The following is a 55778-nucleotide window of genomic DNA, read 5'->3' as shown; positions in this document are numbered from 1 at the left end:
GTCACCCGCACCGCGGAACTGATGAACGAGCACGACTCCGAGGACGTCGCGGGCGCCGGCGGCATCCCGCTGGACATGATCCAGAAGTACATCAACTTCCACTACACGGTCTCGCTGGACCTCTTCGGCAACGAGTCGTCCACCAACGCGGCCAACTACTTCACCGCCGGGCTCAAGGGCCGCTGGCAGGAGGAGCGGCGCAAGGACGACCACGTGCTCACCGACGACGCCGGCGCGGTGGACGCCGTGCGCGACGGGCAGATCACGACGACCGAGGTCCCGGCGCTGCTCGCGCTGAACCAGGACCTGCGCAGCGAGTACATCGGCGACTGCTCCAACGGGCTCAAGCGCTGGAACCGCATCCTCGCCAAGCACGGCATCGACGCGCAGCTCTACCTGCCCCACGTCGGCTTCAACCGTCAGGTGGGGGCGTTCGCGGGCCAGCGCATCTCGCCGACGGGCGCGATGATCTCCGAGGACGAGTGGCGGCGGAACGAGGCCCGCTGGCTGCCCACCGAGGTCGACAAGACCCACGTGCGCGGGCTCATGCACCCCGTCCTGGAGCCCGGGAAGATCGCCAGCTGGATCGCCCCGCCGACCAACGGGATCAACGACAAGCCCGTGGACTTCGAGTACGTGCACTTCAACTGACGCGTCTTCCGCTCGGGCGTGGCTCGGGCCACGATCGGGCGACCCACCACACCTCGAGGACGGGCAGCGCATGGCGGAGTCGTTCAATGCCGCGGACTACCTCGTCGGCCGCCGGATCGCGGCCGGCGACGGCGACCGGGAGGCGGTGCGGGCCCCCTCCCGCTCGCTGACCTACGCCGAGCTCGACGCGGAGATCGGACGGGTCGCGGCGGGGCTCGCGGCGCTGGGCGTGCAGCCCGAGCAGCGGGTCGTGCTGTGCATGGTCGACGAGGTCGAGCTGTTCGCCGGCATCCTCGCGACGATGCGGCTCGGCGCGATCGCGGTGCCGGTGTCGACGATGCTGCGCGGCTCGGAGCTGGCGGTGCTCGTCGCCGACTCCCGCAGCCGCCTCCTGCTGTGCTCGGCGACGTTCGCGGACACCTCGCGGGCCGCCGTCCTCGCGGCGCGGGAGCGGGGCGGGGACGTCGCGGAGGTCGTCGTCACCGGCGACGACGCGTCCGGCTTCGGGGCCGACGTCGCCGCGCGCACGTGGGACGAGATGCTGGCCGCCGGTGACGCGCTGGGCGGGGCGCCGCCGGCGTACGACACCTGGGACGAGTCGCAGGCCCTGTGGCTCTACACGTCGGGCACGACGGGCAAGCCCAAGGCCGCGATGCACCGGCACGCCGACATCCGGTTCGTCTGCGAGACCTACGGGCAGCAGGTGCTCGGCATCCGTCCCGACGACCTGTGCCTGTCGGTGGCCAAGCTGTTCTTCGCCTACGGCATCGGCAACTCGATGTTCTTCCCGCTGTCGGTGGGCGCCGCGGCGGTGCTCGAGCCGTCGCGCCCGACACCGGCGCTGCTCGCCGAGCTCGCCTCGCGCCACCGGGTGACGATGTTCTTCGGCACCCCGAGCTCCTTCGGCCCGTTGCTCGCGGCGGCCGAGTCCGGGCAGGTCGACCCGGCGGCGTTCGCGAGCGTGCGCCGCGGGGTGTCGGCCGGCGAGGCGCTGCCGGCGCGGATGGTCGAGGGGATGGGATCGGTCTTCGGGATCGAGGTGCTCGACGGCATCGGGTCCACCGAGGCGCTGCACATCTACCTGTCCAACCGGCCCGGCGAGGTCGTCCCCGGCACGTCCGGGGTCCCCGTGCCCGGCTACGACGTCGAGATCCGCGGCACCGGCGGCAGCCCCGTGCCCGACGGCGAGACCGGCACGCTCTACGTGCGCGGCGACTCCATCTGCACCGGCTACTGGTGCCGCACCGCCACCAACCGCCTCGTGTTCGAGGGGGAGTGGCTGCGCACCGGCGACACCTACGTCCGCAACCCCGACGGCACGTACACCTGCCTCGGGCGCACCGACGACGTCCTCAAGGTCGGCGGCATCTGGGTGACGCCGTCGGAGGTCGAGGAACGGCTGGTGGCGCACCCGTCGGTCGCCGAGGTGGTCGTCGTCGCGGTCCAGGACGCCGACGGCCTGGACCTGCCCGTCGCCTGCGTCGTGCCGCGCGAGGGGCACTCGGTCGACCCCGAGGCGCTGATCGCCTGGTGCCGCGAGGGGCTGGCGTCGTTCAAGCGCCCGCGCCACGTCATCGAGATCGGCGAGATCCCGCGCACCGCGACGGGCAAGGTGCAGCGCTTCCGGCTGCGCGAGCTGGCCGCGGAGCTCGTGGCCTCCCCGGCGGCCACCCCGGCGGCGACGCTCGAGGGCGCGCACTGATGGCCGGCGAGCGCAGCGACCGCACCGACCCGCTCGCCACCGCCGATCAGCCGCCGGCGCACGGCGAGCCGACGTACGAGCCGGTCGTCGAGCAGGGCGGCGACGTCCCCGGCGCCGTGCTGGGCTCCGAGCACGAGGAGCCGATCGACGGGACGGAGCCCGAGCCCTCCGACTGAGGCCTCCATGTGCGTGATCTTCTGAGCTGTAGCTCAGGAGATCACGCACGTAGCCGTCACCCGGCGAGCCGCTTGGCCGGGTCGGGCGGGGCGGCGTCGAGGTCGACCAGCGCGTCGGACCACTCGGCGAGCCGCTTGGTGACCGCCGGGAGGTCGTCGCCGATCGCGTCGACGACGGCCTGCTGCATCGCGTCCGTCCGCCCCTCGAGGTCGGCGCGGTGCCGCAGGCCGTCGTCGCTCAACGCGTCGCCCTCGAGGAGCCCCCGCCCCCGCAGGCCGGCGACGGCCGCCGCGATCCGCTCGGGGCTCCAGCCCCGGGACGGCGTGTAGGCCCCGAGCGGGTAGCCGCACCACAGCTCGGTGAGCACGTTCATCTGCACCGGGTCGAGCCCGTCGACGGCGCAGACCGCGAGGTGGGAGTCGCCGCGGTGCTCGCGCAGGACGTGGCACGCGTGGACGAGGGCGGCGAGCGGGTCGGACGGCCAGGGCTCGACGGTCAGGCCGGTGAACAGCGGGCGGGCGGTGACGTCGCCCGCGTCGATGCCGCGGCGCAGGACGGGCAGCAGCGCGGCCGCCTCGGCGTCGACGTCGCCGAGCAGGCGGCGCAGCGTCGCGCCCGGCGCCTCGGTGCGGACCCGCACGACGTCGGCCAGCGGTGCCGCCGCCACGCCCGCCTCGTACTGCGGTCCGACGAGCTCGGGTGCGAACACCCCGAGCGCCGCCACGGCCACCCGCGTGGGCGGGGTCCCGAGCGGCGCGGTGCGCTGACGGACGTAGGCGGCGAAGTAGTCGTCCAGCCCGACCGCGGCGTAGCCCTCGGCCGCCTCGGGCGACCAGATCGACAGGCAGGCCACCGCCTCGACCGCGTCCCGCAGGGCGCGCGCCGGCGAGGGGTCCCGGCGGGCGGGCGGATCGGCGGGGCGGGGGCGGTCGGGCGGCGCGAAGAACAGGCCGCGCATCGTCGTGTAGTCCACCGGGGGCTCCTCCCGATCAGGCGGCGGCGGGGTCGGTGTCGGTCGGGGTGTCGCTGTCGCTGTCGGTGTCGGCCAGCGCCTCCCACACGAGCGCGGCCGAGACCGGGTCGGGCGCGGTGAGGACGCCCTGGACGCGGGCCACCTGCGCCACCAGCAGCTCGGGCTCGCAGCCGTGTGCCGCCGCCTCGCGCAGCAGCACGGTCGCGGCCACGTCGCGGACACCCAGCGCCCGCCACCGGCACACCGAGCGCCCCAGCGTGCGGGCCGCCCAGCCGAGGAGGTCCAGGGCCTCCCGGTCGTCCTGGTCCGGCGCGCGCATCGCCGCGGTCCAGCTGCGCAGCGTCTCGCCGTGCGTCAGCGGCACGGGCAGCGGCACCCCTTCCTCGATCTCCGCCGCGCGCAGGGCGAGCAGCAGCCCCGACACCTGGCCCCGCAGCGTCACCCAGTCGCGCTCGGTGTCCCCCATCCGCCGCCACCCCCGTGGTCCCCGCCCCTTGTCCGGTCCGTCCGGTCCGCACGACGCTAGGGACGGGTCGGTGCCGAAGCCTCGGGGCCGACCCCCGAGGAAACCCCCGAGAAAGGTGCGTGGTGGGCGCGGTCCTGGAGCGTGAGGACGAGCTGGCGGCGACCGGAGAGCTCGTCGACCGCGTCGTCCGGGGCGGGGGCGGCCTGCTGCTCGTCGAGGGCGACGCGGGCATCGGCAAGACGACGCTGGTCGAGGCCGCGCGGGAACTCGCCGACGGCCGCGGCGTCGCCCTGGCCGGGGCCCGCGGGTCCGAGCTGGAGCGCGAGCTCGCGTTCGGCGTCGTCCACGAGCTGCTCGCCCCGGTCGTGGGCCCCGTCGCCGGGAGCGCGGCGACGGTCCTGTCGCCGGCCCTGTCCCCGGCCCTGTCGTCGGCGCCGGGTGCCGACCTCTTCGCCGTCCTCCACGGCCTCTACTGGGCCGTCGCCGACCGGGCGGCGCAGGGTCCGCTGCTGCTCACCGTCGACGACGTCCACTGGTGCGACCTGCCGTCGCTGCGCTTCCTGGCCTACCTCGCGCGCCGCCTCGACGGCCTGCCGGTCGCGCTGCTCGTCGCCGGCCGGCCCGTGGCCCTCGACGCCGCCCGCAGCGAGGTGCTCGACACGATGGCGCGCGAGCCCGGGGTGCGCGTCCTGCGCCCGGCGCCGCTCTCGCGGTCGGGGACACGGACCCTCATCACCGGGGTCCTCGGGGCGCCGGACGCCGCGTTCGAGGACGCCTGCCGCGGCGCGACGGGCGGCAACCCCTTCCTGCTGGGCGAGCTGCTCGCCGACCTGCACCGCGAGGGCGTGGCGCCCCATGCGGCGGCGGTCGACCGGGTCGCCGCCGCGGTCCCGCGCGAGGTGGAGCGGTCGGTCCGGGCCCGCCTCGCGGCGCTGGGGTCGGAGGCGGTGGCGCTGGCCCGGGCCGCGGCCGTGCTCGGGGACGGGGCCGACGCGCGCCGGGCCGCGGAGCTCGCCGGCGTGGCGCCGGCGTCGGCGGGCGCGGTCGTCGACGCGCTGGTGACGGCGCGCGTCCTGGCGCCGGGGCGAGGCGCGACGGGGCTCGCGTTCCTGCACCCGCTGGTGCGCTCGGCGGTGGAGGCCGCGACGGGCCCCTCGGAGTGGGCCGAGGCCCACCGGCGCGCGGTCGCGGTCCTGGCCGCGGCGGGCGTCGACGACGACGGCCTCGTGCGCCACCTGCTCGCGGCGCGCCCGACCGGCGACCCCGCGGTGGTCACCGCGCTGCGGGCGGCCGCCGCGCGGGCGGCGGCCCGCGGGGTGCCGGAGAGCGCGGCCCAGCTGCTGCGCCGGGCCCTGGACGAGCCGCCGGCGCACCCGGCGAGGTCGGCGGTCCTCCTCGAGCTCGGGTCGGCCGAGATGCGCGCGGGCGACCCGGCCGCCCTCGACCACCTCCTCGCCGCCGCGGACGAGGCCGACGCCGTCGACGCGCGCGCGGTGGCCACGCTCGCGCTCGGGCGGGTCCTGCTGCACGCGGGCCGGGGCGTCGAGGCCGTGCACCGCCTGCTGGCGGTGCTCGACGAGGTGGAGGCCGCGGGCGCGCCGGCGTCCGAGCGCGCGCTCGAGCTGGAGGCCGAGCTCGTCACGGTCGCGACGCAGGACCCCGCGACGCGCCCGGTGACCGAGGCGCGCCTCGCCCGCCGGACGCGGGACCCGGAGCCGACGACCCGCGGCGGGTGCGTGCTGCTCGCCGCGCTCGCGGTGGAGGAGACGGTGGTCCAGGGCTCACGGACCCGGGCGATCGCGCTCGCCGAGGCGGCCCTGTCCGGCGGACACCTCCTCGGCGAGCCCGTGATGGCGCGCCTCCCGGCCGTCGGGATCACCCTGACCCTCGGCGGGCGTCCCGCCGCGGCGGTCGCGATGTGGGACGAGGCCATCGGCGTCCTGCGCCGCCACGGCGACATGCGCGGCTTCGCGCTGGCCTCGGCGTTCCGGGGCTACGCCGGCACCTACACCGGCGACCTCGTCGCGGCCCTCGGCGACACCCGCCAGGCCGTCGAGCTGACCGAGCGCGACCCGTCCCAGGCACTGGCGCGCGGCTTCGCCATCGCCTGGCTGGTCGACGTCCTCCTCGACACCGGGGAGCTCGACACGGCCGAGGAGCTGCTCGCGGCGCACGCTGTCCGGTCCGGCGGGGCGATGTCGGCGGGGTCGTACCTGCTGCGGTCCCGCGGGCGGCTCCGGCTCGCGCAAGGGCGCCCGGACGAGGCCGAGCGGGACCTCCGCGCGTGCGGGCGCCTGCTCGAGGCGGCCGGTGCCGGGGCAGGGGCGGTCTTCCGGTGGCGGCCGGGCGTCGCGCTGGCGCTGCGTGACCAGGGCGACGACGAGGCGGCCCGCGTGACGGCGGACGAGGCGTGCGCCGCCGCCGAGGCGTGGGGCGCGCCGCTGCCGCTGGCCGAGGCGCTGCGGGTGGCCGGGGAGGTGGCACCCCGCGGGGAGGGGCTCGCGCTCCTGCGCCGGGCCGTGGACGTCGCGGCCGAGGCGCCGCTGGAATGCGTGCGGTGCCTGCTCGCCCTCGGCCGGGCGCTGCACCGCGCAGGCCACCGCGGCGAGGCGCGCGAGGTCCTGCGGGACGCGCTCGACGGCGCGGTCGACCGCGGGGCGACGGCGATCGCGCGGGCGGCGCAGGACGAGCTGGTGGCGACCGGGGCCCGGCCGCGGCGGGCGCGGACGTCGGGGGCGGAGGCGCTCACGCCGACCGAGCGGCGGGTGGCGACGGCGGTGGCCGGCGGGGCGACGAACCGGGCGGTCGCGCAGGCGCTGTTCGTCTCGGAGAAGACGGTGGAGACGCACCTCGGGAGCGTCTACCGCAAGCTGGGCATCGCGGCCCGCTCGCAGCTGGCGGACGCGCTGGGCGACGCCGCGGTCAGGCCACCAGCTGCGGGTACCAGGCGCTGATCTCGAGGTCGAGCTCGGCGAGGTCCGGGTGGGCGAAGAGGGCCGCCTCGTCCGGGCTCAGGCGCTGGGGGCGGCGGCCGCCGGTGGGGCAGCCGTCCTCGTGGCGCATCGGGTAGAGCTTCCACACCCGCACGGACTCGCAGTAGTGGCACTCGCCGGTGATCATTCGCGGGACTCCGGGCACGTCGGCGCTGGGGGAGCGGTCCCGCACGCCGACGCCGGCGCGGGGCCGCTCCCAGTGTGGTGCCCGGACGTGCCCGGCCGGACCCGCACCGTGACCGCGCCCACCTGTGACGCGCACCCGCCCCATGTGCGTGATCTTCTGAGCTATAGCTCAGAAGATCACGCACATGAGGACTCAACGCTGCAGGTCCGCCAGCGCGGTCTCGGCCTGGAGGTTGATGGCCTCGGGGCCGGTGACCTCGTCGGGGTCGGCGTCGGCGCCCATGTCGCCCGCGCGGTAGCGGGTCCAGACGCCGGCGTGGATGCAGGCGGCGCGCCACCGCGCGAACGCGAGGTAGTAGGCGATGTCGACGTCCCCGGTGCCCGTCGCCGCGGTGTAGCGCGCGATGAGCTCCTCGCGGGTGGGGTAGCCGCCGGCCGGCGTGGGGCTGGAGAGGGCCTCGGGCACCGTGTCGCCCGGCTCGCTCCAGGACACGAGCAGGTGGCCGAGGTCGCAGAGCGGGTCGCCGATGGTCGCGAGCTCCCAGTCGAACACCGCCACCGCCCGCCCGTCGGCGTCGTAGGCGATGTTCCCGGGGCGGAAGTCGCCGTGGACGATCCCGACCGAGCCCTCCGGGATGCGCGCGGCCAGCGCGTCGTGGGTGGCGTCGATGGCCGAGAGGTCGTCCATCGCCGACTGGTGCGCCTGCCGGTGCCAGCGCTTGAGCTGACGGGCCACGAAGTTGCCGGGCCGGGCGAGGTCGTCGAGCCCGACCGACGACGGCTCGACGTGGTGCAGCGCGGCGAGCACGTCGATCGTCGTCGTGCCGACGTTCGTCCGCGCCGCCGCCGGCACCTTCTCCCCGGACTCGGTGTCGTTGAGGACCTTGCCGGGCGCGAAGTCCATGACGTAGAGGTCGGCGCCCCAGACGTCGTGGTCGTCGCAGAACGCGCGCGGCGTCGGCACCGGCACCTCGGTGGGGTTCAGCGCGGAGAGGAAGCGCCACTCGCGGCCCATGTCGTGCGCGGTCTCGAGCACCCCGCCCAACGGCGGGCGACGCAGCGCCCATGCGTGCCCGGCCTCGTCGGTGACCCGGTAGGTCAGGTTGGAGCGCCCGCCCGCGATGCGCGTGAAGTCCAGGGCGCCCTCGACCTCGTCGACGTGACCGCGGAACCAGCTCTCGACGGCCTCGGGCACCTCCTCGGCGCTCACCGCGCACCGCCCGGGTCTGTCGTCGCACGCACCGTCATGCGCGGCAGCATGCCCGGCCGACGATCACGGCGCGAGGGCTGTTCCCGGGGCGCACCGAGGTCTAGCGTGACCCGTGACCGGATGAGAAATCTGGTCATGCGTCGGAGGAGGACCGTGTGGGCCGGGTGGCGCAGATGCTGGACGCGGCGGGGGAGCTGCTGCTCGCCCACGGCTACCGGCGGGTCACCGTCGAGGACGTCTCCCGCCGGGCCGGCGTCGGCAAGGGCACCGTGTACCTGCACTTCGCCAGCAAGCTCGAGCTCTTCGCCGGGGTGCTGGTGCGGGAGTCGATCGACGTCACGGCCGAGCTGCTCGCCGCGCTGCGGGCGGACCCGGCCGAGGCCGCGCTCGACGTCACCCTGCGCCGGACGTTCCTCGCGGTGCACCACCGGCCGCTGACCCGGGCCCTGCTCGCCGGCGACGTCGAGGTCCTCGGCGCCATCGCCACCGACACGAAGACCGGGCTCGAGGTCGTCACCGACAAGTCGGAGTTCTCCCGCGCGCACCTCGCGCTGCTCCACCGGCACGGCCTGCTCGCCGACGACCCGGCCACGACGCCCGACCTGCCCTACCGGCTGAGCGCCGCGAGCATCGGCTTCTTCCTCGACCACCTCGTCCCGGCCGGCGCCGGGATGGACGTGACGGCCCGGGCCGACGCCCTCGCCGCCGTCGTCCGGGCGGGCTTCACCCCGCCCGGCGAGCCCGACCCGGCCGCCCTCGCGGCGGCGGCCCCCGGGCTCGCCGCGCTCTACGAGCGCACCGTCGATCACCTCACCGCGGCCCTCCCGGAGGAGCCATGACCACCACCGGCCCGTCACGGACCGATCGCGACCTGCCCCCCGACATCGCCGACCTGCCCGCCGTCCTCGACTGGCTCGCCCGGCTGCGCGCCGAGGCTCCCGTCTGGCGCGACCGCTACGGCATGCACCACGTCACCCGCGCCGCCGACGTCGAGCGCGTGCTGCGCGACACGGCCACGTTCAGCTCCGACTTCTCGGCGGTCATGCCGCAGGCCCAGCAGATGAGCAAGGGCATGCTGACGCGTCTCGACCCGCCGGAGCACGGGGCGCTGCGCCACCTCGTCAGCCGGTCGTTCACCCCGAGGCGCGTGGCCGGGCTCGAGCCGCGGATCCGCGAGCTGACCCGCGAGATGCTCCCCGACGCCCCGGCCACCTTCGACCTCGTCGACGCCCTGGCCTTCCCGCTGCCCGTCACGGTCATCGCCGAGATGCTCGGGCTGCCCGCCGCGGACCGCGACCGGTTCCGGGCCTGGGCCGACGGCCTGTTCTCGATGCAGGTCGACGACCCGAAGGAGGCGATCAACGACCCCCGCGTCCGCGACGCGATGGGCGAGATCACCGGCTACCTCGGCGACTGGTGTCGCACCCGGCGCGCCGAGCCCACCGACGACCTCGTGTCCGCGCTGGTCACGACGGAGGTCGACGGCCGGGTCCTCGACGACGAGGAGGCCGCCAACTTCTCGATGCTGCTGCTCTTCGCCGGCCACATCACGACCACGCTGCTGCTGGGCAACGCGGTGCGGGTGCTCGACGCGCACCCCGGCGCGTGGGCGGCACTGCGGGCGGACCCGTCGACGATCCCGGCGACGATCGAGGAGGTCCTGCGGCTGCGCCCGCCGTTCCCGATGACCGCGCGCGCCACCACGCGCGACGTGGAGATCGCGGGGACAGTCGTGCCGGCGCGCTCGATCGTCATGCCGTGGCTGCTCTCGGCCACCCACGACCCGGACGCGCACCCGGACCCCGAGCGCTTCGACCCCACCCGCCCCGGCATCGGCGGCGGCGCCCAGACCGCGTTCGGTCACGGCATCCACTTCTGCCTCGGCGCGCCGCTCGCCCGCCTCGAGGCGCGCGTGGCGCTCGAGGAGATGACCGCTCGCTACGCTGGGCTGTCCGTGAGCGAGGGGGAGCAGCGGCCGTACACGGGTCGTGTGCTCGGCACGCGCCGGCTGCCGGTGGTCGCGACCTGATCGGGTGACCGACGCCCCCGGTGACCGAACGTCGACTACCCATCACGATCAGTCACCATGAGCGCGTGTCCCGCGTCGCGCTCGCCCGCCTCCTCCTCGGCGTCGCCGTCGCCGTCTGCGCGGCGGCCGCCGTGGTGACGCTGGCGACCGCCCCGGGCTCGCCGGGCGCCGCTCCGGTGGCCGCGGGGCCCGTCCCGCCGGCGGACCCCGCGGCCGCCCTCGCCGGGGTCGGTGCCGCCACCGACGGGGAGCGGGTCGTCGTGGAGCGGGTGGTCGACGCGGTCACCGTGGACGTGCGCCTGCCCGACGGCGGCGCGGTGGTGCGGGTGCGCGCGCTCGGCGTGCAGCCGCCCGGCACGTGCTACGGCGCGCAGGCGACGGCCTTCGCCTCGCGGGTCCTCGACCGCCGCGCGGTCCGGCTCGTCGGCGGGCCCGCGACCGACCGCTTCGACCGCCGCCTCGCCACGGTCACCCTCGACGGCGGCGACTACGCGGTGCTCGCCGCCGAGGCCGGCATCGCCCGCGCCTACCCGGCGGGCGCCGACCCGGCCGCCATGCCGCCGGTCCGCGCGGCCCAGGACCGCGCCCGCCTCGCCGAGCGCGGTGTGTGGGGCGCGTGCCGCGGCGCCGCCACGCCGGACACGACGAGCAGCACGACCAGCGACACGACCAGCGACACGACCTCCGAGGCGACGGCCGACGCCGACACCCCGTCCGGCGGCTCCTGACCTCAGCGGGTCTCGTCGCCCGGCCGCGCCTCGTGGTGGCGCCGCCCGTGGGTCCGGCGCGACTCCTTCATCGCCGCCTCGAACACGTGCCGCCGCCCGCCCGCGAGCTGTTCGCGGGCGCGGCGCTCGTGGGCGCGGACCACCGACCAGTAGGTGTCGTCGTACTCCTCGACGATCTGGAAGCTCCAGCGTCCCTCGAGGAGGTCCCGCCCCACGAGTTCGGTCTCGATCGCGTCGGCGACGGCGTCGTGCCCGGCCTCGCGGAAGGCGTCGACGGCGGCGCCGATGGTGAGGTCGGCGGTGCCCGAGAGCTGGTGGAACGCGTAGAGGTGCCCGCGGGCGCGCTCGACGAACTCCATGCCCTCGCTCAGCTTGCCCAGCGCCTCGACGGTGGCCTCGTCGAGGTCGCCGCGGCGGTCGGGGCCGGGGGCGTCCTCGCCGGTCTCGTGGCGGACCGAGCCGCCGTGGTCGTCGTACGCGTCGGGGGCCGGGACGTCGGTCACGGCGCGGACTTCCCGGGGGCCGTCCCCCGGAAACGGCTCAGATGCCCTTGCCCGGGTTGAGGATCCCGTGCGGGTCGAGAGCGGCCTTGACGGCGTGCTGCATGGCGAGCGCCTCCGGGGCCTGCTCGCGCTGCAGCCCGTGGCGCTTGAGCAGCCCGATGCCGTGCTCCCCGGTGACCGTGCCGCCGAGCGCGAGGGCGTCGGTGAGGATCTCCTCGAACGCCGCCTGCGCGCGCTGCCGGGCCGGCTCGTCGCCGACCGGGGTGATGAGCAGCGGGTGCAGGTTGCCGTCGCCGGCGTGGGCGACGTTGGCGATCGTCGTGTCGTGGCGGCGCCCGATCTCCTGGATGCGGACGAGCATCTCGGGCACGGCGGCCCGGGGCACGCAGACGTCCTCGGTGAGCACCGGCCCGAGCCGCTCGAGCGCGGGGTAGGCCAGCCGGCGCGCGGCGAAGAGCGCCTCGGCCTCCTCGGCGTCCGCGGCCTGCGCGGCGAACGTGGCGCCGGTGGCCTCGAAGTGGCGCAGCATCTCGGCCGCCTCCGCGTCGCCCGCCGCGCCCGGGGCGTCGGAGCGGCCGAGGAGCACGACGTCGGCCTCGGCGGCGAGGCCCATGTTCTTCCAGGCGTCGACGGCCTCGAGGCAGGTGCGGTCGACGAGCTCCAGCGCCGACGGCGTCAGCCCGGCCGCCGTGATCGCCGCGACGGCGCGCCCGGCGTCGACGACCGAGTCGAAGTAGCCGGCGACGGTGTGCTCGGGCGCGCGGGCGGGCCGCAGCTTCACGGTGATCTCGGTGATCACCCCGAGCGTGCCCTCCGACCCGACCATCAGCCCCGCGAGGTCGAGCCCCGCGACGCCCTTGGCGGTCCGCCGCCCCAGGCGCACCAGCTCGCCGAGCCCGTTGACCACCTGCATCCCGAGCACGTAGTCGCGGGTGACGCCGTACTTCACGCAGCACACGCCGCCGGCGTTCGTGGCGACGTTGCCGCCGATCGTCGACCAGGGCGAGCTCGCCGGGTCCGGCGGGTACCAGAGGCCCTGGTCGGCGCAGGCCGCGCGCAGGTCGTCGTTGACGACGCCGGGCTGCACGACCGCGAGCCGCTCGGCGCCGTCGATCTCGACGATCCCGGTCATGTGCTCGGTCGAGAGCACCACCGCGCCCTCGCTGGCGTTGGCGCCGCCGGAGAGCCCGGTGCCCGCACCGCGCGGCACCACCGGCGCGCGGTGCTCCAGGCACGCCAGCACGACGTCCCGGCACTCCTCGGCGGTGCGCGGGCGCACGACGGCCGCCGGCAGCGCGTGCGGGGCCCACTCGGCGTCGTCGTGGGCGTAGCTCGTGAGGACGTCGGGGTCCTCGATGACGCGCCCCGCGGGCAGGGCCGCGACCAGCGCACGCACGACGGGAGCGGTCGGCGTCACGGAGGTGGTGGTCATCGGCGTCCCCTTCGTCGTCGGACCCGGCCCGGAGCCGGCTCCACGGTAACCGCCGGGACGGCCCGATCCGAGGCGTCGACCGCGGCGGTGACACGCCGGGTGAGTGGCCGGTGACGCCGGGTGCGCCGACTCCTGTCAGGATCGTCCCGTGCTGCGCCGTTCCGCCCACATCGCCCTGCTCCTCGCGGGTGCCGCGCTCGTGGCGAGCTGCTCGTCCTCCGCGGCGGCCGCCCCGCTCGTCACCGAGGGCGTCCTCGCCCCGGCCGCCCAGGGCGGTCCCGCCGTGACCTACACCCCGGACGCGGCGCCGGCGGGCGCGCGGCTCGCGCTCGAGGTCGTGCCGGGCGAGGGCTCCACGACGGCGACGTTCCGGGTCGCGGGGATGCGCCCGGACCGCGGCTACGCGGTGCACGCCCACGTCCGCCCGTGCGGGCCCACCGGCGCCGACGCCGGGCCGCACTTCCAGAACCGGGTCGACCCGGCCGCCACGCCGCAGGCGCCGTCGTCCGACCCCGCCTACGCCAACCCGCAGAACGAGGTGTGGCTGGACCTGCGCACCGACGCGACCGGGGCGGGCACGGCGACCGCCACCGTGCCGTTCGGGTTCCCGGAGCGGGCCCCGGCGTCGGTGGTCGTGCACGAGAAGGAGATGACGGCGACCGCGCCCGGACAGGCGGGCACCGCGGGGGGGCGCCTGGCGTGCCTCACGTCGACCTGGCGGTGATCGTCGGCTGACGTACCGTCGCGGGTGATGACCAGCGGCCCCTCCCTCACCGTCTGCCGCGGCTGCTGCTGCGGCACCGCGCGCAAGCACCCCGAGGTCGACCACCGTGCCCAGCTCGCCCGGTTCCGGGCGACGGGCGCGCGCGTGCGGGTCACCGACTGCCTCGACGCCTGCGCCTACTCCAACGTCGTGGTCGTGTCCCCGTCGCGGGCCGGACGGGCCGCGGGTGCGCGGCCGGTGTGGCTGTTCGGGGTCCTCGACGCGGACACCGAGGACGAGGTCGTCGCGTGGGTCGACGCGGGTGGGCCCGGGGTCGCCGAGCCGCCCGGGATGCTCGACCTGCGCGTCTTCTCGCCGTCGCGGAAGGTCCGGGCCGCCGTCGACTGAGCGGGTACTCCGGGCCCATGACCGCCGAGCAGCGCGTGGCCGTGCTCCAGGAGCCCGAGCACATGACCGTCGAGACCCGCCCGGTGCCCGAGCCCGGCCCGGGGGAGGTGCAGGTCGCGGTGCGGGCCGTGAGCGTCTGCGGTTCCGACGTGCACTACTACGACCACGGGCGCATCGGCGGCTTCGTCATGCACGCCCCGCTCGTGCTCGGGCACGAGACCTCGGGCGTGGTCAGCACGCTCGGCGAGGGCGTCGAGGCGCCGGCGGTCGGGACGCGCGTCGCCGTCGAGCCCCAGCGCAACTGCGGTCGCTGCACGCAGTGCGTCCGCGGGCGCTACCACCTCTGCCCGTGGATCGCGTTCTTCGCGACCCCGCCGATCGAGGGGTCGTTCGCGCAGTACGTCGTGGTGCCCGCGACCCGCGCCCACCCCGTGCCCGACGCCCTGTCCGACGACGCCGCGGCGATGATCGAGCCGCTGGCCGTCGCGGTGCACGCCGCGGGCAAGGCCGAGACCGGGCCGGACGCCCGCGTGTTCGTCAGCGGCGCCGGGCCGGTCGGGCTGCTCTGCCTGCAGGTCGCCAAGGCGCGCGGGGCCGCGCACGTCGCGGTCTCCGACCCCGTCGAGCGGCGGCGGGCCAAGGCCCTCGAGTTCGGCGCCGACGCGGTGGTCGACCCGGCCGCCGGCGACCCGGGGCTCGAGCCCGTCGACGTCGTGCTCGAGTGCACGGGCGTGCAGGCCGCGGTGGACCTCGCGATCGCGGCCACGGCGCCCGCCGCGACCGCCGTGCTCGTCGGCACGGGGGAGCAGGTGACGCTGCCGCTGGACGTCGTGCAGTCGCGCGAGCTGGTGGTCAAGGGGACGTTCCGCTACGCCCACGTCTACCCGGCGGCGATCGCGCTCGCGGCGTCCGGGGCGGTGCGGCTCGACGACATGGTGACCTCGCACCACGACCTCGACGGTGCCGAGGACGCGCTGCTCGCCGCCCGCCGCGACCCCGACGCCATCAAGGCCGTGGTGCGCCCCGGCTGATCGGGGCCGGCTCGGAACACACCGGACACACCACCGGCCGGCACCGCGCGAGGCGGTACCGGCCGGTGAGGTCGCTGCGGTGGCTCAGGCCGCCGCGGCCGAGGCGATCGACTGCACGGCCGAGCCGGCGCGGCGGGCGATGCCCTTGACCTGGTCACCCGGCCGCTGCTGCTCGCTGGCCTGGGCGGAGAGCACGACGATCGCGCCGGTGAGCACCGGGATCGCGTACTGCAGGGCGTGCAGCTGGCGGTTGGCGCTCGCGACGTCGGCCGGCAGCTGCTCGGCGACGTTGCTCGCGGCCTGCCCGATGCGCTTGTCGGCCTCGCGGGCGGCCTCGCCCACGCCGCTGTCGCCGCCCTGCTTGGTGGTGGCGTCGGACAGGGTCGAGGTGGTCGACGACGACACGCCGGACGCCTGGTGGATCACCGCGTCCTCGACCTTCTTGCCGACGAGGCGGGTGTAGCCGGACGCGGCGATCGCGGCGATGGTCAGCGCGAGCTTGGCGTTGACCGTGCCGGTGTGGCCCTTCTGGGCGAGGGCGCGCTTGCGGTTCTCGGCCAGCAGGCCCGCGCCGCCGATGGTGTGGGCGGCGATGGCGGCGACGTTCACCGGGCTCCACTTGGCCCAGCCGATGCTGGACACGCGGTCGGCGGTGCGCCGGTCGCCGGCCTCCTCGGCCGCCGCGTTGAGACCCGCGAGGCCGAACAGCGAGCCGCCGAACCAGGCGGCGAGGCCGACGTCGTGCAGGGCGTGGAGGACGGTGTTGCGCGTGCTCATGGAGGCTCCCTTGCCGGATGGGGGCGCGCGGCGTCGACCGCGGCGCTCGCCGCGGTGCCACACGCCGGGGATGGCGGTGTCTCCCGCCGGGGAAAGGGCTGGCGCGCTCAACCCGATGGTCGAGGGTGGTCGGGTGACGCCGTCGCGAAACCGCGACGTGCCCGGTCGGCGTCGGGTCACGGCGCGACGGTCGGGTGGTGGGCCGCGTCCCGGTAGCGACGCCGGCCGCGCGGGTAGCCCGCGGGCCTGTCGGCGGTGCCCGCGGCTGGCGGACGCGCAGGGCGCCGGTGCCCGGAGATCGTCCGCACGGGAGGGGTCGTGCTCGACGAACGCACCACGACACGCGAGGACGGCGGCCCGTCGCACGACGGCCCCCCGTCCGCGGCAGACCACGGTGGGCGGGACCGTCCCGTGGCGCTCGTGCTCGGCGCGAGCCGGGGGCTGGGGTTCCTCATCGCGCAGGAGCTGGGACGGCGCGGCCACGACCTGGCCGTCGTGGCCCGCTCCGCCGACGGGCTGGAGGCGGCCCGCGGCGACCTCGAGGCCACCGGGGCGACGGTGCTCACGCTGCCCGCCGACCTGGCGTCGCGGCCGTCGGCCGAGCCCGTCGTCGAGACCGCGGTCACGCAGCTCGGGCGCCTCGACGTCGTCGTCGCCAACGCCGGGATCATCCAGGTCGCGCCGGTGCGCGCGCTGACCGCGCAGGACGTCGCCGACGCCCACGACGCGATCTTCTGGAGCGCCGTGTACCCGGTGATGGCGGCGGTCGACGTCATGCGCCGCCGCGGCGGGGGACGGGTCATCGTCATCAGCTCGATCGGCGGGAAGATCCCCACGCCGCGCCTGCTGCCCTACACGGCGGCGAAGTTCGCGACCGTCGGGTTCGCCGAGTCGCTGCGCACCGAGGCCGGCCGCGACGGGATCAGCGTCACGACCGTGGTGCCCGGGCTCATGCGCACCGGGTCGACGCGCAACGCGCTGGTCGGCGGCGACCGCGAGCGCGAGCTGCGGTGGTTCACGACGCTGGCGTCGCTGCCCTTGTTGTCGATGGACGCCGGCGCCGCGGCCCGGCGGATCGTCGCGGGCGGGCTCGCCGGGCGGCCCGAGGTCGTGCTGACGCCGGCGGCGAAGGTGGGCCTGCGCGTGCACGGGATCGCGCCGGGGCTGACCAAGCGGGCGCTGGCGCTCGTCGACCGCCTGCTCCCGGCGCCGGGCGACGAGCCGCCCGAGCCCGGGCACACGCTGCCCGAGCAGCCGTGGTGGCAGCGGATGCTGACCACGCTCGACCGCGGCGCCGCCGTCCGGCACCACGAGCTCGACGACGAGACGCCCCGCCGCTGAGCGTCACGTGCGCGGAATTCGCGGCCAGGGCCGCGAATTCCGCGCACGTGAGGGGGGTCAGCCGGACTTCGACGTGAGCTGCGCCAGGTACCGGTGGCACTGGTGCGCGCGCTCCGAGTCCTGGCTCATCACGGTGCGGAAGAACTCGGCGACCTCGTCCAGGCCGGCGTTCTCCGCGTCGCGGACGTACTGGCCGTAGTCGTGTCCGGCCTTCAACGCGTGGTACTGCACCGACACGAGGTCGAAGGTGACGTCGTCGAAACCGGTCTCTCCGGTGGCCATGGCTGCCCTCCACGGATCCTCTCTGGTGTCCTCCGGGCTGGTCGGTCAACTCGGGCCCGACGGATACCCGATGCGGTGCGCCGCGCACCGGTCGTCAGAAGTCCCGGGCCACCTCGTGCGGCATGCCCTTGGTGAGGCTGCGCAGCTGGATGCGCCGGAAGAGCCGGATCAACGGGCGGAAGCCGAGCTGCACGCTGCCGATGACGAACAGCGTCACGCCGACGTTGAACAGCTCGTGCCAGTAGAAGGCGACGCTGCCGACCGTGAAGAAGAGGAAGATCCCGATGTCGTTGATGATGCTGAGCAGCTCGTAGCGCTGGCGCAGCACGATCTCCTGGTTGCCGAGCGAGATGGTGATCGACTCACCCTCGTGGCCGGCGTCGGGGTCCTGCTGGTCCTGCTGCTGGGTGTCCTGGTCGCTCGTGTCCTGGCTCATTCGGGATCCTCCGGGTGTGGGGATGGCGGCTCGGGCGGACGTGACGTCAGAGGTGGGTGATCCGGGGTCCCGACAAACCTGCGACGCACCCGCGCTCCCGTTTGCGCGCTCCTCCTGCCGGTGACACCGTTCTCGCACTCGGTTCACCCTCGGCAGCCGGGCGCCCACCACCACCCGGATCCCCGGAGGCGCTCGCCGTGAGCCTGCCCCGCCGTGCCGCGGACCTCGTCCGCTCGTGGCCCCTGGTCCGCCAGCTGACCGGGCCCGACCCCCTGGGTCGCGGCGCCGCGGTCGAGTCGAACAGCGCCGACACCGAGTGGCATCCGCGCACCGCCGACGCCGACACCGTGACCCGCTCGGTCTGCCCCTTCTGCGCCGTCGGCTGCGGGCAGCGCGTGTACTCGCAGCACGGGCGCATCACCCACATCGAGGGCGACCCGGACTCACCGATCAGCCGCGGCCGGCTCTGCCCGCGCGGCTCGTCGAGCCTGAGCCTGGTGACCTCGCCGTCCCGCGTGACGCGCGTGCGCTACCGCCGGCCCGGCGGCACCGACTGGGAGGACCTCGACCTCGACACGGCGATGGACATGATCGCCGACCGCGTCGTCGACACCCGGTCCCGGACGTGGCAGGACACCGACGACGAGGGCCGCGTCCTCAACCGCACGCTGGGCATCGCCCACCTCGGCGGCGCCACCCTGGACAACGAGGAGAACTACCTCCTCAAGAAGCTCTACACCGCGCTCGGCGCCGTCCAGGTGGAGAACCAGGCGCGCATTTGACACAGCTCCACCGTCCCCGGTCTGGGGACCAGCTTCGGGCGCGGCGGCGCCACCAACACCCAGCAGGACATCGCGCAGGCCGACTGCGTCGTGCTCGAGGGCTCGAACATGGCCGAGGCGCACCCGGTCGGCTTCCAGTGGGTCATGGAGGCCAAGGCCCGGGGCGCGCAGATCATCCACGTCGACCCGCGGTTCACGCGCACCAGCGCCGTGGCGGACACGCACGTCCCGATCCGACCGGGCACGGACATCGCGTTCCTCGGCGGGCTGATCAACCACGTGCTGGAGAACGAGCGAGACTTCCGCGAGTACGTCGTCGCGTACACCAACGCGCCGATGCTCGTGCGCGAGGAGTTCGTCGACGCCGGTGACGACGACGGCCTGTTCTCCGGCTGGGACCCGGAGTCGCGGTCGTACGACACCTCGACCTGGCAGTACGAGGGTGCCGACGTGGCCGCCGCGTCCGGCGACCGCGACCAGTGGGACTCCGACGAGCACCAGCCCGAGCAGCGCCGCGAGTCGAACCGCCTGACCCACCTGCTCGGCCAGTCCGAAGGTGCGGGCTCGGGCGGGGCGAACTTCACCGGCGAGCCGGTCCGCGACGAGACGCTGCAGCACCCGCGCTGCGTCTATCAGGTGCTCAAGCGGCACTTCGCGCGCTACACGCCCGAGATGGTCTCGCGGGTCTGCGGCATGAGCGCCGGGCAGTTCCGGCAGGTCGCCGAGGCGATCTGCGCGAACTCCGGGCGCGAGCGCACGACGATGTGGGTCTACTCGGTGGGCTGGACCCAGCACACCGTCGGCGTGCAGTACATCCGCGCGGCGTCGATCCTCCAGGGCCTGCTCGGCAACGTCGGCCGGCCCGGCGGCGGGATCATGGCCCTGCGCGGGCACGCGACGATCCAGGGCTCGACCGACATCCCGACGCTCTACGACCTGCTGCCCGGGTACATCCCGATGCCGCACGCCCACAAGAAGATGGAGCTGTCGGACTTCCTCGAGGCCGACGCCGCGGCCAAGGGCTTCTGGGGCAACATGCCCGCCTACATGGTCAGCCTGCTCAAGGCCTGGTACGGCGACGCGGCGACCACGGAGAACGACTTCGGCTTCGGCTGGATGCCGCGGATCACCGGCGACCACTCGACGTTCACGACCGTCCTCAACATGATCGACGGGAACTGCGAGGGCTACTTCGTCCTCGGCGAGAACCCGGCGGTCGGGACGACGAACTCCAAGCAGCAACGCCAGGGCCTCGCGGCGCTGAAGTGGCTCGTCGTGCGGGACCTGCAGGAGATCGAGACAGCCACGTTCTGGAGGGACGGGCCGGAGATCGAGACCGGCGAGATGCGCACCGAGGACATCGACACCGAGGTCTTCCTGCTGCCGGCCGCGACGCACGTCGAGAAGGCCGGCTCGTTCACCAACACCCAGCGGCTGCTGCAGTGGCGGCACAAGGCCGTCGAGCCGCCCGGCGACGCGCGCAGCGACCTGTGGTTCGTCTGGGAGCTGGGCCGGCGGATTCGGGAGCGCCTGCAGGACTCCGGGCTGTCCCGCGACTTCCCGATCAAGGCGCTGACGTGGGACTACCCGACCGAGGGCGTGCACGGCGACCCCGACGCCGAGGAGATCCTCAAGGAGATCAGCGGGGTCGACGCGCACGGCGACCCGGTGTCGGGATACACGGCGCTCAAGGACGACGGGTCGACCGCGTGCGGGTGCTGGATCTACTCCGGCGTCTACGCCGACGGGGTCAACCAGGCGGCGCGACGGAAGCCCGGCGGCGGCGAGAGCATCGCCGCGCTGGAGTGGGGCTGGGCGTGGCCGATGAACCGGCGCGTGCTCTACAACCGCGCCTCGGCCGACCCCGAGGGCAAGCCGTGGAGCGAGCGCAAGGCCTACGTCTGGTGGGACGAGGAGACGCGGTCCTGGACCGGGCACGACGTCCCGGACTTCGAGCCCCACAAGCCGCCGTCCTACGAGCCGCCGCCCGGTGCCGAGGCGCAGGACGCCATCGGCGGGGACGAGCCGTTCATCATGCAGGCCGACGGCCGCATCTGGCTCTACGTGCCCACGGGCCTGGCCGACGGGCCGATGCCGGTGCACTACGAGCCGGAGGAGGCGCCGAGCCGCAACACGCTGCACCCGAAGACCCGGTCGAACCCGGCCCGGGAGCGGTTCGAGCGGCCCGACAACCTCTACAACCCGTCGGACCACCAGCCGGGCTCCGAGGTGTTCCCGTTCGCGTTCACGACGTTCCGCATCGCCGAGCACCACACGGCCGGCGGGATGAGCCGGTGGACGCCGTACCTCGCCGAGCTCGCGCCGGAGATGTTCGTCGAGGTCTCTCCGGCGCTGGCCGCCGAGCGGGGCCTGGAGCACACAGGCTGGGCGACGATCGTGACGGCGCGGTCGGCGATCGAGGCGCGGGTCGTCGTCACCGAGCGGATGAAGCCGCTGCGCATCGACGGCGAGCTCGTGCACCAGGTCGGGCTGCCGTGGCACTGGGGACCGAACGGGCTGGTCACCGGCGACGCCGCCAACGAGATCATCGGCATCTCGCTGGACCCGAACGTCCACATCATGGACACCAAGACCGGGACCTGCGACGTCGTCGCCGGGCGGCGGCCGCGGGGCCAGGAGCTCCTGGAGTTCGTCGACGGCTACCGGGCGCGGGCGGGGATCATCCCGACCTAGTCGGTCACGCGGACCTCGACCCGGCGGCTCGCGGCGAGCGAGTCCCGGGGCCGCTCCGACCCGACGCCGACGGCGGTGAGGCTGCCGGCGGGGACCCCGGCCGCCTGCAGCCGGCGCACGATCTCGTCGGCGCGCCGCTGCGAGAGGTCCTCGGCGTCGTCGGTGTCCTCGCCGGTGGGGGCGGTGTGGCCCTCAATGGTGACCGGTGGCCCGGGGGCCGCGCGCAGCGCCCCGGCCAGGCGCTCGACGGCCTCGTCGGCGCCGTCCGCGGGCCTGGCGCTGTCCGGCGGGAAGCGCAGCGGCGTGGCGGCGAGGACGTCGTCGATCGTGTCCTGCAGGGCGTCGGCGTCGGGAACGACGGCGGCGGACGTCGCGGGCGTGCCGGAGGCGGCGGGCAGGGCCGGCGCGGCCGGGACGGCGGGTCCGTCCGGGGCCGGCGAGGCCGCGGGCGCCGGCGGCGGGTCGGACGTGCCGGTCACCGCGACGGCGACGGCGACGCCGCCCAGGGCGAGGAGGCCGAGCAGGAGCAGGAGCACCCGCAGGCGCCGGCGGGCCCCGGGTGCCGCGTGCGAGCCACCGCCGGCCGGGCCGCGACCGCCCCACCAGTGCGCGCCGGTGTGGGGGCCGCCCGTGACGCGCCCGCGATGGAGACCGCCGCCAGTCACGGCCCGCCCCACCTCCTCCGGTCGGGACGCACTGTGCCCGGTCCGCCGGACGACCCGTGCAGGAGCAGCGAGAATCCATCCGGACGGCCGCACCGCGTTGCGACGGTCGGCCCAGGTGCGCTTCGCGCAGGTGAGCAGAAAGAAGTGCTCAGGCACTTCTTTCTGCTCACATGCCGTCAGGCACCCGTGCGGGGGGTGAGGCCGGCGGCCCGGATGCCGGCGACGACGGCCTCCTCGTCGGCGAGCGAGGCGTCCCCGCTGGCGCCCGCCGCGCCGAGCAGGGTGCCGGCGTCGTCGTGGATGAACACCCCGCCGGGCACGGAGAACACCTTGCCGCCGGTCAGCGCCGCGACCGAGGTGAAGAACTCCGCCGAGTCGGCGGCGCGCGCCGCGATGGCCCGGCTGTCCATCCCCAGACCGAGCACGCCGTAGGCCTTGGCGGTGGCGACGTCGGGGCGCAGGAAGCCCGACCCGTCCTCACGGCCCAGCGCCACGACCGCGCCGCCCGGGTCGAGCACCGCCACCGTGAGCGGCTTGAACCCCTGCGCGCGGGCGTGCGCGAGCGCGGCGGACACGATGCTCTGGGCCTGCTCGAGGCTGATGCTCATGGCGGGCCGGTACCCACGGCGAGGGCCCGCATCACACCGGTCGTCGCGGGCGCACCCCCGCGGGACCGGTCGCCATGGGCACCGACCGGGTGACACCCGCCCGGCCGCCCGTCGTCACCCACCGCTCGTCCGCGGTCACCGACGGCTCACCGTCCGGTCGCCCGCAGGTCCCGGTGTCCCGGTCACCGGTCCACTACGGTGATCCGGACCGTCGAACCGGGAGGGGGCGGCATGGAGGGACGCCACGGCGCCCCGACGCGCGAGGCCGCCGAGGCCGCTGCGGCGCGCGCCCCCGCGACGACCCCCGCGCCCGGGCTCGCGGCCCCGCCGCCCGACGGCGGGCCGGGCCTGCTCGACGGCCTCGAGGAGGGCGTCGTCGTCTGCGACCGCGCCGGTGTCGTGCGCGCCGCCAACCCCGCCGCCCGCGCGCTGCTGCCCGCGCTGCGCGTCGGCGAGGTCGTCGACGTCGCCCGCTGCGAGGTCCTCGCGCGCGCGGTCCACGACCGGGATGCGCCCGCGAGCTTCGAGACCGTCGTCGTGCACCCCGAGGGCGAGCGCCACCTGCGCGGACGGCGCGGCCCGGTCCTCGGCCCCGCCCCGCCCCCGCCGCCGGAGCCCCGGGACGGCGACACCACCTGGTATCTGCGCGACGTCACCGGCGAGCACGCCCGCACCGACACGCTGCTCGCCGCCCAGGAGCGCGCCGCGTTCCTCGCCGAGGCCGGGCGCGCGCTGCACGGCGTGCTGCACCTCGACCGCACCGCCCGCCGCGTCGTCGCGCTCGCCGTCCCGCGCCTGGCCGCGGGCGTCACGCTCGTCGTGCGCCACGACGACACCCTCACCTGGGCGTGCGCTGAGCTCGGTGGCGGTCGCCCGCGCCTCGGGCACGCGGAGGCCACCGACCTCGCCCGCGTCCCCCGCCTCGCCGCCGCGCTGACCGGCGAGGGCGCCGGCACCGGCGACCCGTTCCTCGCCGGCGACCTGGCGACGCTGACCGGGCTGGAGGCGCCCGCCGGGGGAGTGCGCGCGCTCGCGGTGCCCACCACCGGGGTGGTCGACGCCCTCGTCGTGCTCGCCGGGCCCCGCAGCGCCGGCCCGGACACCGGCGACGCGCTCGCCGTCGCCGAGGAGGACGTGCTCACCTCCTACGTCGCCCGCGCCGGCGCCGCCCTGGCCGCGGCCGCGCTGCACGAGGAGCAGGCCCACCTCGGCGCCGTGCTCCAGGAGAGCCTCGCCGCGTCGCGCCTGCCCGCCACCCCCGGCATCGCGTGGGGCGCGGCCTACCGCCCGGCGCGCGAGACGATGCGGGTCGGGGGCGACTTCTACGAGGTGGTCGACGGCTCCGAGCGGTCCGCCTTCCTGCTCGGCGACGTGTGCGGCAAGGGCATCGAGGCCGCGGTGCTCTCCGGGCGGGTGCGGCAGTCCTGGCACGCGCTGCGGCTGCTCGAGGACCGTCCCGGTCGCCTGCTCCCGCTGCTCAACACCGCCCTGCTCGACGCCGTCGCCACCCGCGCCGAGAGCCCGCGGTTCGCGACGATGGTGCTCGGCGACGCCCGCCCCCTGGGCGACGGCACGGTCGTGCTGCGCCTGGCCACGGGCGGGCACCCGCCGCCGCTGGTGCTGCGCGCGAGCGGGGAGGTCGAGGCGGTGCCGGTGTCCGGGATGCTCGTCGGCGGCCTGCGCGAGGCCCGGTTCGGCGAGGCCGAGGTGCTGCTCGGGCCCGGCGACACCTGCCTGCTCTACAGCGACGGTGTCGTCGAGGCCCGCGGCGCCGGCGACTTCTTCGGCGAGGAGCGCCTCGCCGAGACCCTCCCGCGCTGCGCGGGTACTCCCGCCGCTGTGCTGTGCGAGCACCTCGAGCAGACCGTCGTGTCCTGGCTCGACGGCCACGACCACGACGACATCGCGATGCTCGCCGTCCAGGCACCCCCGCACGCGGCCGGTGTGCCGCCGAAGGAGTGAGGGGTGACCACCACGTCCCCGCCCACCGATCCCGTCGCCCTGCGCGCGGCCTACCTCGAGCGGCTCGCCGCGTCCGACGAGCCCGGCGCGGTCGCGGTGGCGCTCGGGGCCCTCGACGCGGGCGTCGACGCCGAGACGGTGCTGCTCGACGTCGTCGCCGGCGCGCAGCGCGAGGTCGGCGACCTCTGGGCGGCGGGGGAGTGGACCGTCGTGCAGGAGCACGTCGCGACCCACATCAGCGAGCGGGTCGTCGCGGCGGTCGCCCAACGCGCCCCGGCGCCCGCGTCCAGCGCGCTCGGGAAGGTCGCGGTGGCCTGCCTCGACGGCGAGTGGCACGGGCTGCCCGCGCGGCTGCTGGCCGAGGTCCTCGCCCGGCACGGCTGGGCGGTGGAGTTCCTCGGCGCCTCGGTGCCGGCCGCGCAGCTCGCGACGCACCTGCACCGCGCCGGTCCGGACGTCGTCGCCATCTCCAGCTCGCTGCCCTCCCGGCTGCCCGCCGCGCGGCGGATGGTCGAGGCGTGCCACGCCACCGGCACGCCGGTGCTCGCCGGCGGGGCCGCGTTCGGCGAGGACGGCCGGTGGGCGCGCGCCGTGGGCGCCGACGGCTGGGCGCCCGACGGCCGGGCGGCCGCCGCCATGCTCGCCGCGGACCCCGACGGGCCGTGGTTCGCCGACGAGGCCGCGACGGCGACCGGCACCCCCGGCGACGTCCCGGCCCGCGAGGAGCAGGCGGTCCTGCACGCCCGGCGCGCCGAGCTCGTGCGCCACGTCGCCGCGGCCCTGCGGCCCGAGACGGCCGGCGGCCCCGTCGGCACCGTCCCCGACGAGCTCGCGGACGACCTCGGTCACCTCGTCGACTTCCTCGCCGCCGCCGTGTTCGTCGACGACCCGGGCCTCTTCGACGGCTTCGTGCGCTGGGTCGGCACGGTGACGATCCCCGACGGCCTGCGGACCGGCGAGGTCGCGGCGGCCCTCGACGCGCTGGCCGCGGCGTTGGCAGACTCCCCCCGCACGGTCCGACTCCTCCGCTCCGCTCCCGGGGCCCACGGAGGCCAGCCCGCCACGGTGGGGTGAGGAGGTGGCGCGATGCCCGAGCTGACCATCCGCACCGAGCGGACGGACGGCCCCGGTGGCCAGGCCGTCGTCGTGGTGGGCGGTGACCTCGACTACGACAGCCACGGCCGGCTCGACGACGCCGTCGGCGCGGCGCTGGACGATCCGCCCGCGGACCTCGTGGTCGACCTCGCCGAGGTGACCTACTGCGACTCCTGCGGCCTGCGCGTCCTGCTCGGCGCCCACCGCCGTGCGACCGAGGTCGGCGCGACCTTCGTGCTGCGCGGGGCCCGTGGCCAGCCCGCCCGGGCGCTGAAGCTGACGGGCCTGGACCAGGTCTTCACCTGACGACGGGCGTCAGCAGCGGGGTGCGGCGGTAGAGGTCGACCGAGACCACCGCGAGCCAGACCCACACCAGCAGCAGCGCGACCCAGAACCCGAGCACGACCGCCGGCGACGACGAGCCCGACGCGATCCCCGCGAACGCGACGAGGAAGAGCGCGCCGGTGACCCACGAGAGCACGGCGCGCGGCCCGTTCCGGTACCACCGGCCGAGCGCGCTCGCGCCGGCGACCAGGCAGAGGAAGCCGAGGCCGCCGACGACGAGGTGCCCGACGCCGCCGACGCTGACCGTCGCGGGCGGGCCGTCGGGCGTGCCGGGCGGGTAGCCGTTCATCGGGTCGGCGACGAGGACCCCGGCACCGACCATCCCCACGCCGTACGCCGCGACCAGCCGCGGGCCCCACACCGACCCCGGCCCGCCGCCGAGCAACCGCAGCGCGCGGCTCATCCCGACCGCCGCCGCGACCGTCATCAGCCCGGTGAGCACCAGGTTCGCGACCTGGATCCAGCCCCAGGGCCCGGCGGCGAGCAGGCTCAGGTCATGGCGGGCGAGGTCGAAGCCGTCGCGGGTCAGGGCCTGGGCGAGCCCGACGACGACGTAGAAGGGCCCGGCGAGCACCCCGTACCCGAGCAGCGAGCGCGTGATCGCCGCGTGCCGGTCGGCGTCGCCGCGCCCCACGAGAGGGCTGCCGGACGGGCCGGTGGGACGCGTGTCGGACATGGCGACGACCTCCGGGAGCGGCTGGACTGATCGGTACTGCAGCGAGTACCGCACGATACTGATCCTGGTACCGTACCGTCCAGATCGGAGGTGGTGGGCCGTGGACGACGGACTCCTCGTGCGGGTGGGCCCCGGGCCGGCGCCCCGGAGCGACGAGGCCGCCGGCAAGCGCGCGGTGATCGTCCGTGCCGCCACCGAGCTGTTCCTGGCCCACGGGTACACCGCGACGCGCACCGAGCAGATCGCGGCGGCGGCGGCCGTGTCCAAGCAGACCGTCTACAGCCACTTCGGCGACAAGGAGCGCCTGTTCCGCGAGATCGTCCTCGGCGTCACGGCCACCGCGGAGGCCTTCGCCGACGGTCTCGCCGGCACCCTCGCCGACGTCACGCGGCCCGGCGACGTCGAGCCCGCGCTGCGCGACCTCGCCCGCCGCTACCTCGCCGCGGTGATGTCGCCGCAGGTCCTGGCGCTGCGGCGGCTGGTCATCGCCGAGGCGACGCGGTTCCCCGACCTCGCCGCCACCTACTGGCAGCGCGCGCCCGGACGGGTGCTGGCCGCGCTCGCCGAGGCGTTCGGGGGCCTGGCGGACCTCCTGGCGATCCCCGACCCCGCCCGCGCCGCGGACGACTTCGCGTTCCTCGTCCTCGGCCGGCCCCTCGACCACGGCATGTTCCACACCGAGGCGGCGGAGCCGGCGACCACCGACCTCGCGGCCGCCGCCGACCACGCCGTCGACGTCTTCCTGGCCGCCTACCCGCTGCGGGCGGACTCCACGAACGCCCAGTAGGTCGCCGCCCACTGCTCGGCGGCGTCGACGTGCGGGCCGTGGCCGGAGCCGCTGAACTCCTCGATCGCCACGCGCCCGCCGGCCGCGCGGTAGGCCTCGAGCACCTCGCGGATCTGGCTGACCATCGGCTGGGGCGGGAAGGCGTCGGCGCCGGGCCAGCCGGGCACCACCCCGCTCGCGCCGAGGGTGCCGAGCTCCAGCGCCGAGCCGTCGGCGACCACGACGTCGTCGCTGCCGTGGGTCCAGAGCACCGGCGGCTTCTCGGCGAGCGTCGGCAGCCACGACCAGTCGCAGTACTTCGGGGACAGCGCGTTGAGCAGCCCGCGCGTGCCCGGCGCGCTGCCCGGCCAGTTCTCCGAGGTCTGCGCGTCGCCCGGGTAGCCGTCGTCGGAGATCGTCGTCAGCAGGATCTCGTCGACGAGCACGTCCTCGCGGTCGCGGGGCTCGCGGTGCCCGGCGCGCCAGTAGGTCGCGTTCATGACGTTGCGGGGCGAGAGCGGGCTGTCCTCGCCGCGGTCGCCCTCGCGCAGGCGGCGGACGAACTCGGGGTTCGCCACGCCGGCGCCCGAGCCCGCGAAATCGGGCCAGCAGGGGCTGCCGTCGGGGAAGGTCCCGCCGAACCCGTACGGGGAGACGGGGTCGAGGAAGGTCAGCGACGCCACGCGCCGGGCGCGCGCCACGAGCGCGATCGCCGCCCCGGCGGTGGACCAGCCGACGAGGTGGACAGGGCGGTCGATGCCCAGCGCGTCGAGGAACCCGACGAGGTCGTCGGCCCAGTCACCGAGCCCGCGCGTCGCGTCGATCGGGGCGGGCTCGGAGCGCCCGAAGCAGCGCATGTCGGGCGCGAGGATGCGCCAGCGCTCGGGCGCGCCGGGCATGAGGTGCTCGAAGAACCGGCCCGTCGAGAGGTTCCCGTGCACGAACACGACGGGCTCGCCGTCGGCCGGCCCGGACTCGAGGTAGTGGGTGCGGATGCGGCCCTGGACCTCGGCCGCGCGCACCCCCGGCATGAGGTGGTCCATCAGGCGCTCGTCTCCGTCTCGGGCAGCCGCGCCAGCAGCGCGTCGACGTCGGTACCACGGGGCAGCGTGCCGAACGCGTGGCCGTGGTCCCCGACCACCCGCGAGCTGACGTAGGCGTCGGCCACCGCCGAGGGGGCGTGGCGGACCAGCAGTGCGCCGGTCAGCAGCACCGCCATCCGCTCGGCGAGGCGCCGCGCACCGCGCTCCTCGGGGGCGCCCAGCTCGGCCTCGACGTCCTTGAACCCGGCGTCGACGCGGTCGTCGACCCCGAGCACCTCCTCCCGGTAGGCCTCCAGCGTCGCGGGCTCGCGGGCCAGCAGGCGCAGCAGGTCGAGGGCGTTGACGTTGCCCGAGCCCTCCCAGATCGAGTTCAGCGGCGCCTCGCGGAACAGCCGGGGCATGCCGGACTCCTCGACGTAGCCGTTGCCGCCGAGACACTCGAGCGCCTCGCCGACGACGGCCGTCTGGCGCTTGCAGATCCAGTACTTGCCCAGCGTCACGCCGATCCGCCGGAATGCCGCCTCGCGCGGGTCGCCGGCCGCGCGGTCCTGCGCGCCCGCCAGCCGCATCGCGAGGGCCACCGCGCCCTCGGACTCGCAGGCCAGGTCGGCGAGCACCTCGCGCATCAGCGGCTGTTCGATCAACGTCCGGCCGAACGCCGAGCGGTACCGCGCGTGGTGTGCGGCCCGCGACACCGCCGCCCGCATGCCGGCCGTCGAGCCCAGCGCGGTGTCGAGGCGGGTGCAGGCGACCATCTCGATGATCGTCCGCACGCCCCGGCCCTCGTCGCCGACCCGCCAGGCCACGGTGTCCTCGAACTCCGGCTCCGACGAGGCGTTCGACCGGTTGCCGAGCTTGTCCTTGAGCCGCTGGATGCGGAACGTGTTGCGCGTGCCGTCGGGCAGCACGCGCGGCACGAGGAAGCACGTCAGCCCGCCCGGTGCCTGGGCGAGCACGAGGAACAGGTCGCACATCGGGGCGCTGGTGAACCACTTGTGCCCGGTCAGCCGGTAGACGGTGTCGTCGGAGCCGTCGGGCCGGGCGACCGTGGTGTTCGTGCGGACGTCGGAGCCGCCCTGCTTCTCGGTCATGCCCATGCCGGCGAGCAGCCCGCGCTTGGTCGTCGGCACCCGCAGCCCGGGGTCGTGCACCCGGCTGGTCAGGCCCGGGCCGTACTGCGCGAGCAGCTCGGGCGCGGCGCGCAGGGCGGGCAGGACGGCGTAGGTCATCGTGATCGGGCAGCCGTGGCCCGCCTCGACCTGGCTCCACGTCACGTAGCCGGCCGCGCGGGCGACGTGGGCGCCCGGCCGGTCGTCGGCCCACGCGGCGCCCGCGAAGCCGTGCTCGACGGCGACGCGGGTCAGCTCCTGGTAGCCGGGGTCGTAGTCGACCTCGTCGATGCGGTGCCCGACGCGGTCGTGGGTGCGCAGCCGGGGCTCGTGGCGGTGCGCGGCGTCGGCCCACGCCTGCGCGGTCGCCGAGCCGGCCAACCGTCCGACGGCGTGCAGCTCGTCGCGGTACCACCCGGCACCCTCGCGCTCGAGCGCCTCGAGCAGCGGCGGGTCGGCGGCCACGTCGTGGCCGACGAGATCGGGGACCTGGTTGGTGACCTCATGCGTCGCGGGCACCCGTTGATCCGACCACGCCGCGGGCGCGTGATCCAGGCCCGGGCGCGGGCCCGCCGCGGGCCAGCGCGACCAGCCCCGGCCGGTCGTGGATCTGGTAGACCCCGCGCCCCACCGGCTCGATGATCCCGCGCTGCACGAGCGTCGCCAGCGCCTGGTTGACCGACTGCCGGGCCGCCCCGAGCCGGCTCGCCACCTCGGCCTGGCGCAGGGTGACGACGACGAGGTCGGAGCCGTGCTGCCGGCTGGCCAGCAGGAACTTCGCGACGCGGCGCACCACGGGCAGCGATCCGAGGTCGGTCATCTGCTCCGTGAAGGCCTGCAGCCGCTCGGCGATGTGGCGGGCGATCGCGATCCCGAGCTCGCGGTCGGCGGCCAGCATCGTCGGCAGCAGCGTCGCCGGCACGCGCAGCACGCGGGTGTCGTCGAGCAGCCCGCGCATCGTGGCGAAGTAGGGGATGTCGGCGACGACGTTCTCCAGGCACAGGCTCTCGTGGCGGCGCTCGGCGACGAAGTAGAGCATCGACTCGGGCCCCGCCGGGTCGCCGCGCCACGCCCCGACCCGCCCGCGCAGGAGCACGAAGAACGCGTCGGCGGCGCCGCCCGAGCGGTAGAGCTCGGCGTCGCGGGCGAGGGTCACGACGGACGTGGCACGGGCGGCCTCCGCGAGGAGGTCGCCCGGCAGGCGGCGGAACCACTCGATCTCCGCGAGGTCCTCGACCGTCGGCCGCATGGCCGAACCGTAGCGTTCCGAAGGACCCCCGTCCTGGTCACGGAACGCACCGCTCCGACCGCCCCTTGTCGCCTGCCGGGCGACGGGGCACCGTGGGCCCGGTCACGGTGATCTCGAGGAGGAGCTCATGGCCGACGTCCCGTCGATGCGGGAACTGCTGGGCGAGAATCCCCCGCAGAACTGGGGGAAGTGGGGCGACGACGACGAGGTCGGCTCCCTGAACTACCTCGACGCGAACCAGGTGCTCCGCGGCGTCGCCAGCGTGAAGAACGGCCAGGTCTTCACGCTGCAGTGCCCCATGGGCCACCCCCACGGCGACCCGGTCTTCCCCGGTCGCGAGGGCATCAAGCGCGAGATGGTCTGGGACCACGACGTCTTCGAGTCCGGCGAGGGCCCGAGCTTCCCCGGCGGCATCCGCGCGACGGACGACAAGGCCGAGATCTTCCTGCAGGGCTCCTCGCAGTACGACGCGCTGGGGCACGCCTGGTACGACGACACACTCTGGAACGGGCGCCACGCCGACACCACCAACGGTGGCGGCATGAGCTGGGCGTCGATCCTGCCCATCGCCGAGCGCGGTGTCGCCGGCCGCGGCGTGCTCATCGACATGGCGCGCCACCGCGGCAAGGACTGGCTCGACAAGGGCGAGACGTTCACGCACGAGGACCTGCAGGAGGCCGCGTCGGCGCAGGGCGTGACCATCGAGAACCGCGACATCCTGCTCGTGCGCACCGGGTTCCTGAAGTACTTCTACGCGACCCCCGCCGAGGAGTTCTACGAGGGCTTCGTCGAGCCGGGCCTGACCTACTCGCCCGAGCTCGTGCAGTGGTTCCAGGACAAGGAGATCCCGAACCTCGTCACGGACACCATCGCCAACGAGGTCACCGCACACCCCGAGACCGGGGTGCTGCTGCCGCTGCACGCCTCGCTGCTGCGCAACCTCGGCGTCAGCCTCGCCGAGATCATCTGGCTCGACGACCTGGCCGACGCCTGCGCCGCCGACGGCCGGTGGGACTTCCTCTACACCGCCGCGCCCCTGAAGATCCACGAGGCGACCGGGTCGCCCGTCAACCCCGTGGTGATCCGCTGATGGGGACCTACGACGAACGGCCCTGGCTGCCGCGCTACCGCGACGACTACCCCCACGACGTCGAGCCGGAGTACCCGAGCGCGCTGGCGATGTTCTCGGCGGCGCTGGAGCGCTCGCCGGACACCGAGATCGTCCGCTACTTCGACGGCACGCTGACGCTGCGCGAGCTCGACCGCCTCTCCGACCAGTTCGCCGTCGCGCTCACCGACCGCGGCTTCGAGAAGGGCCACCGGCTCGCGACGTACCTGCAGAACATCCCGCAGGTGCTCATCGCCGTCATCGGGACGTGGAAGGCCGGCGGCATCGTCGTCTCGATCAATCCGATGAGCCGGACCCGCGAGCTGACGACGCTGCTCTCCGACTGCGAGGCCACCGCGCTGCTCGCCGAGGAGGACCTGTTCGGGCAGGTCGCGGCCGAGGTCGTCCCGACGATCCCGTCGCTGCGCATCGCCTGGACGACGTCGCCGCTCGAGTACCAGACCCGGCACGACGAGCGGCTCTTCACGGGCATGGAGCGCACGCGCCACGAGGGCACCGAGGACCTCACCGAGGTGCTCGCGTCGATCGGGGACCGGAAGCCCGAGCCGGTGGAGCTGGGGCTCGACGACGTCGCGTTCCTCGGCTACACCTCCGGCACGACCGGCCCGCCCAAGGGCGCCATGAACACCCACCGCAACGTGGTGTTCAACGCGCGCACCTACCGCGACTGGATCCAGCTCGGTCCGGAGGACTCGGTGCTCGGCGTCGCGCCGCTGTTCCACATCACCGGCGTCATCGGGCACATGGCGATCGCCCTGCTGATCCCGATCCCGCTGGTGCTCGCCTACCGCTTCGAGCCCGGCGTGGTGCTCGACGCGATCCGCGAGCACCGGCCGACGTTCTCGATCGGCTCGATCACCGTGTTCATCGCGCTGATGAACGCCGAGGGCGCCCAGCGCGAGGACCTCGCGTCGATGACCCGCCTGTACTCCGGCGGCGCGCCGATCCCGCCGTCGACGATCAAGGCGTTCTCCGACCAGTTCGGGCTCTACATCCACAACTTCTACGGGCTCACCGAGACCAGCTCGCCCTCGCACGGCGTCCCGCGTGAGGCCGACGCCCCGGTGGACGCGGCGTCCGGGGCGCTCTCGGTCGGCGTGCCGGTGTTCTCGACGGTCGTGCGCATCGTCCGCGACGACGGCACGGATGCCGACGTCGGCGAGGTCGGCGAGATCGTCACGCGCGGCCCGCAGGTGGTGCCCGGGTACTGGAACAAGCCCGAGGAGACGCAGAACGCGCTGCGCGCCCCCGACGGCTCGGTGGAGCTCAAGACCGGCGACGTCGGCTACATGGACGCCGAGGGCTGGTTCTACGTCGTCGACCGCAAGAAGGACCAGATCAACGCCGGCGGCTACAAGGTTTGGCCCCGCGAGGTCGAGGACGTGCTCTACGAGCACCCCGCGGTCCGCGAGGCGGCGGTCGTCGGCGTGCCCGACGAGTACCGCGGCGAGACGGTCAAGGCGTTCGTCTCGGTGCGCCCGGGGCAGAGCGTCGATCCCGACGAGCTCATCGCGTTCTGCAAGGAGCGGATGTCGGCGTACAAGTACCCGCGCCAGGTCGAGCTGATGGACGAGATCCCCAAGACCGTGACGGGGAAGCTGCTGCGTCGCGCGCTGCGGTCATGAGGCACTCGTGGGTGCTCGCCCGCCTCGGGCGAGCACCCGCGGGACCGCGAGCCACTACCATCGCCGGGCCATGACCCCACCGTCGTGGCCCGCGGTGCCGATGCTCTTCGTCGAGGTCGAAGGCGTGCTGCGCAAGACGCCCGAGGACCTCGGCCGCCCGTACCGCGGCCCGTTCGACATCGAGGTCTTCCCGGACGCCGTCGAGCGGCTGCGCCTGTGGAAGGGCGCCGGCGGGCGCGTCATCGCCTTCAGCCAGCAGGGCGGCGTCGCACTGGGCGAGACCGACGAGCAGACCGCGGTGCGCACGCTCTGGACGGTCCGCGAGCGCGTCGCCAACCTCCTCGACCACGTCGTGCACTGCCCGCACCACCCCGACGCGCCGATGCCCGACCACGCCCGCTGCTGGTGCCGGCTCCCGCGCCCAGGGCTCCTCATCGCCGGGCAGCACGAGGTCTCGCTGCGCCAGCAGGAGCGCTACCCGCTGTGGATGTCGCTGCTCGTGGCCCGCTCGCCCGAGGCGCTGCAGGCCGCGGCCGACCTGGACCTCGACCACCTCCACGGCGACCGCTGGCGCCGCGACGGGGGAGTGGACGAGGGGGGCTGAGCTTTCGGCGGCGGGTCGTCGTCGCGAGCGGCACGTTCGGCGTGATCGAGAGGCGTCGACGCCTGCGGTGCGTGCCCCTCGCCCGGTGCTCTCCCGTTCGATCTTCCGAGGGTGTCGTCGCTGCTGTCGGCGCGAGGACGCCGGCGACACTCTCGGGAGATCGAGTTGGAGAGCTTCGGCGGACCGTGCTCCTCACCGCGCCGTAGTCGCGAGGGGCACTGTCGGCATGGTCGGGGAGGCTTCGGCGCCTGCGGTGCGTGCCCCTCGCCCGGTGCTCTCCCGTTTGATCTCCCGACGGTGTCGTCGCTGCTGTCGGCGCGACGACGATGCGCCCCCGGCTCACGTCGTGAAGCGCTGCTCCAGCTCGCGGATCTCGTCCAGGCCCTCGCGGGCGGCGAAGGCGTCGAGCCCGCCGATCTCGTCGAGCACCGCGGCCGGGGTGCCGTCGGTGCGCAGGCGCGCGAGGACCGAGCGCATGGCGGTGTCGGCGGCGAGCAGCGTCGACACCGGGAACAGGACGAGCGAGAAGCCGAGCTCGGCGAGGCGGTCGTAGGACAGCGCCGGGGTGCGGCCGCCCTCGGCCCAGTTGAACAGCAGGCGGTGGCCGGCGAGCTCCTTGGCCACCGTCTCGATCGCCTCCTCCGAGGTCGGGGCCTCGACGAAGAGCACGTCGGCGCCGGCGTCGTGGAAGCGGCGGGCCCGCTCGATGGCGGCGTCGAGACCCTCGACGGCGGCGACGTCGGTGCGGGCGATGATGACCGTGTCCGGGTCGGACCGCGCCTCGACCGCCGCCCGGATCTTCGCCTCCATGTCCTCGCACGGCACGACGACCTTGCCCGCGAGGTGCCCGCAGCGCTTGGGCATCACCTGGTCCTCGATGTGCAGCCCGGCCACGCCCGCCTGCTCGTATTCGCGGACGGTGCGGATGACGTTGATCGGGTTGCCGTACCCGGTGTCGGCGTCGGCGATCAGCGGGACGTCGATCGTCGCGGCCATGCGGCGCGCGTTGTCGACCATCTCGGCCTGCCCGAGCAGGCCGACGTCCGGGCGCCCGAGCAGCGAGGCCGTGGTACCGAAGCCGGTCATGTAGGCGACGTCGAACCCCGCCTGCTCCACGAGGCGCGCGGAGTGGGCGTCGAAGGCGCCGGGGGCGAGGACGGGCCGCCCGGAGTCGAGCAGCTCGCGCAGGCGGGCGCGGCGGTTGCCGGGACGGCTGAGCAGATCTCCCACGACGCGGGCTCCTTGTGCACAACGGGGGACGGCCGCGCCCGATCGTGCCTTGTCGCGCCCGGCAGCGCACCCTACGTTGCACACAACGCCGGAGACGGAGGGGCGATGACGAGCACGACCGCACGCGCCGCGGGTCGCGCCTCCGAGCGCGCGCTCGCCGACCTGCGCACCGCCATCCTCGACGGTGACCTCGCGGCCGGGGCGCACGTCGGCGAGGTCGAGACGGCCGAGCGGCTGGGGCTCTCGCGCACCCCGGTCCGCGAGGCGCTCACCCGCCTGGCCGCCGAGGGGCTGGTCGAGCTCGAGGCCCACCGCGGCGCGCGGGTCACGCGGTTCTCCCGCGCCGACCTCGACGGCATCTTCGACGTCCGCCTGGCCCTCGAGCCTCGCGCGACCGCCCGCGCCGCCGCCCACGCCACGCCCGCGGACCTCGACGCCCTCGAGGCGCTCGCCCGCCGCATGCAGGAGCTCGGCGCCCCGGGCCCCGGCCAGGACCTCGACGCGCTCGTCGAGCTCAACCGCGACTTCCACGCGCGCCTGCTCGACCTCGCGCACGCGCCGGCACTGGCCGCGGCGCTGGGCACCGTCGTGCACACGCCCGTCGTCACCCGGACCTTCCGCGCCTACGACCCCGACTCGCTCGCCCGCAGCCTTGCCCACCACGTCGAGATCGTCGCCGCGCTGCGGGCCGGCGACGGGGACTGGGCGGGCGCGGTGATGCGCTGCCACCTCGGCAACGCCCGCGCCGTGATGGTGGGTGCGCGGTGAGCAACCCGCACGGCGCCCCGTTCGCCGGCCGCGTGGGCTGGGGGAGCCGGCCCGCCGTGGTCGTCGTCGACCTGGTGCGCGCCTACACCGAGCCCGGCGGACCCTTCTTCCTCGACTCGCCGACCGTCGTCGACGCCTGCACCGACCTCGTCGGCGCCGCCCGCGACGCGCGCGTCCCCGTGCTCTGGACGGTGGTGCGCTTCGCCCCCGACATGGCCGACGCGGGCTTCTTCGCCGCCAAGGTGCCCTCGCTCGCCTGCTTCGCCGAGGGCGCGCCGGGCGGGTGGGGCGAGCTCGCGCTGGCGCCGGGGGAGGGCGAGGCACTCGTCGTCAAGCAGCACGCGTCGTCGTTCGCGGGCACCTCGCTGGCCGGGACGCTGCGGGCGCGCGGCGTCGACACCGTCGTCGTCGCCGGGGTGTCGACGTCGGGCTGCGTGCGCGCCACCGCCACCGACGCGCTCGCGCACGGCTTCCGGCCCATCGTCGTGGCCGACGCCTGCGCCGACCGGAGCACCGCCCTGCACGACCAGAACCTCGCCGACCTCGACGCCAAGTACGCCGACGTCGTCGACCTGGCGGCGGCTCTCGAGCGGCTGCGCGCGACGGTCTGATCACAGTCGGGGGCGAGATCTCCCGCGACGTCGGGAAGGACCGTTTCGTCGGCTCGACCTGCGTGAACGGTGGGTGTACACCGGGTGCTGACGACCCGACCACACCCCTCGCGGCCGGGCCGCCTCCGTCGCCGGGACCGAGCGAGGAGCGCGATCGCCATGAGTGAACGTCCGTTGTCCGACCGCCGCCGTCACGAGCACGCCGAGCTCGACTGGGAGGTCCGTGCCTGGGCCGACCCGCCGGGTCGCCGGCCCGACGCGGAGGGCTGGCACAGCCTCGGGTGGAGCGAGAACCACGACGACGCGGTCGTCCTGGCCCGCGCGCTGACCGAGTCGCGGCAGTACGAGTACGCCGAGGTCTGGGGGCCGTGCGGGGACGCGACGGCGGGCCGGGCGCGCATGTGCGAGCGGTTCCCCGAGCCGGACGCCGAGGAGCGCCGGGCGATGTGGCTGCGCGCGGCCGCCGAGCACTACACCGACGGCATCGACCTGCCGCACCGCACCTTCGCCGACACGGTGTGAGCCGCCGCCGGTCGGCGGCCCCCGGCCGACCGGCCTCCGGCCGAACATAGGAGCTGCTATGTTCGGCCGGCGAGGGGGTGGCGACGTGACCGTGACCAACCGCGAGGGCTTCTTCGACGCGGCGATGACGCTCCTGGCCCACGAGGGACGGTCCGGGCTGCGCCTGGCCACGCTGTGCCGGGCCGTCGGCGTGACGAGCGGGTCCTTCTACCACCACTTCGGCGGCTGGGACGGCTTCGTCGACGCGCTGCTCGAGCACTGGGAGACGGTCGACACCCACCGCCTCGCCGAGCTCGCCGACCGCGAGCCCGACCCCGAGGGGCGCCTCGACGTGCTCAAGCACCTCGCGCTGACGTTCCCGCACGAGGCCGAGACGGCGATCCGGGCGTGGGCGCACGGCGACCCGCGCGTCGCCCTCGTGCAGGAGCGGGTCGACGAGCAGCGCCGGCGGGTCGTCGCCGACGCGCTCGTCGCGGCCGGGGCGGAGACGGCACGGGCCGACCGGCTCGCCGACCTCGCGCTCGCGGTGCTCATCGGCCGTCAGCAGCGCCTCGGCACCACCGACGTCGGCGAGCTGCTCGCCCTGTTCGACGAGGTCTCCGCCCTCGGCGAGGTCACTCCGGCCGGCGGTGCCAGCGGGGGTCGTGGAGCAGGTCGACGAAGTTCGGGTTGTTGAGCGCGCCGGTGCGCGCCCGACGCACCAGGTCGATCGCCTCGTCCGGGTCGTGACCGCCGCGGATCAGCGCGGCCGCCGAGAGCAGGCCGGACCGGTTGATGCCCGCCGCGCAGTGGATGAGGACCCGCTTGCCCCCGTTGCGCATGTCGTCGACGAGGTCGGCGAGTCCGCGCAGCGTCGCGAAGTCCGGCGCCGGGCCGTCCTCGATGATCCAGTGGACGTAGAACTCGACGTCCTCGAGCGGCGGCGCGCTGCCGTGCAGGTCGAACACCGCGTCCCAGTGCTCGCCGGGCTCGGGGCTCCCGGACTGCCACAGCCCCGGCACGATCTCGTGGGGCGGCCAGGGCGGCGGCTCCTCGGTGAGGTCGTCGCGCAGGTGTGCCGCGACGTAGTCGTCGTCCTGCAGTTCAGCCACCGGTGGCCCTCCGCCTGTCGTGCGTCCTGTCGTCCCATCCTGGCCATCGCGACCGCGTCGTGCACGGTTCACGGGGCGACCGCCGCCGCGAACGCCCGTGCCGTCGCGGTCGGGGCCACCTGCCCCGACCACGCCAGCACGATCGGCAGCGGGGCGGGCTCCTCCGCGATCGGCACAGCGACCACCTCGTCGCGTCGTCCGGCACCCGGGTCGGCATGGGCGAGCACCGTGAAACCCAGCCCCTGCGCCACGAGCGCCCGGGCGGTCTCGGCGTTCGCCGTGCGGTAGCGGATGCGGGGTGAGAGCCCGGCGGCGAGGCAGACGCCGAGGGCGTGCTCCGAGCTGGGCGGCAGGTCCAGCAGGACCATCGGCTCGCCGGCGAGGTCGGCGAGCGCGACCGGCCGCGTCCCGTGCAGCAGCGCGTGGCCGCGGGGCAGGACGAGGTGGGGCGTGTTGGCCGAGACTCCCGTGAGCTCCAGGGCCGGGTCGAGGCGGTGGTCGTAGACGACGGCGACGTCGAGCTCGCCCTCGAGCAGGCCGCGCTGCAGCAGGTCCTGCGAGCCCTCGACGAACTCGACGCGCGCCCGCGGGTGCCGCGCGCTGAAGCGTCCGATGGCCGCCGGGAGCAGGCCGGGAGCGAGCGTGGTGTAGCAGCCGACCCGCACGGTGCCGGCGACCTCGCCCGGGTCGCCGCCCGCGGCGTCGGCGAGCTCCCCGGCCTCGCGCAGCAGGCGGCGGGCGCGGCGCAGCGTCTCCTGGCCCGCCGGCGTGAGGCGGATGCCGTGCGCGCGGCGGCGCACGGTGAGCTGGGCGTCGAGGGCACGCTCGAGCTCGTCGAGGGCGAGCGAGAGCGCCGACGCCGAGACGTGCAGCGTCGCCGACGCCCCGGCCAGCGTCCCCGCCTCGGCGACCGCGACGAAGTACGCGAGCTGCCGCAGGGAATACGCAGGATTGCTCACGTATCAGCCCACATACCTGAACTTTACAACGGATGTGGCGCGGCGCACGGTAGGTCGCATGACCACCACGCTGGACGGGTCGACGGGCGCCGGAGGGACGGCGCCGGCGGCCCGGACCTACGACGTCGGCGCGAGCGACGAGGTCGCCGAGCGCGGGCGCCTCGTCGTCACCGTCGGCCACGGCGCCGACGCCGTCACCGTCGGCGTCTTCCGCTTCCGCGACCGCCTCTACGCCTACGAGAACACCTGCGCCCACCAGGGCGGACCGGCCTGCCAGGGCCGCATCGTCTCCCGGGTGCGCGAGCGCCTCGACGACGAGCGACGCAGCCTCGGCCTCGTCTTCGACGACTCCGTCATGCACGTCGTCTGCCCCTGGCACGGCTTCGAGTACGACGTCACGACGGGGCGCCACCCCGGGCGGCCGGACTACGCGCTGCGCCCGGTGACGGTCGCCGAGGAGGGCGGGCGGATCCGTGTCACGGTCTGAGCGCGCCGGGCGCATCACCGGGCTGGTCGACCAGCTGACCGCGGAGGTCGACGCCGGCCTCGGCGACGGGGCGATCGCGGCGCTCGACCCCGACGTCGCCCGCCGCCTGTTCGCCGTCGCCGGCCGCCTCTACGCGGTCGCCGCCGAGGAGGGCGCCCACCCGCCGGCGAGCACCGACCTCACGCCCACCGAGTCCGTCGTCCTCGCGACGGCGGCGCTCCGGGCCCACGACCTCAACCCGTTCGACCTCGCGCTGTGGTTCTCGAGGAGCAGCTCATGACCATCGACGACGGTGTGCGTCGCCTGCCGACGCAGCAGATCACCACCCACACCGACAGCCGCGAGATCCTCGCCAACGCCGCGCGCGACACCGAGCGCTACGGGCTCGACGACTACTTCATCGTCGACGTCGACTCCCACCACGTGGAGCTCGACTCGTGGCCGGAGATCCTCGAGTACCTGGAGTCGCCGGTGCTCAAGGACACCGCGCACCAGATGATGCGCAACTGGCCGCAGGCCTCCCACCTGGCCCTGCACAACCACCCGCCCGGGCTGACGATGCAGGACGTCTCCGGGCGCATCCCGCACCAGGCCTCGCTGGCCGAGGAGACACCGGGCGCCGCGTCGGGGGCCGAGCGCGACGTGACGCTCGTGCGCCGGGCGATGGACGCGATGAGCATCGACGTCCAGGTCGTCTTCCCGCAGCCGATGCTCGAGACCGGCCTGCACCCGCAGCCGCAGGTCGCGAGCGCGCTGCTCCAGGCCTACAACCGCTGGTTCACCAGCCAGATCCTGCCGCGCGAGCCCCGGGTCAAGACGATGCTCGGGCTGCCGTTCGAGGACCCCGACGCGTGCCTCGCGACCGTCGAGGAGTTCGCCGACCACCCCGGCGTCATCGGCTTCCTCGTCACCAGCCAGCGCCACGCGGGCGTGCACCGCAACGCCTACATGCCGCTCTACCGCGTGCTCGAGGAGCGCGGCCTGCCGATCGGCTTCCACGCCGGGCCGAACCAGGCCGACTCGATGACGTCGACGATGAACCGCTTCCTGTCGGCGCACGCCATGAGCTTCGTGACCTGCAACATGACCCACATGACCAACTGGGTCATCAACGGCATCCCCGAGCGGTTCCCCGGCCTGAAGACGATCTGGATCGAGAGCGGGCTGGCCTGGGTGCCGTTCATGATGCAGCGGCTCGACCACGAGTACTTCATGCGCCAGTCCGACGCGCCGCTGCTGACGAGGCCGCCGTCGCACTACATCCGCGAGATGTACTACACCTCGCAGCCCATGGAGTGGACCGACGCCGCGTTGCTGGAGTCGACACTGCGGGCGATCGACGCCCCGAACCAGCTGATGTACTCGTCGGACTGGCCGCACTGGGACTTCGACGTGCCCGGGCGCATCGCGTCGCTGCCGTTCCTCGACGACCACGCCAAGCGGAACATCCTCGGCGAGACCGCCCGCAAGGTGTTCGGGCTCTGAGCTCCCGCCGCCCGACCTCTCGCCGCCCCCCGGCCCGCGTTGGGCGCCCCGACCGGGGCCGGGGGTGGCTCGATCCAGCTTGGTGAGGCTAGCCTTCCTCGCATTCGGGTGAAGGAGGGTCCGTGGCGAGGATGGCGGTGCTGCCGCTGCTCGAGGTGGTGGCGACCGAACGCATCACCCCGCGCATGCAGCGGGTGACGCTCGGTGGTCCCGCCCTGCGCGCCCTCGAGCCCGCGCCGCCCGCCGCGCACGTCCGCCTGCTCTTCGCCGAGCCCGGGGCGCCCGTCGCGCTCCCGAGCCCCGGCCCGTCGGGGCTCACGTGGCCCGCGGACTGCTCGCGGCCCTACGCCCGCAGCATGTCCGTGCGCGCGCTCGACCGCGTCCGCGGCACGATGACGATCGACATCGCCCTGCACGGCGACTCCGCCGCCGGGCGCTGGGCCACCGCCGCGCACCCCGGCGACCCCGCCGGCGTCGTCGGCCCGGGCGGGGGCTGGGCCCCGCCCGCGGACGCCCGTGCGGTGCTGCTCGCCGGCGACGACACCGCGCTGCCCGCCATCGCCGCCCTGCACGAGGCGCTGCCCGCGGACCTGCCCGTCGAGACGGTGGTCGAGGTCGCCGACCCCGCCGACGAGCAGACGCTCGCCCGCCCCGTCACGTGGGTGCACCGGGCAGCCGGCGGCTCGCTCGCCGACGCCGTGCGCGCCCGCGCGGTCACCGCCGGGACCGCGGCGTGGGTCGCGGGGGAGGGGCACGCGGTCAAGGCGATCCGCGAGCACCTGCGCCTCGACCGCGGCCTGGCCCGCAGCCACTGCCACGCCATCCGCTACTGGACGCGCGGGCGCTCGCACGAGGACTCCGACGCCACGTTCGGCGCCGCCCGCGCCGAGGCCGCGCGCCGGGGCATCGACCTCGTCACCACCCAGGACGTGCACGAGATGAGCTACGAGCTCATGACGGGCGGTTTCCGGCTCCCACTGGGCTGAACGCCAGGTCCGCACATGATCGTCGCCCGTCTGGGGCAGACTCCCGGCACCGATCGCAAGACGGCACCGTGACGGCGAGGAGTGCAGGTGGGCGACGTGGGCGAGCTGGTCGCCGAGCGCTACCGCGTCCTCGCGCGCGTCGGGCAGGGCGCGATGGGCGTCGTCTGGCGCGCCGAGGACGAGCGGCTGCAGCGGGAGGTCGCCCTCAAGCAGGTCTCGCTGCCCGCGGGCGCCGACGACCAGGCCCGCGACCGCGCCCACCGGCGCGTCTTCCGCGAGGGCCGGATGATCGCCCGGCTGCACCACCCGCACGCGATCACGGTCTACGACGTCGTCGAGCACGACGACCGCCCGTGGCTGGTCATGGAGTACCTGGCGTCGCGCAGCCTGGCCGAGGTCCTCGTCGCCGACGGGCCGCTCGAGCCCGAGCGGGTCGCGCGGATGGGGCGCCAGGTCGCCGACGCCCTCGCCGCCGCGCACCAGGCCGGGATCGTGCACCGCGACGTCAAGCCCGGCAACGTGCTGCTCGCCGACGACGGGCTGGCCAAGGTCACCGACTTCGGCATCGCCCGCGCCGTCGACGACGTCACCCTCACCTCGACCGGGATGATGGCCGGCACCCCGGCCTACCTCGCCCCGGAGGTGGCGCGCGGCGGAGCGGCGGACTTCAGGTCCGACGTGTACTCGCTCGGGTCGACGCTCTACGCCGCGCTCGAGGGCGCGCCGCCGTTCGGCACCGGCGACAACCCGCTGGCGGTGCTCCACCGCGTCGCGTCCGGGGAGTACGCACCGCCGACCCCGCGCGGGCCGATCACCGCGCTCGTCGAGGCGCTGCTGCGGTCCGGGCCGGCGGAGCGCCCGGACATGCCGCGGGTCCGCGACGACCTCGCCCGCCTCGTGTCGACCGAGGCCGGGACGGAGGAGGGGCCCGTGACGCCGGTGCTGGCGCGGCCGGTGCCGGCGGCGGAGCCCGGACCGTCCTCGACTCCCCAGCCGACACCCCAGCCGACACCCCAGCCGACACCCCAGCCGACCTCGCAGCGGGCCCCGCACCCGACCGCCGCGCCGACGACGGCCCCGGCCACGGCCCCGACGACCGCCCCGACGACCGCCCCGCCCCCCGACCGGGCACCCGAGCCGGACCACTCGCCGGCGGCCGCGCGGATGTCCGTGGCCGCGTCGCCGGCGGCGTCCGTGTCGTCGCCGCCGTCGGGAGCGCCGGCGCCCGCGCGGCACGGGCCTGCGGACGGCGGCGTCGCCGGACCGCACGGTTCCCGGCCCGACACGCGCCCGGCCACGACGGCCCCGGTCGGGACGCCCGGGCCGGACGAGCCGCACACGACCGAGGAGCCGGCCCGCGGGCGGCGGTGGCCGTGGATCGTGGCCGCGGCGGCGGTCGTCGCGGTGGTCGCCGTGATCGCGGTGGCGGCGCTGCTGAGCACGACCTCCGACCGGCCGGGCGCCTCGGTCCCCGGCGGCACGGCCGCGCCGGAGAGCTCGGCACCGGAGAGCGAGGGCACGGGCGGCACCACCGGCAGTGCGGCGAGCGACGGCGGGGGCGGCAACTCCGGGGTGGCGCCGTCCGGGAGTCCCGAGGAGCAGGCCCGCCAGCAGGCGGTGATCGACTACTACGGGCTGCTGCCCGAGCGGACCGACGAGGGCTGGCAGCGGCTCACGCCGTCGTTCCAGCAGGCCACGGCGGGCGGGTTCGCGAACTACCGCGGCTTCTGGGGCCAGATGCAGCAGGTCACCGTGCGCTCGGTGTCACCCGCGGGCGGAGACGAGGTCGACGCGACCGTCAGCTACCGCTACGCCGACGGCCGCGAGGTCGACGAGCGCACGGTGTTCCGGCTGGCCTTCGCCGACGGCATCTGGAAGATCGACGGGCAACGGCAGGCGGGCTGAGGACTCACGGGCTGAGGACTCACGGTCCGAGGAACACCCGCTGCGGGTGCGGGTGGCGCAGGAACTCGTGGTGGGAGATGTCCCAGCCGTAGGCGCCCGCGGCGTCGAACACGACGACGTCGCCGGCCCGCAGACGGTCCACGGGCGCGCGGGCGAGGGTGTCCTTCGGGGTGCAGAGCTCGCCGCAGATCGTCACCTCCTCACCCGTGACCTCGGGGCGCGGGCGTCCCGCGGGCCACGTGTCGACGGGGACGACGTGGAACGGGTGGCTGTGCTGCCACGACGCGGGCAGGCGGAAGTGGTGCGTGCCGCCGCGCAGCAGGGCGTAGGCGTGGCCGTGGGTGTGCTTCACGTCGAGCACCTCGGCGGCGTAGACGCCGCAGCGGGCGACGAGGAAGCGCCCGCACTCGAAGTCGACCTCGCGCCAGTGGGCGGGGAACGTCGTCAGCAGCTCCTCGAGGCCGCGGCAGAAGGCCGGCCAGTCGAACGGGGTGTCGAGCGCGGCGTAGTCGACGCCGATGCCGCCCCCGACGTTGACGACCTCGGCGCGGACCCCGAAGCGCTCCTCCCAGCCGAGCACGACGTCGCGGTAGTGCCCGAGCATCGCGAGGTGGGTGGCGGGGTCGAGGTTGTTCGACAGCGAGTGCAGGTGGAACCCGGCGAGGCGGATCCCGGGCAGGGTCGTGGCGGCGGCGACGGCGGCGGGGAGGTCGGTCTCGTCGATCCCGAACTGGGTCGGGCGCCCGGCCATGGCGATCTGGGCCGCAGGGAAGGGGCCGGCGAGGTTGACGCGCAGGAGCACGTCGACGGTGGTGTGCCGGGCGCGCGCGGCGTCGCTGAGCCGGTGCAGGCCGAGCAGGCTCTCGACGTGGACGCGGGTGACGCCGGCGGCGACCGCGGCGGCGAGCTCGTCGTCGGTCGGCACCGGGCCGCCCAGGAGCACCGCGGCGTCCGGCGCGGCGTCGCCGACGACGCGCAGCTCGCCGCCCGACGCGACCTCGAACCCGGCGACGATCCCGTCGAGGGCGGCGACGACCCGCTCGTCGGCGTTCGCCTTGACCGCGTAGAACATCCGGCACCGCGGGGGCAGGGCGTCGACGACGGTGCGGACGTGCTCCTGCAGGGCGCGCAGGTCGTAGGAGTAGAGGCACACGGGGCCCGGGGCCGCGACGGCGGCGGCGATCACGTCGTCATGTGAGCGGAAATCACGGTCATGACCGTGATTTCCGCTCAGATGGCTGCGGAAGGCGCGCACCGCCAGGGACCGCTCCTCGCCGTGGACGAGGTCGCGCACGCCGCGGGCGCGCCAGCGGTGGACGTCGGCGGGCACGCGGGGGATGGCGCAGAACCGCACGCCGTGGCGCTCGCAGGCGGCGTGGACCTGCTCGACGGCCCGGCGCACGCGCGGGTGCCGCGTACGCCACGGCACCCCGAGCGACTGGGACAGGTCGGCGGCGCCCTCGAGCACCACGTCGAGCCCGGGCGTCGCGACGATCTCGTCGATGACGTCGAGCGCCTCGGCGTCCTCGATCATCGCGACCACCGTGACCCGCGCGTTCGCCGTCGCCACGTGGGTCGCGAGGTCCACCCGCCCGTAGCCGACCATCCGTCCCGAGTTCAGCGACCGCATCCCCGCCGGCGCGTACCGGGCCGCGCGCACGACCTCCTCGACGTCGGCGCGGCAGCGCACGTGCGGGATCACCACGCCCGTCGCCCCGGCATCGAGCACGCGCAGGACGAACCCGGGGTCGTGCTCGGGCACCCGCACCCACGGCGCGATCCCGGCCACCTCGGCGGCGCGGATCATCTCCTGCAGGGTGTCGGGGGAGACGAGCGCGTGCTCGGCGTCGAGGATCGCCACGTCGTACCCGGCGGCGCCGACCATCTCGACCAGCGCGGGCGACGGCGTCGCCACGAAGAGCCCGTCCACGTGGAGCCAGTGTGCCCGGCCCCGTGTGAGCACTTTCCACGGCTACAGCCGTGGAGAGCGCTCACGACCGACGGGGCCGAACCACCCCTCGTGCGTGATCTCCTGAGCCATGGCTCAGGAGATCACGCACGGAGGGGGTTCGGGAGGTCGTGCACCCGGAGCTCGGTGTCGGGCCAGAGGCGGCGGGTGGTGAGCTTCTCGATCTCGACGGTCGGCGCGAACACGTCGAACGTCGACAGCCGCGCCGCGAACTCCGGCACCCGGGCGGCGTGGTCGCGGATCGCCCGCGCGACGACCGCCCAGAACTCCTCCTCGCCGAACCCGTAGTCGCTCGCCAGCACCCACGCCACCTCGGCCAGGTTCACGAAGCACAGGCAGTCGAGCAGGAACCCCGTGACCTGGGCGGGGTCGTCGGTCTCGAGGAACGAGTTGGCGTTGGGGTGGTCGGCCGGCGGCGCCTCGAGCGCCGGCGCCGGGGCGCGCAGCAGGGACCGCGAGAACCGCACCCCGTCGTGGAAGTCCTTGAGCGCCACCCGCGTCGGCAGGCCCCCGGCGTGCACGAGCAGCATGTTCTGCGCGTGCGACTCCAGCGCCACCCCGTGCACGACGAGCAGGTGCACCAGCGGCAGCACCGTCGCCGTGACCAGCCGCTCCACCCATCCCCGCGCGCCCTGCGCCCGGATCCACGGGTCGATCAGCGGCACGCCCTCGACCGACCGCGACGCCAGCCCCGGGAACGGCACGGCCCGCTCGGCGGGGTGCAGGTACCGGTGCAGGCTCTCCCGCCAGATCGCGCCGAGGCCCGGGTCGACGGTGACGCCGAGGACCTCGCGCAGCACGATCACCCGCGCCTTGTCCGCCAGCACCGGGTCGCCGGCGACGAGGCCCGCCAGCCAGTCGGAGATCGGCGCGGCGTTGCGGACGGTGTGCGGCGCGAGGCCCCGCGACGTCGACGTGTTCGTGATCGCCAGCGGCAGCTTCACCGACGGCTCCGACGGGGCGTCGACCCGCGCCAGGGTGCGGATCGACATCTGCGGTCGGTGGTCACCTCCGAGACCTGTCACCCGCAACGCCCCCGACGCCAGGGCCCCGGCGTGGGCGGCGGCCACGTGGTGGTCCCACTGCCACGGGTGCACCGGGATCCCGACGCGCCCGGCCGGCGCGCGCCACACCGACGCCGGGTCGAGCCCCGCCGACGCCGACAGCGCGACCAGCGACGGGTCGGCGTCGAGCAGCACCGGGCGCACGGTCGGCGCGAACTCCGGGGTGTAGGCGACCAGGTCGTCGACCCCGAACCCGATCCGCGACTTGTACGCCGGGTGGTAGCGGTGCCCGTCCGCGACGAGCGCCTCGAGCGCGTCGTGGCCCGCGTCCGGGTCGATCGGGCCCGCCGGGCGCGCGGACGCCGCCAGCGCGTCCCCGAGCACGGTCGCGGCGAGCTCACCGGCGAGGCGGGCCCGGCACGCGGGGTCGGCGTGGATCGGTGCGTCGGCGAGGAACGCGGCCGGGGTGACGGGACGCCCGTCGCGCGTCACCGGGCCCGTCAGCCGCACCCGCCCGAACGACGGCGTGCGCACGAACCGCAGCGCGAACGGCCCGGCGCTCGTCCCGGGCCCACCGTCGCCGACGACCTCGACGGCGTCCTCGAGCACCAGCGACTCGACGAGCTGCGCGAGCACCCGGTCGCGCACCGGGTCCGCGGCCGCCAGCGCGTCGGCGACCTCGGCGGGCCTCACGGCACGGCCCGCAGCGGGTTCGGGACGCGCGTGGTGCCCGCCGGCATGCTCGTCCCTCGCGACGGGCCGCGCTCGAGCAGCGGGCGCAGCACGGTCCGGTAGGGCCAGGTCTCGGCGTCCAGCAGCGTCCCCCGCAACGCCTGGCGGACCACCGGGCTGCGCGTCCGGTCGACGGCCCCCTCCACGGCGTGGCGGATCACCGACCACCAGCGCGGCTCGGGCTCGCCGGTCGCGCGCACCAGGGCGTCGGCCACCCCGCCCAGACCGACCTCGACGGCGAGCGTGCAGAAGAAGCCGATCAGCTCGGCGGGCGTGTCCAGGCGCAGCGACTGCGTCCCGCCGGGCGCGAGGCGGTAGGCGGGGTCGGGCACCGAGAGCCAGCGCGGGTGGACGCGCACGGCGTCGTGGTCGCGCAGCACCAGCCGCTCCACCCGCCCGGCGCGCACCTCCACCAGCACGTTCTGCCCGTGCATCTCCGGCAGCACGCCGTGGCGCAGGAACCCGATCCCGACCTCGACGACGGCCTCGACCACCGCGCCGAACACCGCCGGCGGGTCCCCGAGACCGGCCAGCGCCCCGTCCCACGCCGGCGCCGACAACGCGGCCAGGGGCAGGCGCACCGCCCCGTCGGGACACGGCGGCAGCCGGCGCAGCGCCGCCGCGAGATGCCCGGGCCGGTCGTGGAACTCGTCGCTGCCGTCGGGTGCGGCGAACCCCGACCACGCCGACTCGCCGGCGACCGCCACCCGCGACGCGAGGGCGGGGTCGGCGGCGAGCACCCGGCGCAGCACCAGCTCACCGCGCTGCCCGTGGTCGAGCGAGCGCGCCCCGAGCAGGCGCGCCGAGCCGAGCGTCGTCACCCCGAGCGGGAGCTTGAGGTGCCGGTCGCCGCCGAGGTCGAGGGTGCGCAGCGACGACGTCGCCGTGCCCGACCCGACCCCGCGCGCCAGCGGGACGACCGTCCCGTCGGCGAGCTCGCGGCCGAAGGCGACCGGGAGCACGCGCTCGCGGTCGAACGGATGCACGGGCAGCGCCTCGTAGCCGTCCGGGGCCTCCGGGGCGCCGTCGACGATCACCGGGCCCGCGGAGCCGTGGCGCACGTGGTCGCGGCGCACGGCGACCCAGTCCAGCGCGACCTCGCGGCCCGGGCCCCAGCGGTCGAGCTCGGCGCGCGACCAGCCGGCCACCGCCCGCGCCGTCGGGTGGAAGGGACGGCCCCGGGCCGCCGCGAGCTCCTCGCCGGAGGAGCCCGTGAGCACGTGCGCCACCGCCGTCCCCAGGTCCCGGGCCACGACCTGCCCGCACGGCGCGTCGGGGGCGAGGTGCTCGAGGACCTCGGCGGGGTCGGTCGTCTCGCGCACCGCCTCGCCCGGTGCCCCGACCAGCACCGGCCCGTCGACGTAGCGTGAGGTCTGCAGCACCCTGCCCGCCCGGGCCCGCCAGGCGACACAGCGCCCGTCGGGCAGGAGCAGACGCACCCACGTGCCCGGGCGGCCGTCCGGACCCGAGCCGGGACGCACCCGCCCGGCGCCCGCGAGGTCCTCGGCGACGGCCGCGTCGAGCAGGTCGCGCAGGACGAGGACACGCGGATCGGTGGTCACGAGGTACTCACGGGGCACTCACCTGCTGACCGCAGACGCCGCGACCCGCCGGGCCCGGGCGCGGTCGAGCCAGGCGTCGTCCCACACGCGGTCGAGGTAGCGGTCGCCGCGGTCGGGGAAGATCGCGACGATGCGGGCCGGCGGGGCGAGGTCGCGGACGAGGCGGCGCACCGCGGTGACGACGGCGCCGGTGGAGCCGCCCGCGAAGATCGCCTCGGTGGCGAGCAGCTCGCGGCACGCCTCGGCGGCGGTGGCGTCGTCGACGTGCTCGACGCGGTCGATCTCGGCGGGGGAGTGCAGCTCGGGGACGCGGCTGGACCCGAGCCCCGGCAGCTCCCGCCGCCCGCCCGGCCCACCGAAGATCACCGAGCCGACGGCGTCGGCGGCGACCACCTCGACCGGCCCGCTCTCGCGCAGCCGCCGGGCACACCCGAGCAGGCTGCCGGTGGTGGAGACGGCGCCGACGAGGTGGGTCGGGGCGACCATCGCGTCGGCGATCTCGGCGCCGGTCCCGTGGTAGTGGGCGAGCCAGTTGCGGTCGTTGGCGTACTGGTTGATCCACACGGTGTCCGGCGTCGTCGCGAGGATCTCGTGGACGCGCGCGAGCCGGGTGTGCAGGTAGCCGCCGGCCTCGTCCGGCTCGTCGACGGTGACGACGTCCGCCCCGAGCCCGCGCATGACCGCGACGTTGGCGGCGCTCGCGTGGGGGTCGACGACGCAGGTGAACGCGAGCCCGTGCAGGCGCGCGGCCATCGCCACGGCGACCCCGAAGTTGCCGGAGCTCGACTCCACGAGGCGGCTGCCCGGCGGGATCGAGCCGTCCGCGAGCCCCGTGCCGACGATGTAGCGCGCCGAGCGGTCCTTCATGCTGCCGCCCGGGTTCATCAGCTCGAGCTTGGCCAGCACCGCCACGCCGGGCTGCGGGAACATCCGCCCGAGCCGGACCAGCGGCGTCGTGCCCACCGCGTCCAGCACCGAGTCGTGCACGGCCCAGGCCCCTGCGGGGGACCCGGCGAGGTCACCGGTGGGGCCCGGGCGGGGCCCACGGGCGAGGGTCACGCACACCTCCGTCGCGACGCGGCAGGGCGACGACGGAGATCCCCCGCGCCGACCGAGGCAACCCTAACCACGCGCCCGGCGATGCCGAACGGGTGACCGGCACCCCGCCCGGGAGGCCCCGATCAGCCGACGTTGTCCGGGTTGTCGGTGGCCTTGTGGGCGCCCCAGCCGTGCCAGCGGTCGACCTCGATCCACGCGCTGACCCGGCCGCGGTCGCGGATCGGGTAGGGCTTGCCGGTGTAGTGCTGCGCGAGCCGGTCGATGACGGCGAGGTCGTCGTCGTCAGCCCACTCGACCACGTGGCCCTGCATGCTGACGTGGGTGTACCAGTCGTCCTCCGCGAGGACGGTGATCGAGACCCGCGGGTCGTTCTTCAGGTACTCGACGCGCTTGCGGGCGTTGTCCATGTTGACCAGCACCCGGTCGTCCTCCCAGAGGTACCAGGTCGCCACGGAGACGGGCTGGCCGTCGGGGCGCAGCGACACGACGACGCTGGGGTTGGGACGGGCCAGGAGCTGCTGGGTCTCGTCGGGCAGCGGGGGGCGGGGCATGGGGGAGTCCTTCCGGTGGGGTCGGCGGCGGGGGTGCCCGCGTCAGGCCCGGGCACACTCCTCCTGCGTGCGGCGCGAGCGCACCACGAGCAGGCGCGCGACGACCGCGGTGACGCCGAGGGCGACGACGACCAGCCCGTACCCCTCCGCGACCGGCTGCAGACCGATCTGCACGGTGAGGACCCCGGCGACGACGGCCGGGAGGCTGAACGCGAGGTAGGCGATGGTGTAGGCGACGGCCATGAGCTCGCCGCGGGTCTCCGGCGCCGCGATCCGGGCCAGCGTGCCGAAGCAGGCCAGCGACGCCGACCCGAACCCGAGCCCGGCGACGACCGTCCCCACCACCGTGAGCAGCGGCGACGCGAGCACCAGGCCGCCGAGCGTCACCAGCGTGCCCAGCGCGAGCAGCCCGCCGGCGGGCGCGAGCAGCGACTCCGGCGGGCGGCGGAACACCGTGATGGCGGTCAGCGCGCCGACCCCGCACAGCAGGGTCACGACGATCCCGCCGACGAGGTGGCTGCGCAGGCCCAGGATCTCGGCGGCGACCGACGGGCCCAGCGACAGGTAGAGCCCGCCGAGCGCCCAGCTCGCCGCGAGCGTCGGGACGATCGCCAGCACGTCGGCGCGCAGCCCGGCCGGGATCCGCAGGCGGGGCCGCAGCGAGGCCCAGGCGCCGGTGCGCCGCGGCGCGGTCTCGGGCAGCAGGGCGAGCACGACGGCGACGACGGCGAACCCGGCGAGCAGCACGCCCCACACCAGCCGCGTCGGGGCCGGCGCGTACTCGACGAGCAGGCCGCAGCCGAGGGCCCCGAGCGCGAGCCCGATCAGCGGCGTCGTGGCGTTGGCGAGCCCGGCGCGGCGCGGGTGCAGGTCGACGAGCGTCGCGGCCATCGCCGTGATCGCCGCACCGGTGGCCGCCCCCTGCACCGCCCGGGCGACGAGCAGCGTCGTCACCCCGTCGGCGACGAGGAACAGCACGACCGCCACCGTCTGCACCACCAGCGCGACGGCCAGCACGGGCCGTCGCCCGACGTGGTCGGACAGCCCGCCGACCACCAGCAGCGACGTCAGCAGGAACAGCACGTAGACGGCGAAGACCACCGTCAACGTCGCGGCGGAGAAGCCCCACTGCGCCTGGTAGACGACGTAGAGCGGGGACGGGACGCTCGAGGCGGCGAGGAAGAGCACCACGACCCCGGCCACCGCGGCGAAGAGCCGGCCGCGGCGGGCGGGGTCGAGGGCGTCGGCTGGGGCCGCTGCGGGGGCGCTCACTCCAGGAGCCAACGCCCGCGGCGCCGAATCTATGTCCGCGCGTACCGGGAGAGGTACCGCTCACGCGTCCGCGGGTGGAGGTTCGCGAGCGTCACGTCGCCGTCGTAGTGGGCGAGGACCTTCGGGTCCATGATCCGTCGCCACACCGGCGGGACCAGGGCCACGACGATCATCGAGCCGTAGCCGCTGGGCAGCTGCGGCGACTCCTCGAAGTGGCGCAGCGTCTGGTAGCGGCGCAGCGGGTTGGCGTGGTGGTCGGAGTGGCGCTGCAGCTGGTAGAGCAGCAGGTTCGACACGGTGTGGTCGGCGTTCCAGCTGTGGCGCGGGTCGGTGCGCTCGTAGCGCCCGTCGGCGCGCTTGCCGCGCTTCAGGCCGTAGTGCTCCAGGTAGTTGACCACCTCGAGCAGCGTGAACCCGACCACCGCCTGCAGCACCAGCCACGGCAGCACCGCCCACCCGAAGACGGCGACCAGCGCCACGAAGAGCACGAGGGTCATCGCCCACGCCACCGCGATCTCGTGGTCGAGCAGGCTGTGCCGGCCCTTGGCGCGGCGCTTGCGCTCGAGGTGCCACGACGAGCGCAGGCTGCCCCACACCGTGCGCGGCAGGAACGCCCAGAAGCTCTCGCCGAGCCGCGAGCTGGCCGGGTCCTCCGGGGTGGCGACGCGGACGTGGTGGCCGCGGTTGTGCTCGACGTAGAAGTGCCCGTACGCGGAGCTGGCCAGGGCGATCTTCGAGAGCCAGCGCTCGACGTCCTCGCGCTTGTGGCCCAGCTCGTGGGCGGTGTTGATGGCGACGCCGCTGACCACGCCCATCGTCAGCGCGAGGCCGAGCTGCGCGTGCCAGGGCAGGCCCCACGTGGCCCACACCCAGCAGCTGAACACCAGGCTCGCGTACTGGACGGGGAGGAACAGGTAGGTGACCCAGCGGTAGTAGCGGTCGGCCTCGAGCCGCTCGCGCTCGTCCTCGGGCGGGTTGTCGTCGGTGGCCCCGAAGACGAGGTCGAGCGTCGGCAGGATGACGAACAGGATCATCGGGCCGAGCCACCAGAAGACGGGGCTGTCGGTCAGCGCGACCAGGCCGGCCCCGGCGAACGGCATCGCCGGCATCAGCGTGGCCAGCGGCCACAGGTAGCGCTTGCGGTCCCGCCACGGGCGCGGCGGGGCGCTCCCGGTCCGGTCGCCGGTGGTCACTTCGGTGGTGCTCATGGGCCTGTCTCCCTCGACGCGACGGCTCGCGACAGAGTCTGCGCTGTGATGCGCTCTGAGACAAGAACTTATTTTTGTCTCAGGCCCGGATGAGGGCCACCAGGAGGCGAGAGACGCGCTGGCCGACGTCGACCGGGTCGAGGGCCGGCGCGACGACGTGCGAGATGACGAGGCGGACGACGGCGTCGACGGTCTCCTCGATCCGCGTCGGCAGGAGATCGGGGCGGCGCTGCTCCAGCCAGGTGGCGAGCAGGGCACGCGCGGACTCGCGGATCGACTCGGACCGCGAGGTCAGGAACGGGAGCAGGCCGACGTCGCCCGTGCGGCTGCCGGTGAGGACGGCGCGGAGCAACGGGTTGCGGGCGGCCTCCTCGAGGGTCAGGCGGGTGGCGGCGGCGACCGCCTCGCCCACGTCGTCGTGCTCGGCCAGGGCCTCGTTGATGGCGGCGAAGAAGCGCTCGGCCTCGCGGTTCATGAGGGCCTCGCCGAGCCCGTCCTTGTTCCCGAACTCCCGGTAGAGGGTGGGGCGCGAGACCCCGGAGTCGACGGCGACCTCACCCACGCGGACCCGTTCCCAGCCGCGTTCGACCGTGTGCTGGTGCGCGGTCGTCAGAACCCGCTCCCGCACCTGGCGCCGGAACTCCAGGCGCAGCGACTCCCCGGTCATGCGATCAGTGTCACGCACCGCAACCGATCAGGTGCGTGGAGCACGAGACGGACACCCGGTCGGGCCTGCGCGTTGACCTACGAGAAGCAACCCCTCTGCCGTGGCGTGCGCCACGCCGTCGGCGCAATCTTTACGGCCGTCCGGCGGGCGAGCGCTGGGCCGAAGTGAGTCACTTCCTCAGGAAGGGCGACCGGCGAGTAACGACGGACACCGATCGCCGATGAGCGGCCAAACCACATGGGTGCGACTCGGGGGTCCACCGTCCGGCCGAAGGGGTCCGCGCATGCTCGTCCGTCCCGGTCGTCTGCTCCCGAGCGTGATCGTCGGCGCCCTCGTGACCGGGGCCCTGGCCCTCGGGGCCGGGGTGGCGTCGGCGGCGGAGGAGTGCAAGGTCGACGGCCAGAGTTTTGCCGTGCGGGGGCTGCTGACCGCCGATTCCGGAGGTCGGTGCCTCCTGTCTCTGGTTCCTGCCTCTCTTGCTCAGGTCCAGGCGTTTCTGGAGGAAGCCGCGCCAACCACTGTGCCAGCGACCGGATCAACGGAGAACGACTCGTCGTCGGGCGGAGGTACAGGGTCGACGGGCCCGGACCCGATCACGGACACGATCGATGACGTCGTCGATGGCGTGACCGGCAGCAACGGGTCGACGGGCAGCGATGGCTCCTCGAGCGGAGGTCCAGACTCAGAACCCGCTTCCTCAGGAAACGGCTCGACCGGCAGCGGGGGCAGCGACACCGGAGCCCCGGCCGGCGGCCCCGGCGCCGGTGCCCCGCCGGCGTCGGCCCTGCCGGCGCCCGACGTCAGGGGCCTGGCCGCCCCGATGGCCGCGGCCGCGCCCGGCGGGCTGGCCGCGATGGTGCCGACCCTGAACTTCGGCGCGCCCAACGTCGGTCTGCTCGCCCCGCTCGGCAGCCCGCTGCGTCCGTTGACCGGCATCAGCCCGGCGTCGCCGGTCACCACCACCAGCGACGTCCAGGCCATGGCCGTGGACTCGGTGCCCGGCGGGCTGGGGACGCCGGCGGTGGTGGGCACGCTGATCCTCTCGGCGCTGGCCGCGTTCGCCCTGCGCCACCGGGTGCTCCACCGGGCGCGGAAGGCCGCCGAGGCGGACACCGTCGAGAGGCCGGTGCCGGCCCCCGTTTCCTGAGAACGGTCACCCGGGGCCGGGACGCCCACAGCCGAGATCCCGTTCGCCCGTCCGGGTGAGCTGATCTCCACCGCCGACCCGGTGATCGCGACTTCGGTGACGAACCCCCGCACATCTGCGGCGATCCGTCACCGAACTCGCGATCACGGGCACCGCGAGCCCGGTCAGCGCGCCGCGTCGGTCCCGGCGATCGCGACGGGGAGGTGCTTGATCCCGTTGACGAAGATGCTGCGCAGGCGGTCG

At 75.3% G+C, this 55778-nt stretch carries 55 protein-coding genes (1 of these 55 running past the window's edge); 29 read left to right on the top strand and 26 right to left on the bottom strand.

The features are described from left to right. The 3 genes from boxB to PH190_RS12995 all read left to right on the top strand — a co-directional run. Positions 1-651 carry the 3' end of a benzoyl-CoA 2,3-epoxidase subunit BoxB gene (gene boxB / locus PH190_RS13005; RefSeq protein WP_274231943.1) on the top strand. 777 nt of this gene lie to the left of the window's left edge, so the window shows 651 of its 1428 coding nt (coding positions 778-1428); its start codon lies beyond the left edge, outside the window; the stop codon is at positions 649-651. A gap of 70 nt (positions 652-721) precedes the next feature. Next, positions 722-2353, top strand: a complete 1632-nt coding sequence (locus PH190_RS13000; RefSeq protein ID WP_274231942.1) for a benzoate-CoA ligase family protein — start codon at positions 722-724, stop codon at positions 2351-2353. Next, positions 2353-2529 carry a hypothetical protein gene (locus PH190_RS12995; RefSeq protein ID WP_274231941.1) on the top strand — a complete coding sequence of 59 codons (177 nt, stop codon included), beginning with the start codon at positions 2353-2355 and terminating at the stop codon, positions 2527-2529. Before PH190_RS13000 ends, PH190_RS12995 begins: the two co-directional genes overlap by 1 nt. A 56-nt stretch (positions 2530-2585) precedes the next feature. On the opposite strand, the gene PH190_RS12990 is transcribed toward PH190_RS12995, so the two are convergent. Continuing rightward, positions 2586-3503, bottom strand: a complete 918-nt coding sequence (locus PH190_RS12990) for an SCO6745 family protein (RefSeq protein ID WP_274231940.1) — start codon at positions 3501-3503, stop codon at positions 2586-2588. Between the two features lie 16 nt (positions 3504-3519). Further along, on the bottom strand, positions 3520-3969 hold the full coding sequence (locus PH190_RS12985; protein WP_274231939.1) for a hypothetical protein: 450 nt from the start codon (positions 3967-3969) through the stop codon (positions 3520-3522). A 122-nt stretch (positions 3970-4091) separates the two neighbouring features. Here PH190_RS12985 and PH190_RS12980 point away from each other — a divergent pair, with 122 nt between their 5' ends. Beyond that, entirely contained in the window at positions 4092-6923 is a 2832-nt protein-coding gene (locus PH190_RS12980; protein WP_274231938.1) for an AAA family ATPase, read from the top strand. Here the strand turns inward: PH190_RS12980 and PH190_RS12975 are convergent. Continuing rightward, positions 6892-7089: a hypothetical protein gene (locus tag PH190_RS12975; protein WP_274231937.1), complete on the bottom strand. Its 198-nt coding sequence runs from the start codon at positions 7087-7089 to the stop codon at positions 6892-6894. The genes PH190_RS12980 and PH190_RS12975 overlap by 32 nt on opposite strands. Positions 7090-7281: 192 nt before the next feature. Then, entirely contained in the window at positions 7282-8298 is a 1017-nt protein-coding gene (locus PH190_RS12970) for a phosphotransferase family protein (RefSeq protein ID WP_274231936.1), read from the bottom strand. Positions 8299-8471: 173 nt separating this feature from the next. Here PH190_RS12970 and PH190_RS12965 point away from each other — a divergent pair, with 173 nt between their 5' ends. From PH190_RS12965 to PH190_RS12955, 3 genes are all read left to right on the top strand, one after another. Beyond that, on the top strand, positions 8472-9137 hold the full coding sequence (locus tag PH190_RS12965; protein WP_274232096.1) for a TetR/AcrR family transcriptional regulator: 666 nt from the start codon (positions 8472-8474) through the stop codon (positions 9135-9137). Continuing rightward, entirely contained in the window at positions 9134-10327 is a 1194-nt protein-coding gene (locus PH190_RS12960) for a cytochrome P450 (RefSeq protein ID WP_274231935.1), read from the top strand. Before PH190_RS12965 ends, PH190_RS12960 begins: the two co-directional genes overlap by 4 nt. Positions 10328-10392: 65 nt before the next feature. After that, entirely contained in the window at positions 10393-11055 is a 663-nt protein-coding gene (locus PH190_RS12955; protein ID WP_274231934.1) for a thermonuclease family protein, read from the top strand. A 2-nt stretch (positions 11056-11057) separates the two neighbouring features. Here the strand turns inward: PH190_RS12955 and PH190_RS12950 are convergent, their stop codons facing one another. Both PH190_RS12950 and PH190_RS12945 read right to left on the bottom strand, forming a co-directional pair. After that, positions 11058-11558: a hypothetical protein gene (locus tag PH190_RS12950; RefSeq protein ID WP_274231933.1), complete on the bottom strand. Its 501-nt coding sequence runs from the start codon at positions 11556-11558 to the stop codon at positions 11058-11060. A gap of 37 nt (positions 11559-11595) precedes the next feature. Next, a complete protein-coding gene (locus PH190_RS12945) occupies positions 11596-12990 on the bottom strand; it encodes an FAD-binding oxidoreductase (RefSeq protein ID WP_274231932.1) in 1395 nt (464 codons plus the stop codon). Between the two features lie 148 nt (positions 12991-13138). On the opposite strand from PH190_RS12945, the gene PH190_RS12940 reads away from it, so the two are divergent. From PH190_RS12940 to PH190_RS12930, 3 genes are read left to right on the top strand one after another with little or no spacing between them, the layout of a single operon-like run. Continuing rightward, complete coding sequence (locus PH190_RS12940) at positions 13139-13714, top strand: superoxide dismutase (protein ID WP_274231931.1); 576 nt, start codon at positions 13139-13141, stop codon at positions 13712-13714. Positions 13715-13741: 27 nt separating this feature from the next. Then, a complete protein-coding gene (locus tag PH190_RS12935; protein WP_274231930.1) occupies positions 13742-14101 on the top strand; it encodes a hypothetical protein in 360 nt (119 codons plus the stop codon). Positions 14102-14118: 17 nt separating this feature from the next. Then, the gene (locus PH190_RS12930; protein WP_274231929.1) at positions 14119-15132 is read left to right on the top strand and encodes an alcohol dehydrogenase catalytic domain-containing protein; all 1014 of its coding nucleotides are present in this window, start codon (positions 14119-14121) and stop codon (positions 15130-15132) included. Positions 15133-15216: 84 nt separating this feature from the next. Here PH190_RS12930 and PH190_RS12925 read toward each other — a convergent pair whose 3' ends face one another. Then, a complete protein-coding gene (locus tag PH190_RS12925; RefSeq protein WP_274231928.1) occupies positions 15217-15909 on the bottom strand; it encodes a hypothetical protein in 693 nt (230 codons plus the stop codon). Between the two features lie 411 nt (positions 15910-16320). On the opposite strand from PH190_RS12925, the gene PH190_RS12920 reads away from it, so the two are divergent. Continuing rightward, positions 16321-17250 (top strand): SDR family NAD(P)-dependent oxidoreductase, encoded by a 930-nt coding sequence (locus PH190_RS12920; protein WP_274231927.1) that lies wholly within the window; start codon positions 16321-16323, stop codon positions 17248-17250. A gap of 57 nt (positions 17251-17307) precedes the next feature. Here PH190_RS12920 and PH190_RS12915 read toward each other — a convergent pair whose 3' ends face one another. Then, positions 17308-17532, bottom strand: a complete 225-nt coding sequence (locus PH190_RS12915) for an acyl carrier protein (RefSeq protein ID WP_274231926.1) — start codon at positions 17530-17532, stop codon at positions 17308-17310. A 94-nt stretch (positions 17533-17626) separates the two neighbouring features. Further along, positions 17627-17968, bottom strand: coding sequence for a YrhK family protein (locus PH190_RS12910; RefSeq protein ID WP_274231925.1), 342 nt, complete (start codon positions 17966-17968; stop codon positions 17627-17629). Positions 17969-18171: 203 nt separating this feature from the next. Here PH190_RS12910 and fdh point away from each other — a divergent pair, with 203 nt between their 5' ends. Then, complete coding sequence (gene fdh, locus PH190_RS12905) at positions 18172-21444, top strand: formate dehydrogenase (RefSeq protein ID WP_274232095.1); 3273 nt, start codon at positions 18172-18174, stop codon at positions 21442-21444. On the opposite strand, the gene PH190_RS12900 is transcribed toward fdh, so the two are convergent. Together PH190_RS12900 and PH190_RS12895 are read right to left on the bottom strand one after the other, a co-directional pair. Further along, complete coding sequence (locus PH190_RS12900) at positions 21441-22109, bottom strand: OmpA family protein (protein ID WP_274231924.1); 669 nt, start codon at positions 22107-22109, stop codon at positions 21441-21443. The genes fdh and PH190_RS12900 overlap by 4 nt on opposite strands. 176 nt (positions 22110-22285) lie before the next feature. Continuing rightward, on the bottom strand, positions 22286-22717 hold the full coding sequence (locus tag PH190_RS12895) for a GlcG/HbpS family heme-binding protein (protein ID WP_274201723.1): 432 nt from the start codon (positions 22715-22717) through the stop codon (positions 22286-22288). 231 nt (positions 22718-22948) lie between these two features. Between PH190_RS12895 and PH190_RS12890 the strand changes: the two genes are divergently transcribed. From PH190_RS12890 to PH190_RS12880, 3 genes are read left to right on the top strand one after another with little or no spacing between them, the layout of a single operon-like run. After that, complete coding sequence (locus tag PH190_RS12890; RefSeq protein ID WP_274231923.1) at positions 22949-24679, top strand: PP2C family protein-serine/threonine phosphatase; 1731 nt, start codon at positions 22949-22951, stop codon at positions 24677-24679. 3 nt (positions 24680-24682) lie between these two features. Further along, entirely contained in the window at positions 24683-25753 is a 1071-nt protein-coding gene (locus PH190_RS12885) for a cobalamin B12-binding domain-containing protein (RefSeq protein WP_274231922.1), read from the top strand. A gap of 12 nt (positions 25754-25765) precedes the next feature. Then, positions 25766-26080, top strand: coding sequence for an STAS domain-containing protein (locus PH190_RS12880; RefSeq protein WP_274231921.1), 315 nt, complete (start codon positions 25766-25768; stop codon positions 26078-26080). Here the strand turns inward: PH190_RS12880 and PH190_RS12875 are convergent. Next, positions 26073-26795, bottom strand: coding sequence for a DUF998 domain-containing protein (locus tag PH190_RS12875; RefSeq protein WP_274231920.1), 723 nt, complete (start codon positions 26793-26795; stop codon positions 26073-26075). The genes PH190_RS12880 and PH190_RS12875 overlap by 8 nt on opposite strands. Positions 26796-26895: 100 nt before the next feature. Here PH190_RS12875 and PH190_RS12870 point away from each other — a divergent pair, with 100 nt between their 5' ends. Further along, a complete protein-coding gene (locus PH190_RS12870) occupies positions 26896-27582 on the top strand; it encodes a TetR/AcrR family transcriptional regulator (protein WP_274231919.1) in 687 nt (228 codons plus the stop codon). Here the strand turns inward: PH190_RS12870 and PH190_RS12865 are convergent. From PH190_RS12865 to PH190_RS12855, 3 genes are read right to left on the bottom strand one after another with little or no spacing between them, the layout of a single operon-like run. Next, positions 27546-28604 (bottom strand): alpha/beta fold hydrolase, encoded by a 1059-nt coding sequence (locus PH190_RS12865; protein WP_274231918.1) that lies wholly within the window; start codon positions 28602-28604, stop codon positions 27546-27548. The two genes, PH190_RS12870 and PH190_RS12865, sit on opposite strands and share 37 nt — an antisense overlap. Next, a complete protein-coding gene (locus PH190_RS12860; protein WP_274231917.1) occupies positions 28604-30232 on the bottom strand; it encodes an acyl-CoA dehydrogenase family protein in 1629 nt (542 codons plus the stop codon). The genes PH190_RS12865 and PH190_RS12860 overlap by 1 nt, the downstream gene beginning before the upstream one ends. After that, positions 30216-30962, bottom strand: coding sequence for a Crp/Fnr family transcriptional regulator (locus tag PH190_RS12855; protein ID WP_274231916.1), 747 nt, complete (start codon positions 30960-30962; stop codon positions 30216-30218). Before PH190_RS12855 ends, PH190_RS12860 begins: the two co-directional genes overlap by 17 nt. A gap of 127 nt (positions 30963-31089) precedes the next feature. Here PH190_RS12855 and PH190_RS12850 point away from each other — a divergent pair, with 127 nt between their 5' ends. The 3 genes from PH190_RS12850 to PH190_RS12840 all read left to right on the top strand — a co-directional run bounded on the left by PH190_RS12850 (position 31090) and on the right by PH190_RS12840 (position 34320). Further along, positions 31090-32052 carry a cyclase family protein gene (locus PH190_RS12850; protein WP_274231915.1) on the top strand — a complete coding sequence of 321 codons (963 nt, stop codon included), beginning with the start codon at positions 31090-31092 and terminating at the stop codon, positions 32050-32052. Then, the gene (locus PH190_RS12845; RefSeq protein ID WP_274231914.1) at positions 32052-33716 is read left to right on the top strand and encodes a class I adenylate-forming enzyme family protein; all 1665 of its coding nucleotides are present in this window, start codon (positions 32052-32054) and stop codon (positions 33714-33716) included. The genes PH190_RS12850 and PH190_RS12845 overlap by 1 nt, the downstream gene beginning before the upstream one ends. 70 nt (positions 33717-33786) lie before the next feature. Then, positions 33787-34320, top strand: coding sequence for an HAD family hydrolase (locus tag PH190_RS12840; RefSeq protein WP_274231913.1), 534 nt, complete (start codon positions 33787-33789; stop codon positions 34318-34320). Between the two features lie 339 nt (positions 34321-34659). Here the strand turns inward: PH190_RS12840 and PH190_RS12835 are convergent, their stop codons facing one another. Further along, a complete protein-coding gene (locus PH190_RS12835) occupies positions 34660-35550 on the bottom strand; it encodes an isocitrate lyase/PEP mutase family protein (RefSeq protein ID WP_274231912.1) in 891 nt (296 codons plus the stop codon). A gap of 105 nt (positions 35551-35655) precedes the next feature. On the opposite strand from PH190_RS12835, the gene PH190_RS12830 reads away from it, so the two are divergent. From PH190_RS12830 to PH190_RS12815, 4 genes are all read left to right on the top strand, one after another. Further along, positions 35656-36318 carry a GntR family transcriptional regulator gene (locus tag PH190_RS12830; RefSeq protein ID WP_274231911.1) on the top strand — a complete coding sequence of 221 codons (663 nt, stop codon included), beginning with the start codon at positions 35656-35658 and terminating at the stop codon, positions 36316-36318. Further along, a complete protein-coding gene (locus PH190_RS12825) occupies positions 36315-36929 on the top strand; it encodes an isochorismatase family protein (RefSeq protein ID WP_274231910.1) in 615 nt (204 codons plus the stop codon). Before PH190_RS12830 ends, PH190_RS12825 begins: the two co-directional genes overlap by 4 nt. A 159-nt stretch (positions 36930-37088) precedes the next feature. Beyond that, on the top strand, positions 37089-37451 hold the full coding sequence (locus PH190_RS12820; RefSeq protein ID WP_274231909.1) for a hypothetical protein: 363 nt from the start codon (positions 37089-37091) through the stop codon (positions 37449-37451). 85 nt (positions 37452-37536) lie between these two features. Beyond that, positions 37537-38127 (top strand): TetR/AcrR family transcriptional regulator, encoded by a 591-nt coding sequence (locus PH190_RS12815; protein ID WP_274231908.1) that lies wholly within the window; start codon positions 37537-37539, stop codon positions 38125-38127. On the opposite strand, the gene PH190_RS12810 is transcribed toward PH190_RS12815, so the two are convergent. Then, positions 38066-38542 carry a protein-tyrosine phosphatase family protein gene (locus PH190_RS12810; protein ID WP_274231907.1) on the bottom strand — a complete coding sequence of 159 codons (477 nt, stop codon included), beginning with the start codon at positions 38540-38542 and terminating at the stop codon, positions 38066-38068. The two genes, PH190_RS12815 and PH190_RS12810, sit on opposite strands and share 62 nt — an antisense overlap. 68 nt (positions 38543-38610) lie before the next feature. Further along, positions 38611-39501 (bottom strand): LysR substrate-binding domain-containing protein, encoded by an 891-nt coding sequence (locus tag PH190_RS12805; RefSeq protein ID WP_274231906.1) that lies wholly within the window; start codon positions 39499-39501, stop codon positions 38611-38613. Between the two features lie 58 nt (positions 39502-39559). On the opposite strand from PH190_RS12805, the gene PH190_RS12800 reads away from it, so the two are divergent. The 5 genes from PH190_RS12800 (at position 39560) to PH190_RS12780 (ending at position 44364) form a co-directional block, all read left to right on the top strand. Next, positions 39560-39988, top strand: a complete 429-nt coding sequence (locus PH190_RS12800; protein WP_274231905.1) for a Rieske (2Fe-2S) protein — start codon at positions 39560-39562, stop codon at positions 39986-39988. Beyond that, a complete protein-coding gene (locus PH190_RS12795; protein ID WP_274231904.1) occupies positions 39975-40268 on the top strand; it encodes a hypothetical protein in 294 nt (97 codons plus the stop codon). Before PH190_RS12800 ends, PH190_RS12795 begins: the two co-directional genes overlap by 14 nt. Next, entirely contained in the window at positions 40265-41473 is a 1209-nt protein-coding gene (locus PH190_RS12790; protein WP_274231903.1) for an amidohydrolase family protein, read from the top strand. The genes PH190_RS12795 and PH190_RS12790 overlap by 4 nt, the downstream gene beginning before the upstream one ends. A 131-nt stretch (positions 41474-41604) precedes the next feature. Further along, positions 41605-42459 carry a siderophore-interacting protein gene (locus PH190_RS12785; RefSeq protein ID WP_274232094.1) on the top strand — a complete coding sequence of 285 codons (855 nt, stop codon included), beginning with the start codon at positions 41605-41607 and terminating at the stop codon, positions 42457-42459. An 87-nt stretch (positions 42460-42546) separates the two neighbouring features. Then, the gene (locus PH190_RS12780; RefSeq protein ID WP_274231902.1) at positions 42547-44364 is read left to right on the top strand and encodes a serine/threonine-protein kinase; all 1818 of its coding nucleotides are present in this window, start codon (positions 42547-42549) and stop codon (positions 44362-44364) included. A 19-nt stretch (positions 44365-44383) separates the two neighbouring features. On the opposite strand, the gene PH190_RS12775 is transcribed toward PH190_RS12780, so the two are convergent. From PH190_RS12775 to PH190_RS12740, 8 genes are all read right to left on the bottom strand, one after another. Next, positions 44384-46294: an aldolase/citrate lyase family protein gene (locus PH190_RS12775; RefSeq protein WP_274231901.1), complete on the bottom strand. Its 1911-nt coding sequence runs from the start codon at positions 46292-46294 to the stop codon at positions 44384-44386. Positions 46295-46416: 122 nt separating this feature from the next. After that, positions 46417-48030 carry an IucA/IucC family protein gene (locus tag PH190_RS12770; protein ID WP_274231900.1) on the bottom strand — a complete coding sequence of 538 codons (1614 nt, stop codon included), beginning with the start codon at positions 48028-48030 and terminating at the stop codon, positions 46417-46419. Next, positions 48027-49631, bottom strand: a complete 1605-nt coding sequence (locus tag PH190_RS12765; RefSeq protein WP_274231899.1) for an IucA/IucC family protein — start codon at positions 49629-49631, stop codon at positions 48027-48029. Before PH190_RS12765 ends, PH190_RS12770 begins: the two co-directional genes overlap by 4 nt. Before the next feature lie 18 nt (positions 49632-49649). Beyond that, positions 49650-50690 carry a 2,3-diaminopropionate biosynthesis protein SbnA gene (gene sbnA, locus PH190_RS12760; RefSeq protein ID WP_274231898.1) on the bottom strand — a complete coding sequence of 347 codons (1041 nt, stop codon included), beginning with the start codon at positions 50688-50690 and terminating at the stop codon, positions 49650-49652. 122 nt (positions 50691-50812) lie between these two features. Then, entirely contained in the window at positions 50813-51241 is a 429-nt protein-coding gene (locus tag PH190_RS12755; RefSeq protein ID WP_274231897.1) for a PPOX class F420-dependent oxidoreductase, read from the bottom strand. Between the two features lie 42 nt (positions 51242-51283). Then, complete coding sequence (locus tag PH190_RS12750; protein ID WP_274231896.1) at positions 51284-52513, bottom strand: MFS transporter; 1230 nt, start codon at positions 52511-52513, stop codon at positions 51284-51286. Between the two features lie 29 nt (positions 52514-52542). After that, positions 52543-53721 carry an alkane 1-monooxygenase gene (locus PH190_RS12745; protein WP_274231895.1) on the bottom strand — a complete coding sequence of 393 codons (1179 nt, stop codon included), beginning with the start codon at positions 53719-53721 and terminating at the stop codon, positions 52543-52545. Between the two features lie 79 nt (positions 53722-53800). Next, positions 53801-54388 carry a TetR/AcrR family transcriptional regulator gene (locus PH190_RS12740; protein ID WP_274231894.1) on the bottom strand — a complete coding sequence of 196 codons (588 nt, stop codon included), beginning with the start codon at positions 54386-54388 and terminating at the stop codon, positions 53801-53803. 316 nt (positions 54389-54704) lie between these two features. Here PH190_RS12740 and PH190_RS12735 point away from each other — a divergent pair, with 316 nt between their 5' ends. After that, positions 54705-55535 (top strand): hypothetical protein, encoded by an 831-nt coding sequence (locus tag PH190_RS12735; RefSeq protein WP_274231893.1) that lies wholly within the window; start codon positions 54705-54707, stop codon positions 55533-55535. Positions 55536-55778 lie beyond the last annotated feature (243 nt).

The organism is Actinomycetospora straminea (assembly GCF_028737255.1).
Lineage (GTDB): Bacteria > Actinomycetota > Actinomycetes > Mycobacteriales > Pseudonocardiaceae > Actinomycetospora > Actinomycetospora straminea.
This window is presented reverse-complemented; position numbering and strand designations above follow the sequence as displayed.

Excerpts from the sequence above, each read along its gene's own strand:
- PH190_RS12890 (WP_274231923.1), top strand. The coding sequence starts at position 22,949 with ATGGAGGGACGCCACGGCGCCCCGACGCGCGAGGCCGCCGAGGCCGCT.
- PH190_RS12915 (WP_274231926.1), bottom strand. The coding sequence starts at position 17,532 with ATGGCCACCGGAGAGACCGGTTTCGACGACGTCACCTTCGACCTCGTG.
- PH190_RS12975 (WP_274231937.1), bottom strand. The coding sequence starts at position 7,089 with ATGATCACCGGCGAGTGCCACTACTGCGAGTCCGTGCGGGTGTGGAAG.
- PH190_RS12945 (WP_274231932.1), bottom strand. The coding sequence starts at position 12,990 with ATGACCACCACCTCCGTGACGCCGACCGCTCCCGTCGTGCGTGCGCTG.
- PH190_RS12865 (WP_274231918.1), bottom strand. The coding sequence starts at position 28,604 with ATGGACCACCTCATGCCGGGGGTGCGCGCGGCCGAGGTCCAGGGCCGC.
- PH190_RS12845 (WP_274231914.1), top strand. The coding sequence starts at position 32,052 with ATGGGGACCTACGACGAACGGCCCTGGCTGCCGCGCTACCGCGACGAC.
- PH190_RS12965 (WP_274232096.1), top strand. The coding sequence starts at position 8,472 with ATGCTGGACGCGGCGGGGGAGCTGCTGCTCGCCCACGGCTACCGGCGG.
- PH190_RS12895 (WP_274201723.1), bottom strand. The coding sequence starts at position 22,717 with ATGAGCATCAGCCTCGAGCAGGCCCAGAGCATCGTGTCCGCCGCGCTC.
- PH190_RS12855 (WP_274231916.1), bottom strand. The coding sequence starts at position 30,962 with ATGCGGCCGACGGTCGAGGACCTCGCGGAGATCGAGTGGTTCCGCCGC.
- PH190_RS13000 (WP_274231942.1), top strand. The coding sequence starts at position 722 with ATGGCGGAGTCGTTCAATGCCGCGGACTACCTCGTCGGCCGCCGGATC.
- PH190_RS12985 (WP_274231939.1), bottom strand. The coding sequence starts at position 3,969 with ATGGGGGACACCGAGCGCGACTGGGTGACGCTGCGGGGCCAGGTGTCG.
- PH190_RS12880 (WP_274231921.1), top strand. The coding sequence starts at position 25,766 with ATGCCCGAGCTGACCATCCGCACCGAGCGGACGGACGGCCCCGGTGGC.
- PH190_RS12840 (WP_274231913.1), top strand. The coding sequence starts at position 33,787 with ATGACCCCACCGTCGTGGCCCGCGGTGCCGATGCTCTTCGTCGAGGTC.
- PH190_RS12910 (WP_274231925.1), bottom strand. The coding sequence starts at position 17,968 with ATGAGCCAGGACACGAGCGACCAGGACACCCAGCAGCAGGACCAGCAG.
- PH190_RS12800 (WP_274231905.1), top strand. The coding sequence starts at position 39,560 with ATGACCACCACGCTGGACGGGTCGACGGGCGCCGGAGGGACGGCGCCG.
- PH190_RS12745 (WP_274231895.1), bottom strand. The coding sequence starts at position 53,721 with ATGAGCACCACCGAAGTGACCACCGGCGACCGGACCGGGAGCGCCCCG.
- PH190_RS12930 (WP_274231929.1), top strand. The coding sequence starts at position 14,119 with ATGACCGCCGAGCAGCGCGTGGCCGTGCTCCAGGAGCCCGAGCACATG.
- PH190_RS12790 (WP_274231903.1), top strand. The coding sequence starts at position 40,265 with ATGACCATCGACGACGGTGTGCGTCGCCTGCCGACGCAGCAGATCACC.
- PH190_RS12935 (WP_274231930.1), top strand. The coding sequence starts at position 13,742 with ATGACCAGCGGCCCCTCCCTCACCGTCTGCCGCGGCTGCTGCTGCGGC.
- PH190_RS12820 (WP_274231909.1), top strand. The coding sequence starts at position 37,089 with ATGAGTGAACGTCCGTTGTCCGACCGCCGCCGTCACGAGCACGCCGAG.
- PH190_RS12995 (WP_274231941.1), top strand. The coding sequence starts at position 2,353 with ATGGCCGGCGAGCGCAGCGACCGCACCGACCCGCTCGCCACCGCCGAT.
- PH190_RS12925 (WP_274231928.1), bottom strand. The coding sequence starts at position 15,909 with ATGAGCACGCGCAACACCGTCCTCCACGCCCTGCACGACGTCGGCCTC.
- PH190_RS12785 (WP_274232094.1), top strand. The coding sequence starts at position 41,605 with ATGGCGGTGCTGCCGCTGCTCGAGGTGGTGGCGACCGAACGCATCACC.
- PH190_RS12960 (WP_274231935.1), top strand. The coding sequence starts at position 9,134 with ATGACCACCACCGGCCCGTCACGGACCGATCGCGACCTGCCCCCCGAC.
- PH190_RS12850 (WP_274231915.1), top strand. The coding sequence starts at position 31,090 with ATGGCCGACGTCCCGTCGATGCGGGAACTGCTGGGCGAGAATCCCCCG.
- PH190_RS12830 (WP_274231911.1), top strand. The coding sequence starts at position 35,656 with ATGACGAGCACGACCGCACGCGCCGCGGGTCGCGCCTCCGAGCGCGCG.
- PH190_RS12740 (WP_274231894.1), bottom strand. The coding sequence starts at position 54,388 with ATGACCGGGGAGTCGCTGCGCCTGGAGTTCCGGCGCCAGGTGCGGGAG.
- PH190_RS12755 (WP_274231897.1), bottom strand. The coding sequence starts at position 51,241 with ATGCCCCGCCCCCCGCTGCCCGACGAGACCCAGCAGCTCCTGGCCCGT.
- PH190_RS12875 (WP_274231920.1), bottom strand. The coding sequence starts at position 26,795 with ATGTCCGACACGCGTCCCACCGGCCCGTCCGGCAGCCCTCTCGTGGGG.